Consider the following 54,583-nt stretch of genomic DNA (forward strand, 5'->3'; position numbering starts at 1 on the left):
CTTCTACTGTGTCGTCGACGCCCGGGCCATGCTGCCCGACCCGGCGCCGTTGTTCCGGACCAATGTCGACGGACTGCGGCAGGTGTTGGACATCGCGGTGGACGCCGGCCTCGACAAGTTCGTGTTCGTCAGCACCATCTGCACCATCGCCGTCAGCGGTGACGGGTCGGTCGTCGATGAGGACACCCCGTTCAACTGGGCGGACAAGGGCGGCGACTACGTCCGATCACGGCGTGCGGCAGAACAACTCGTGCTGGATGCTGCGACGCAGCGCGGACTGCCGGCCGTGGCGATGTGTGTGTCGAACACCTATGGTCCACGGGACTGGCAGCCCACGCCGCACGGTGAGATCGTGGCGCGCACCGCCGCCGGCCGGATGCGGTTCTATGCCTCGGACGCGGCCGCGGAAGTGGTCGGTATCGAGGACGGCGCCCGCGCCCTGCTCCTGGCGGCCGAGCACGGTCGCGTCGGGGAGCGCTACATCATCTCGGAGAGCTACCTGCCACTGCGCACCATCCTGGAGACGGCGGCCGACGAAACCGGCGTGCCGCCACCACGATTCGGGGTACCCAAGGCCGCGATGTACGCCGGTGCCTACGCCACGCAGCCGCTGCGCGCGCTGCGCCCGGGCAAGATTCCGCCGCTGGTCACCATCACGCGGCTGCTGCACATGACATCACCGGCCGACAACAGCAAGGCGCGGCGGGAGCTGGGCTGGGAACCGGAGCCGACGGTGAATGCCATTCGCCGCGCGGCCCGGTTCTACGCCGACAATCAGTTGGCCTGATCGGCGGGCTGCTCGAACGTCATGGCCTCGAGGTTCCAGTACCCGCGCAGGTTGGTGATGAGACCCTCGGCGTTGACCTTGTAGGTGAAGACGCCGCGGACGCTGGCCACGAAACCGTTCGGAAACTCGGTGCGCAGCACCAGGATGTAGGCGATCTCGTCGGGTGAACTCGACGGGAACGTCTCCTCGCACGTGACCGTCAGCTGGTTGGGCCCGATGTTGGTGTCGTAGAAGGCGGCCAGGGCCTCCTTGCCCTTCACACCGGTGCCGTCCGGGTTGGTGACGGCCTCGCCGATGGGGTCTTCGACGACGATGTCGTCGGCCATCAGGGCCAGCCAGCCCTCACGGTCATGGCTCTGCACGCAACGCCACGACGACTGCGAGGCGGTGACAACGGGATTGTCGGACACGGGATTTCCTTCCATTTCATGCCGAAACGGCATTCCAGCAGGTGGAATGCCGTTTCGGGTTGGTGCGTCTCGCTCAGCGGTCGGCGTCGGTGTACCGGATGACACCGCGGATGTTGCGGCCCTCCAGCATGTCCCGGTAGCCGTCGTTGATCTGCTCCAGCTTGTACTGGCGGGTGACCATGTCGTCGAGGTTGAGGCGGCCGGCCTTGTACATGGCCAGCAGTGACGGGATGTCGTGGTGCGGGTTGCCGCCACCGAAGATGGTGCCCTGCAGGCGCTTCTGCATCAGCGTCAGCATCGACAGGTTCAGCTTCACGTCCAGGCTGGCCATGTTCGCGACGGCGGTCACCACGCAGGTGCCGCCCTTGCTGGTGATGTTGAGGTAGTTGTCGATGTCCTCGCCGTGCAGCTCGCCGACGGTGACGATGGTCTTGGTGGCCATGCGGCCCTCGGTGACCTCCGCGACGCCGGCCATGGCGCTGAAGATGTCGGGGTAGGCGTGTGTGGCGCCGAACTTCAGGGCGTTGTCGCGTTTGAACTCAACGGGATCCACGACGAACACGTTGCGGGCGCCGGCGTTGAGCGCACCCTGGAGGGCACCCGTGCCGACGCCGCCGACGCCGACGATGCAGACGTCGTCACCGGGGCGCACGTCGCCGCTGCGGACCGCCGAGCCGTAGCCGGTGGTGACGCCGCAGCCGACGAGGCAGGCGACCTCGAACGGGATGGTGGGGTCGATCTTCACGACGGAGCTCTTGTGCACCACCATGTACGGGCTGAAGGTGCCCAGCAGGGTCATCGGGATCACCGGCGTGCCGTCGGCGGCGTGTACGCGGTTGGTGCCGTCGGACACCGCGGTGCCGGTCAACAGGTACATGCCCAGGTCGCACAGGTTGCGCATACCGGCCTGACACGACGGACATTCACCACACGACGGGATGAAGGACAGCACGACGTGGTCGCCGACGGCGATGTGGTCCACGCCCGGGCCGACCTCGACCACGATGCCGGCGCCCTCGTGGCCGCCGAGGACGGGGAATCCGGCCATCGGGATGTCGCCGGTCACCAGGTGGTGGTCGGAGTGGCACATGCCCGAGGCTTCCATCTGGATCTTGACCTCGTCCTTGACAGGGTCACCGATCTCGATCTCCTCGATCGACCACGGCTGGTTGAACTCCCAGATGAGAGCACCTTTTGTCTTCACCGCACGTGCCTTCCACTAGAACCTGTTTCAGTTAGCGTAGAGGTAAAAGTTACGTTCGTCACACCCCACCCCCCAACCAATCGCTCGGCTGGTTTCACCAGATCGGGACGGGAGCCTCGCCCAGCGGGTAGTAGCCCGGCAGCTGCTCGCCGGCCAGGCTGCGCTGGATGCGCTGCTGCATGCCTTTCGACAGCTTGCCGGCCGTCATCAGGTCCAGGTAGAGCTTCTGCACGTGGCCGAAGTCGAAGAAATCGCGCTGCCAGGCGATCTTCGGTTCCCCGTCGACGTTCTCCAGCCGGAACCAGCTGCCGCCGATGCCGTAGATCTCCCGCTCCGGGGCCGAGGCATCCTCCGGATCGGTGACGACCTGCTTCCAGAAGCCGACCACCTCACCTTGCTTGTCGTCGATCACCACGCGTTGGTAGGGGTACTTCCAGCCTTCGAGGCCCTCCATCTCCAAACCCAGAGCGATGTCGCGGATTTCGGCCTTGCCGAGGCACATCACGTCTTCCTTGGGGCCGATGTTCCAGCCGTACGTGGCGTCCTCGGTGTAGAAGTCGGCCATGGGCTTCCAGTCGCCGGCCGCCTCGGCGTCACGGTTGACCTGCAGCCACCGCTCGACCCACTCTTCGAGTTGTGCGCGGGGGAATGACGTCATTGTCTTGTCCTTTGTTTTCAGCTGGTTTCGCGAATGAACAGGGCTTGGGTGGGGCACTCGGCGACAGCGCGCTCGATCTCGTCGCGCGCGTCGTCGGGCGGGGTCTCGTCGAGAATCTCGACGGTGCCGCGCTTGGGGACGTTGAAGTAGTCCGGCGCTTCCAGAGCGCACATGGCGTGGCCCTGGCACAGGTCGCGGTCGACTTCAACGCGGTAGCTGCCCATCTCAGGCCCGCTTCCGATAGCGGACCGTGGCGGGCCGAGCCAACTGGACGACCATCTTGGAGTGGTCGTTCTGGTAGCTCTCCGGAGGCTGGGCCATCTCGAACTCATACTCGCGCAACAGAACCGAGAAGATCGCCTTGATCTGCATCTGCGCGAAAGCCGCGCCCACGCAGCGGTGCTTGCCGGCGCCGAACGGAATCCAGGTCCACCGGTTCAGCAGGTCTTCCTGACGCGGCTTCTCGTACCGGTTGGGGTTGAAGGCGTCGGGGTCCGGGAAGTCCTCCGGAATCCGGTTGGAGATCGCCGGTGACGCGGCCACCATCTGGCCCTTGTGGATGGGGTGCTCGGCCACCTCGAACTCGTCCTGCGCGACGCGCATCAGGATGATCAGCGGCGGGTGCAGGCGAAGCGTCTCCTTGAGTGCGTTGTCCAGGTTCGGAATCTGGCGCAGCGCATGGAAACTCACCTCCTGGCCGTCGCTGTAGAGGTCATCCAGCTCCTGCTGGACCTTGGCGTAGAAGTCGGGGTGGCGCAGCAGTTCGATCAGCGTCCACGACGACGTGCCCGAGCTGGTGTGGTGCCCGGCGAACATCAGGGAGATGAACATGCCGGTGACCTCGTTGGCGCTGAAGCGGTGGTTGCCCTCTTCGTCCTTGATCGAGACCAGGACGTCGAGCAGGTCGCGATCGCTCTTGTCGGTGGGCGGGTTGGCAATGCGCCCGTTCATGACCTCCTGCACCAGCTCCACCAGATTGGCCCGCGCCTCGTCGCGGATGCGGAAGCTCTCGATGGGCAGGTAAGGATCGACGTAGCAGAGCGGATCGGTGCCGCGCTCGAGCAGGTGGTAGTAGTTCGCGAAGCGAGAGTCGAGCTGGTTGCGGAACTTCGGGCCGATGAGGCAGGCCGTCGAGGTGTAGATGGTGAGCTCGGAGAAGAACTCCAGCAGGTCGATTTCGCCGGACTCGCCCCAGTTTTCGGTCATCCGCCGGACCTCGCGCTCGATGGTCGCGGCGTGGCCCTTCATCTGCTCACCGCGCAGCGCGGTGTTGTGCAGCATCTCGGCCCGGCGCTCCGGATCGGCGTCGAACACCACGCCCTCGCCGAAGATCGGGGTCATGAACGGGTAGGCCTCGGCCTGGTTGAGCTCGCTGTCGCTGGAGCGGAAGAAGAACTCGTTGGCTTCGGAACCCGTCAGCAGCACCACCTGCTTGTCGGCGAGCTGGAACCAGCCGACGTCACCGCACTCGTCGCGCACGCGCTGCATCAGTCCGATCGGGTCGGTCCGGAACTCCTCCAGGTGGCCGTGCTCCTCCTCGCCACCCGAAACCCGCTGTACCTCTTTGGTAATGGTCATTGGTTCGGCATCCCTTCCTCGCCGAGAGCGAGCGACTGGCGTTCCTTGGCTTCGGCGAGCGGCGCCTCGGGCTGAAGCTCCATGTTGGCGATGAATCCGCCGCGCGGGGTCTCGGCGACGAACGTGATGGCGCGCGCCAGGTCTGCCGCGCGCAGGAAGTAGCTGTGCCGGGCCTGGCCCCACTTGGCCCAATCCTCAAGAGCCGGGCCGATTTTCTCGGCCGGCAGGCTCCAGCCCATGGACGTCATGGTCGGACCGGGGTGCACCACCGAGGCACGCACACCGGTGCCTTCCAGCTCCATCTGCAGGTTGGTCACCATCGCGACCAGGCCGGCTTTCGCGGCGCCGTAGGCGCCCATGTGCGGACGCTGCCGCAGCGCCACGTCGGAGCCGACGAAGATCAGGTCGCCGCGCCGGCGCTCGACCATGCCGTCGAGCACAGCGCGGGCCATGCGGTTGGCGCCGACCAGGTGAATCTGCAGCTGCTGGGCGAACTCGTCGGTGCTCATCTCGTGCAACCGGCCGAAGTTGGTGTCACCGGCACCGGTGACCAGAACCTCGATGTCGCCGAGCGCGGCCGTCGCCTTGGCGACGAAGTTCTCGACGGATGCGTTGTCGGTGACGTCCAGCGGCAGCGCGATCGCCTCTCCGCCTTCGGCTTTGATCTGGTCGACGAGTTCCTGACACTTCTCCACGCGGCGGGCGCCGAGGGCGACCGGGAAGCCGTGCGCGGCGAGCGCGGTCGCCGTCGCGGCGCCGATGCCCGACGAGGCCCCGGCCACGATGGCGGGCCTGCGGGTGGGGTGTGGTTCGAAACGGGCCATTTAGCGTGCCTTCACTGTCATTGGGAGGTGGGCAAATCCGCGTACGGAACTCGAGTGGACGCGGACGGAGTTGTCCTCGTCCACCTCGTAACTCCGGATGCGTTTGAACAATTCGGTCAGGGCGACCCGGGCTTCCATCCGGGCCAGGTGGGCGCCCAGGCAGAAGTGAGCGCCGCTGCCGAAACTCACGAGCTTCGAACCGATGTCGCGGCCGATGCGGTATTCGTCGGGCTGGTCGAACACCCGCTCGTCGCGGTTGGCCGATCCGGCCAGCAGCACCAGCACGTCACCCGCCGGGACGGTGGTGCCGTAGAACTCGAGGTCCTCGACGACGGCCCGGGCCAGCAGCTGGCTCGACGTGTCGTAGCGCAGCGTCTCCTCGATCCACGGCGAGATCAGCTCATGGTCGTCGAACACCGGAGCCAGTTGGTCGGGGTTCTTGGCTCCCCAATACGCCGCATTGGCAAGCAGTTTCGTGGTGGTCTCGTTACCGGCGATGACCATCAGGAACAGGAATGCCATGATCTCGTCATCGGTGAGCTTGTCGCCGTCGATCTCGGCCTCCACCAGCGCCGAGGTGAGATCATCGGACAGGCTCTTGCGGCGCTGCTTGACCATGTCGGCGTAATACATCAGCAGCTCACCCGATGCGGCCATGGCCGACGGCGGGACATCGGCCGTCCCGTCCTCGCGGTGCATCACACCGTCGGCGAGCGCGCGGATGCGCACGCGGTCTTCTTGCGGCACGCCCATCAGCTCACTGATGACGTCCATGGGCAGTTTGCCCGCGAAATCGTCGACGTAGTCGAAGCTGTTGTTCTGCAACGCCTCGTCGAGATGCTGGACGGCGATCTCGGTGACCCGTCCCTCCAGTTCCCGGATGCGCCGGGGTGTGAAGCCCTTGGAGACCAGGGTGCGCAGCCGCAGGTGCGCCGGATCATCAAGGGCCAGAAAGGACATCACGCGGTGGGCCTCGGCGTTGCGGGAGATCGGATCCAGCGAGACGCCGTGCTTGTTGGACAGGGCGGTGCTGTTCCGGAAGCCGCGCAGCACGTCCTCGTGGCGGGACAGCGCCCAGAAGTTGAGCTTGTCGTTCCGGTAGATCGGCGCCTCGTCCCGCAGCCGCCGGTAGTACGGGTACGGATCCTCGTGGAAGTCGTAGCTGTACGGATCGATCAGCAGTTCAACATTGGCTGTCATGCGTTGTCTCCCAAGATGAGTCCGACGACGTAGGCCAGCCGGTCGGCGATCTGGTGATAGGTGTAGGCGCCGCTACCGGCGTTGACGAGCGCGCCGAAGTACGTCATCTCCAGGGCCGAGAGCAGGCGCGGATCGGCGTCGGGGCCGACGGCCGAGCGGATGCGCTTGTGGATTTCGGCACCGATGCGGTCGCGCACCTTGCGGACGGTCTCGTCGTCGCCCGACAGCAGGGCCGTCGTGCACGCCGCGGCCACCCCGGGTTCGTCTGCGACGACCAGTGCCAGGCTGCGCAGTGCCTGCTCGACCCGGCTCGCCATCGTCTGGTTGACGTCGGTGAAGTAGGGCACCTGCCGAACCATGTCCAGGTACACCTCGGCGATGAGGTGGTTCTTGGACGAGAAGTAGGTGTAGGCGGTTGCCGGCGCGACCTTGGCGCGCGCGGCGACGGCCCGCACCGTCAGGTCGGCGTAGGAGGACTCTCGCAGCATTTCGCGACCGGCGGCCAGAACCTTCTGGAAGGTTTCCTCCTGGCGGCGGTTGCGCGGCTGGTCGTCCGCTTCTTGGCTGGCGCTCGTGAGCGCGGCCACTGCATCGCTGGACACGTGTCCAAGCTAGCCGATGGCCCGCCGTGGAGGCAAGATGTGCTCATGAAATGCCAGTTAAAAGTCTATTTATGCGAGAAAATCGACGGCCGACGCCACCCGACTCTTGCTACTCGACGGCGCGTGAGGTTATGGTTCGACTGAACGTTGTCGGACAGTTGTCCAACGAAATTTCACATCACTGGACATCGTCCAGTGGGCAGGAGTGCAGATGACCTTGCTGGGTGATCGCGAAAGTCGCCTTCTCATCGACGGAAAATTGGTGCCGGGTTCGCGAGGCACGTTCCCGACCGTCAATCCCGCGACCGAGGAAGTCATCGGCGTGGCGGCCGACGCCACGGTGGGCGACACGGTCGACGCCATCGATGCCGCCCGTCGGACTTTCGACGAAACCGACTGGTCCACCAACGTCGAGCTCCGCGTGCGGTGCCTGCGGCAGCTGCAGCAGGCCATGCGCGACCACAGCGACGAATTGCGTGAACTGACGATCTCCGAGGTCGGCGCGCCCCGAATGCTCACCGCCGGAGCGCATTTGGACGGTCCGATCGAAGACCTGAGCTTCGCCGCCGACACCGCGGAGAGCTACCAGTGGACCACCGACCTGGGACATGCCACGCCGCAGGGCATTCCGACCAACCGCACCATCGCGCGCGAGGCCGTCGGCGTCGTCGGTGCCATCACGCCGTGGAACTTCCCGCACCAGATCAACCTGGCCAAGATCGGCCCGGCACTCGCGGCGGGCAACACCCTGATCCTCAAGCCCGCGCCGGATACCCCATGGGTCGCCGCGGTGCTCGGCGAACTGATCACCCAGCACACCGATTTCCCGGCGGGCGCCATCAACATCGTCACCTCCCGGGATCATGGCGTCGGGGCCATGCTGTCGAAACATGCTGACGTGGACATGGTTTCGTTCACCGGCTCGACCGTCACCGGCCGCGCCGTGATGACCGACGCCGCCGAGACCATCAAGAAGGTGTTCCTGGAACTCGGTGGCAAGTCGGCGTTCCTGGTTCTCGACGACGCCGACGTGGCGGGCGCCTGCGCCATGGCGGCGTTCACGGCGTCGATGCACGCCGGTCAGGGCTGCGCGATCACCACCCGGCTGGTCGTGCCGCGGGCCCGCTACGACGAGGCCGTCGCGGCCGCGGCGGGCACCATGGGCGGCATCAAGCCCGGCGATCCGTCCAGCCCGCGCACCGTGTGCGGCCCGGTGATCTCGGCCCGCCAGCGTGATCGGGTGCAGAGCTACCTTGACCTCGCCATCGAGGAAGGTGGCACGTTCGCGTGCGGTGGCGGCCGGCCGGCCGACCGCGACACCGGTTTCTTCATCGAGCCGACCGTCATTGCCGGACTGGACAACTCGGCCCGCGTCGCCCGCGAGGAGATCTTCGGGCCGGTACTCACCGTGATCGCCCATGACGGGGACGACGACGCCGTCCGCATCGCCAACGACTCGCCGTACGGCCTGTCCGGCACGGTGTTCTCGGCCGACCCGCAGCGGGCGGCCGGCGTGGCGGCGCGGCTGCGCGTCGGCACCGTCAACGTCAACGGCGGTGTCTGGTACTCCGCCGACGCACCGTTCGGCGGCTACAAGCAGTCCGGCAACGGCCGGGAGATGGGCATCGCCGGGTTCGAGGAATACCTGGAGACCAAGTGCATCGCCACGCTGGCGACGTAGGCCTGGTCACCGAGAACTGTTGACCGACAAGCGTTATTCGAGAGGAAATCATGAGCAGGTTTGAGAACAAGGTCGCCATCGTGACCGGGGCGGGCGGCGGCATCGGCCAGGTCTACGCCGAGGCGCTGGCCCGGGAAGGCGCCGCGGTCGTCATCGCCGACATCAACGTCGAAGGCGCCGAGAAGGTGGCCGCCGGCATCAAGGCCGACGGTGGCAAGGCGCTGGCCGTGCGGGTCGACGTCTCCGACATCGAGTCGGCCAATGACATGGCCGCGCAGGCGGTCGCCGAGTTCGGCGGCATCGACTACCTGGTGAACAACGCCGCGATCTTCGGTGGCATGAAGCTCGACGGTCTGCTGACCGTGGACTGGGACTACTACCGCAAGTTCATGAGCGTCAACCTCGACGGCGCGCTGGTGTGTACCCGCGCGGTGTTCCCGCACATGGAGAAGCGGGGCGGCGGCTCGATCGTCAACCAGTCCTCCACCGCGGCATGGGTTTACGCCAACTTCTACGGTCTGGCCAAGGTCGGGGTCAACGGCCTGACGCAGCAGCTGTCGCGCGAGCTGGGGTGGCGCAACATCCGGATCAACGCCATCGCGCCAGGCCCGATCGACACCGAGGCCAACCGCAGCACCACGCCGCAGGCCATCGTCAAACAGATCGTGCAGACCCTGCCGCTGGCGCGCATGGGCACGCCTGAAGACCTCGCCGGCATGTGCCTGTTCCTGCTGTCCGACGAGGCCAGCTGGATCACCGGTCAGATCTTCAACGTCGACGGCGGACAGATCATCCGGTCATGAGTTCTGAGGTGAAACTGGGGTATATCGGGTTGGGCAACCAGGGCGCCCCGATGGCCAAGCGCCTGGCCGAATGGCCCGGCGGGCTCATCGTTTTCGACGTTCGTGCCGAGTCCATGGCGCCGTTCGCCGAGCTCGGCGCCACCCTGGCCGGCAGCGTCGCCGAGGTGGCCAAGGCCGACGTCATCAGCGTCACGGTGCTCAACGACGAGCAGGTCCGTGACGTCGTGACGCAGCTCGCCGAGCACGCCGCGCCCGGCACGGTGATCGCGATCCACTCCACCATCGAGCCGACGACAGCCGTCGAACTGGCCGAGCAGCTGCGGCCCAAGGGGATTCACATCGTCGATGCCCCCGTCAGCGGCGGTGCCCATGCGGCGAGCAAGGGTGAGCTGGCGGTCATGGTCGGCGCCGACGACGAGGCCTATGACAAGGTCAAGCCCGTCTTCAAGCAGTGGGCGTCATTGGTCGTGCGGGCCGGCGAGCCCGGCGCCGGGACCAAGATGAAGCTGGCGCGGAACATGCTGACGTTCATCGGTTTTGCCGCCGCGTGTGAGGCGCAGAAGCTCGCCGAGGCATCGGGCATCGACCTGCAGAAGCTAGGACGTGTGGTGCGGCACAGTGACGCGCAGTCGGGTGGCCCCGGCGCCATCATGGCGCGCGACGACACCAAACCCCTGGCGCCCGACCACTTCCTCTACAACATGTTCGTCCACACCCGCGGGCTGGCGGAGAAGGACCTGTCACTGGCGCTGGGGCTGGGTTCGGCTGTGGGAGTCGACCTTCCGCTTGCCGAGCTGGCACTGGCCAACCTCGCCGAGGGCCTCGGCGTACCGCATTCCAAGGAGAATTGATGGACGAGCTGCGCGCCAGGGGCCTGGCGAAGATGAACGAGGTCTACGGCTGGGAGATGCCCAACATCGAGGGCGACCCGTACTTCGACCTCACCGTGGATCACCTGTTCGGCACCATCTGGAGCAAGCCCGGACTGTCCATGCGGGAGAAGCGCCTGATGACGTTCACGTGCGTCACCGCCGTCGGCTCGCAGGACCTCGCCGAGATTCAGATCAACGCGGCCCTGCTCAACGAGGAGTTCACCGAGGCCGAACTCAAGGACATCGGCATCTTCCTGACGCAGTACCTCGGCTTCCCGCTCGGTTCGGCGTTCAACGGCGCCGTGTCCAAGGTGGTCGCCAGGCGGCGCAAGGCCGCGGAGAAGGGCCAGGACGAGGACCGCAAGGCCAACGTCAATGCCGCCGTCAAGATGAACACCGGGAGCGAGCTCGATGACAAGTAGGTACGCGTCGCTGTCGCGTGCTGAGCTCGCGGCACTGATGCCCGAGCTGCTGCTGATCGGCCAGCTCATCGATCGCGCCGGAATGGCCTGGTGCATCGTCGAATTCGGCCGGGAAGAGATGCTGCAGGTCGCCATCGAGGAGTGGGCCGGGTCCAGTCCGCTCTACACCAAACGGATGCAGAAGGCGCTGAAATACGAAGGCGTGGATGTCATCACGATCTTCAAGGGCCTGCAGCTCGACATCGGCGCGCCGCCGCAGTTCATGGACTTCCGGTACACCGTGCACGACCGGTGGCACGGTGAGTTCCACCTGGACCACTGCGGCGCTCTCATGGACGTCGAGCCGATGGGTCCCGACTACGTGCGCGGCATGTGCCATGACATCGAGGACCCGACGTTCGACGCGACGGCGCTCGCGACCAACCGGCGCTGCCAGGTTCGGCCCATCCACCGGCCGCCGCGGGTCCCCGCGGACCGGACCCCGGCGTGCGCGTGGACCGTCATCATCGACGAGTCCTACCCCGAGGTCGATTTCATCCCGCAGCTCGACATCATCGGCGCCACCAACGCCTACCGATGCGAACTCGACGACATCGACTCCGCGGACGACGGCCAGGCCGACTACTCCGGGCCGCTGGTGAGTGACGTCGACTTCTCGGCGTTCTCGCACTCGGCGCTGGTGCGCATCGCCGACGAGGTGTGCCTGCAGATGCACCTGCTGGTGCTGTCTTTCGCGCTGGCCGTGCGGGCCCGCTGCGATGGCGACGTCGACAAGGAACGGTCCATCCGGACCAAGTCCCTGATCGGCATCTCCGGCGTGGCGGCCGAGCGCATCCGTCAGGTGCTCGGGTTGCCGGCCGATGCCGCCGGCGCCCTGCGGGTATTGGAGCTGCATCCGCTGCTCAACCCGGCCGCATATGTCTCCGTTGACGTTTCGGCCGACGAGGTGCATGTGCACCCGTCGCCCGCACACGAGGACGGCGCCTGGATCACGCTGGTCTCCCCGGAGTCCGCTCTGCCGCTGCAGGCGATCGCAACAGCCGTCAATCCCTTGCTGCGGGCCGAGGTGTCCGGCGATGCCACCGACTGGACCGTCAGGTTCATCGAAACCGACACGCCGGCAAAGGAACTCGGCGAGGTCTCGGTGTGCAAGGTCAGCAGCGGTGCGGCATGGGTTTTCGAGGAACGCAAGTCCCTGCCGCTGACGGTGGTGTAGGGGTCGCTCAGAAGTCGTCGAACTCGCTGTCGAGGCTCTGGATTCGGCCGGCGACTCCCGACAGGTCGGTGTGGGAGCGCTGGATGATGTCGGCGACGTCGCCGCTGGCCTTGCCGATCGCCGACCACAGCGCGTGGTCGGCGGCAGCGGTCGGCGTCTTCTTCGATTCGTCGGCGAGGTCGGTCACCCACCGCTTGAGCGCGTCGAGTTCGCGCCGTCCGCCGTTGACCACGTCCGCGGACCGCTCGAGTTCGTCGCCCACACGCTTGTCGAGGTCGGCCAGCCGGCCGAGGGTCTGGGCGTGCTTGGCGTTGGCGTCGGCATAGCGGTCGGCCGCGCCGCCGGTCCAGTGCGAACCGGGACCCGCGGCCTTCACCTGATCCTGCAGCTCACGCAACTGCTCGCTCTTGTCGAACTCGGAGCGGTCGTGCGGAACGCCCTCGCCGAAGGTCGCGCGGGCCCGCTCCCACATCAGCAGGAAGGCATCCAGCGGCTCCACCGGTGCGGACCTCCTCGCGTGCGTCGGGCCTGCCCAGTTTAGGACGAGCCGACCAGCTACTAGGGTGTGGCTGTGCGCGTCCTCGTGATCGGCTCCGGTGCCCGTGAACATGCCCTGCTGCTCGCCCTGAGCCGCGACCCCCAGGTGGACTACCTGGCCGTCGCTCCCGGCAATGCCGGTACCTCCGCCGTCGCCGAGCAGCACGACGTCGACATCACCGCCGCCGACGAGGTCGTCGCGCTGGCCAAGAAGCTGACGGCCGACCTGGTCGTGATCGGACCCGAGGTTCCGCTGGTGCTCGGTGTCGCCGACGCGCTGCGGGCAGCCGGCATCGCAACCTTCGGGCCGTCCAAGGACGCCGCCCGCATCGAAGGCTCCAAGGCGTTCGCCAAGGACGTCATGTCCGCCGCCGGCGTTCGCACCGCGACGAGCGAGATCGTCGACAACCCCGCCCACCTCGATGCCGCCCTGGACCGCTTCGGCCCGCCCGCCGGCCAGCAGGCCTGGGTCGTCAAGGACGACGGTCTGGCCGCAGGCAAGGGCGTCGTCGTCTCCGCCGACCGGGAGGCCGCCCGCGCCCACGCCGCCGAACTGCTCGAATCCGGCCACCCGGTGCTGCTCGAGTCGTTCCTCGACGGGCCCGAGGTGTCGCTGTTCTGCGTCGTCGACGGCGAGACCGTGGTGCCGCTGCTGCCCGCGCAGGATTTCAAGCGCGTCGGCGACAACGACAGCGGACCCAACACCGGCGGCATGGGCGCCTACACGCCGTTGCCGTGGCTGCCCGCCGCGGTCGTCGACCAGATCGTCGACGAGGTCGTCAAACCCGTTGCCGCGGAACTGGTCCGGCGTGACAGCTCCTTCTCCGGGCTGCTGTACGCGGGCCTGGCCATCACGTCGAACGGTCCGGCCGTCGTCGAATTCAACTGCCGCTTCGGCGATCCCGAGACCCAGGCGGTTCTGGCGCTGCTGCAGACGCCGCTCGGCACGCTGCTGAACGCTGCCGCCACCGGAACCCTGGACGCCGTCGGTCCGCTGCAGTGGCAGGACGGATCGGCCGTGACGGTCGTCGTCGCCGCCGAGAACTACCCGGGACGCCCCCGCGTCGGCGACGTCATCACCGGATCGGAGACCGCGGGCGTGCTGCACGCGGGCACCACGCGCCGCGACGACGGCAGCGTCGTCTCCTCCGGCGGCCGGGTGCTGTCGGTGGTCGGTACCGGTGCGGACCTGGCGGCCGCGCGCGCCGAGGCCTACCGGATCATCGAGTCGATCCGCTTGCCGGGCAGCCACTTCCGCACCGACATCGGCCTCGCCGCCGCCGAAGGCCGCATCTCCCTCTAGGGATTCGTGCACGATTTTCCGCGGTGCGCGCGGAAAATCGTGCACAAATCACTGGACGAGGAGCGGGGCGAGCCAGGAAATCTCGGCCGGCAGCTGCGCGCTCCAGAACGACGCGTCGTGTCCGCCGGGGGAGAAGCCGCCCGCTGCGCCGCCCGGCAGCTGGGCGATGAACTGCTTGGTGGCCGAGTAGAACGGGTCGCTGTCGCCGCAGTCGATGCGGATCGGGATGCCTGCCAGCCCGGGCAGGCCCCACACCGAGTTGGCGGCGTAGTCGGCCGCGCCGTCGAACGCGCCCGGGGCCGTCGCGCCCGATGACGTCCACAACGCGGGGCTGACGGCGCAGATCGCCGCGGTCCGGGCCGCGCCCAACCGAGCGCCCAGTAGCAGCGCGCCGTAGCCGCCCATCGACCAGCCGAGGAAGCCCACCCGCGAGGTGTCGAGGCCCTGGCCGGCCAGCATCGGGATCAGCTCGTCGAGCACCATGGCGCCCGAATCCTCGCCCGAAGCCCGCTTGTGCCAGTAGCCGCCACCGCCGTCGACGGCCACGACCGCGAACGGCGGCAGTCCCGCGGCGACGGCCTGCGCCAGCCCCTGTTCGACGCCGCCGGCCATCACCGTCGCGGCGTCGCTGCCTTTGCCGTGCAGCGCGATCACGGGCCTCAGCGGGGCCGTCTGGCCCGGCGGGCGGGCGATGGCCCAGTTGGTGGAGATGCCGCCGCGGGCCTGCGAGACGAAGGAACCCGTCACGTAGGTCGGTGCCGGATCCGCGACGGCCGGGGGTGGCGCCAGCGGCACCCCGACGCTCGTCATGGTCACCGGGGTCGCGGTGACCGTCGGGCGGCCCGACGTCGACCCCAACGCGAATGCGCCGGCGGCCCCTGCGGCGGCGCCGGCTCCGAGACGGAGGACGGCGCGTCGGCTCAGCTCTGCCATGGCCGCCATCATGCCATCGGCCGCAGCCCGTCATTCCTGAGTAATGCCTAATGGATTACGTGAAATCGTGATCGCCGCGTGACCATTCCTGGCAGCATTTACAGGGTGATGACAGCAGTCACCCCAAAGGGGGAACGGCGACGGTATGCGCTGGTCAGCGCTGCCGCCGAGCTGCTGTGTGAGGGCGGCTTCGACGCCGTCCGGCACCGCGCCGTGGCGCAGCGGGCCGGGCTGCCGCTGGCCTCCACGACGTACTACTTCTCGTCCCTCGACGACCTGATCGAAAAGGCGGTCGAGCACGTCGGAGAATCGGAATCTCAGCAGCTGCGCATGCGCGTCTCGGCGTTGTCGCGACGCCGCCGCGGCGCGGACGCGACGGCGGATCTACTGGTCGACCTGCTGGTCGGTGACGGTAACCGGGCGTCCGACCAGTTGATTTCCCGCTACGAGCGGTACATCGCCTGCGCCCGCCAGCCCGGGCTGCGTGACGTGCAGCGACGCATCCTCAAGCAGCGGTCCGATGCCGTCATCGAGGTGGTGGAACGGTCCGGGCGCTCGGTGCGGGCCGAACTGCTCACGGCCCTGGTCTGTGCCGTCGACGGCGCGGTGGTGGCGTCGATGGTGAGTGACGGCGACGGCCCGCGCGCGACGGCCCGGGCGACCCTCGTGGACGTCATCGACGTCTTGGCGCCCTTCGACCAAGAACGCCGGGTCGCCCTATAAGCGGGCTTAGTAGGCTGTAGTCCCGTGAGCATCCCCAACGTGCTGGCCAATCGTTACGCCAGCGACGAGATGGTGGCCATCTGGTCGCCGGAGAACAAGATCGTCGCCGAACGCCGGCTGTGGCTGGCCGTGCTGCGCGCGCAGTCCGAACTGGGCGTGGCCGTGCCGTCCGGCGTCGTTGAGGACTACGAGCGGGTGCTGGACCAGGTCGACCTGGATTCCATCGCCGCGCGCGAACGCGTCACCCGGCACGACGTCAAGGCGCGCATCGAAGAGTTCAACGCGCTGGCCGGCCACGAGCACGTCCACAAGGGCATGACGAGCCGCGACCTCACCGAGAACGTCGAGCAGCTGCAGATCCGGCAGTCGCTGGAGCTGGTGTTCTCGCACGGCGTCGCGGTGGTGGCCCGGCTGGCCGAACGCGCCGCGCTGTACCGCGACCTGGTGATGGCCGGCCGCTCGCACAACGTGGCGGCGCAGGCCACCACCCTGGGCAAGCGGTTCGCCTCGGCCGCCGAGGAGACGCTGATCGCGCTGACCCGGCTGCGGGAACTGATCGACCGGTACCCGCTGCGCGGCATCAAGGGCCCGATGGGCACGTCGCAGGACATGTTGGACCTGTTCGACGGTGACGCCTCGCGGCTGGCGGACCTGGAGCGCCGGGTGGCCGAATTCCTGGGATTCACCGAGGTTTTCACGTCCGTCGGCCAGGTGTACCCGCGGTCGCTGGACCACGACGTGCTGTCCGCGCTGGTGCAGCTGGGCGCCGGTCCGTCATCGTTCGCGCACACCATCCGGCTGATGGCCGGCCACGAACTGGCCACCGAGGGCTTCGCGCCCGGGCAGGTCGGCTCGTCGGCCATGCCGCACAAGATGAACACCCGCTCGTGCGAGCGCGTCAACGGCCTGCAGGTCGTGCTGCGCGGCTACGGCTCGATGGCCGCGGAACTGGCTGGCGCGCAATGGAATGAGGGTGACGTCTTCTGCTCGGTGGTGCGCCGCGTCGCGCTGCCCGACGCATTCTTCGCGATCGACGGGCAGACCGAGACGTTCCTGACGGTGCTCGACGAGTTCGGCGCCTACCCGGCCGTGATCCAGCGCGAGCTGGACCGCTACCTGCCCTTCCTGGCGACGACCCGCATTCTGATAGCCGCGGTGCGCGCCGGCGTCGGCCGCGAGACCGCGCACGAGGTCATCAAGGAGCATGCCGTCGCGGTCGCGCTCGCGATGCGCGAAAAGGGTTTGGAGCCCGACCTTCTGGACCGGCTGGCCGCCGATCCGCGGCTGCCGCTGGACCGCGTCGAGCTCGACGCGGCACTGGCCGACAAGCAGGCGTTCAGCGGTGCGGCCGGCGACCAGGTCGACGCCGTCGTCGCCGCGGTGGACCGCCTGGTGGCGCAGTACCCGGAGGCGGCCAAGTACACCTCGGGCGCCATCCTGTGACCTTGGCGGGAAGCTTGGCCGGGGTTGACCTGACCGACCTCGACAACTTCGCGTCGGGCTTCCCACACGAGCTGTTCGCGCGGCACCGCGCGGAAGCTCCGGTGTACTGGCACGAGCCGACCGAGAACACCCCCGACGGCGAGGGCTTCTGGTCGGTGGCCACTCACGCGGAAACCCTTGCGGTGCTGCGTGATCCGGTGACCTACTCGTCGGTGACGGGCGGTACGCGGCAGTTTGGCGGGACCCTGATCCAGGACCTGTCGATCGCCGGCCAGGTGCTGAACATGATGGACGATCCGCGGCACGCGGAGATCCGGCGGCTGGTGTCGTCGGGGCTGACGCCGCGGATGATCGCGCGGGTCGAGGATGACCTGCGTGCCCGCAGCCGGGCGCTGCTGGATGCGGTGTCGCCGGGGGTTCCGTTCGACTTCCTGGTCGACATCGCGGCCGAGCTGCCCATGCAGATGATCTGCATCCTGATGGGTATCCCGGAGTCGCAACGGCATTGGCTGTTCGAGGCCATCGAGCCGAGTTTCGATTTCGGCGGTTCCCGCAAGGCCGCCATCACCCGGTTGTCCGTGGAGGAAGCCGGCTCCCGGATGTACAACTTCGGCATGGAGCTGATCGCATCCAAGCGGGCCGAGCCCACCGACGACATGCTGTCGGTGGTGGCCAACGCCGAAGGCGTGTCAGACCTCGAGGTGTACCTGTTCTTCAACCTGCTGTTCAGCGCGGGCGCCGAGACCACCCGAAACTCGGTGGCCGGCGGGCTGCTGGCGTTGTGCGAGAACCCCTCTCAGCTGGCGCGGCTGCGCGCCGACCTGTCGCTGCTGCCGTCCGCGATCGAGGAGATGGTGCGCTGGACCTCGCCGTCGCCGTCGAAGCGGCGCACCGCCACGCGGGCGGTGTCGCTGGGCGGTTGCGATATCGAGGCGGGGCAGAAGGTGGTCGTCTGGGAAGGTTCGGCCAACCGCGACGAGCTGGTGTTCGCCGACCCCATGACGTTCGATGTGGCGCGCAAACCCAACCCGCACTTGGGATTCGGGCAGGGGCTGCACTACTGCCTGGGCGCCAACCTGGCTCGTCTGGAGCTGCGGGTGCTGTTCGAGGAGCTGCTCACCCGGTTCCCGGACATCCAGGTGGTCGAGCCGCCCGAATGGACCCGCAGCAACCGGCACACAGGGCTCCGGCACCTCTGGGTTTCCCTGTCGTGATGTGTGCACGAAAATCCGCGGGTGGCGCGGAAAATCGTGCACAAATCACGACTTTTCGAGGGTGAATTGATTGACGTCGACCTGGCGCAGCCGGAACAACTTCGCACACCCGGTCAGGTATTTCATATACCGGTCGTAGACCTCGACCGATTGCACTGCGATGGCTTCGTCGCGGTGTGATTCCAGGGCTTCGGCCCAGAGGTCGAGGGTTTTCGCGTAGTGCGGCTGCAATGACTGGACACGAGTCACCTTGAATCCGGCCGCCGCGGCGTGCTGACGGACCATCGGGGCGGACGGCAGTCGGCCGCCCGGGAAAATCTCGGTCATGATGAACTTGACGAACCGCAGGAGGTCAATCGTCACGGGCAGGTTCGTGTAACGCGGATCGGTGGTGCAGATGGTGTGCAGCAGCATGACGCCGTCGGGCGGGAGGGCGTCGTATGCCATCTGGAAGAACGCCGGATAGCGTTCGTGACCGAAATGTTCGAAGGCGCCGATCGACACGATCCGGTCGACTGTTCCGTCGTATTGCTCCCAGCCTCCGAGGAGGACGCGACGGGAGCGGGTGGTGTCCATGTCGTCGAAGAGCCGCTCGACGTGGGTGGCCTGGTTTCTGGACAAGGTGAGGCCGACGACGTTCACGTCGTACTTCTCGATGGCGCGGCACATGGTGGCACCCCAGCCGCAGCCGACGTCGAGCAGCGTCATTCCCGGTGTGAGGCCGAGTTTTCCGAGGGCGAGGTCGATCTTGGCTGTTTGGGCTTGTTCGAGCGTCATGTCGTCGCGCTCGAAGTATGCGCAGCTGTAGGTCTGGCTGGGGTCCAGGAACAGTCTGAAGAAGTCGTCGGATAGGTCGTAGTGGGCTTGGACGTCCGCGAAATGGGGTTGAAGTTTCGGCGCCATGAGGTTCCTTCCTGGCGGTGGGACTGGATTCAGTCGATTATGAAAAGCCTTGAAGTGCAACGGATATCGATTTAATGGCTGCGGCTTCGGCTGATCAGTACCGAATCGCGGTGTGATTCCGTCAGGTCGGCGGCATCAGGACCGAATCGATCATGTACACCGTGGCATTCGCGGTCTTGACTCCGCCGCACACCAGCGCGGCGTCATTGACTTTCAGACCTGCGCCGTCGCCGGTGACGCTCACCGGCGAGCTCTCGAGGGTGGTGTGGGTTCCGGCCACCGCCGCAGGCGAGAGTTGGCCTTGCACAACGTGATACGTGAGGATCCTGGTCAGGGTGGCGGAGTCCGTCTTGAGTGTGTCCAGAGTCGCTGCCGGCAGCTTCTTGAAGGCATCGTCGGTGGGCGCGAAAACGGTGTATTCGCCATTGTTCAGAGTCGCGACCAGGTTGACGTTCGGGTTCAGCTTGCCCGACAGTGCCGCCGTCAGCGTGGTCAGCATCGGATTGTCGGAGGCTGCCGTCGCGACCGGGTGCAACCCCATCCCGGCGACCGAACCCGGCCCAGTGGGGACCTGCTGTGCGTAAGCCTGGCAACCAGTGCCCACGAGTGCCGTGTCGGGTGGGGCCGATGTCACTGCCGAGGCAGCACTTGGCATAGAAGCCATGTTCGTACTCGGCGCAGCTGAGGATGCCGACTTGGTGCCGGCGTCCGAACACGCTGATAGGCCGATGACGGCGACAATCGACAGGCCGGCGGCCGCGATGTGTGGATAGCGAGGGTGTTGCATCCGGGTCTCCTCAGTGCGGACGACTGCCGCGGTGGTTTGTTCTTTGTTTACTGATTCGGAGCCCCGGTGCTTTTGGATGGGTCCGCGGGCGGATGGAATCAGGATTGTCCGCCAACGTGATTCGACTGAAGGGAGGGAACGGCCAGACTCGTGTACCCGAAGACACCGAATTCGCTGCCGCACCCATCCGGGCCGCCCCTGGCTCCGAACCCCTCCTGCGACCCGCAGCGTGGTGGCTCGGGCGTCGGACGAGAGTGAAACCAGATGACGCAGCGATTTGACGTGGCGATAGTGGGCGGCGGCCCGGCAGGGTCGGCGGCCGTATGGCAGGCGGCGCAGGCAGGGGCTCGCGTGCTGTTGCTGGACAAGGCTGAGTTCCCCCGAGACAAGCCGTGTGGTGATGGCCTGACACCGCGGGCGGTCAGCTACATCCAGAAGATGGGACTCGCTGAGCAGGTCGCGAAGTTCCACCGCGTGAATCGGGCCACCGTCTACAGTCCGAGCCGCTGGGACCTGGCATTCCCGGACCGCCCGGGGATGCCTGATCACGGTCACGTGGCGCGCCGACTGGATCTCGACTTGATGCTGCTCGACCGGGCCGAGTTCTGCGGCGCCGAGGTGCGCCGCGGCACCGAGGTCGCCGGACCGATTCTCGATGACGGTGGGCGCGTGGCAGGAGTGGTGCTCAAAAGCGGCGAACGGGTCGCAGCTGATGCGGTGATTGCCGCAGACGGCGCCCATTCGCCGATCAAGCGGGCCCTGAATCTCGTCTCGCAGCACAACGGTTACGCCGCGATCGCGATCCGGGCCGAGATGTCCGCCAATCGACCGGATGTCGACTCGCTCGATGTGCACTTACAACTGAGATTCCGCGGCGATCAACTGCCGGGTTATGGCTGGGTTTTCCCACTCGGCGGGGGCCGGGTGAACATCGGTCTCGGGTATGTGAACAGCTACAAGAAGTGGCAGCAGATCAACGCGACGCAGTTGCTTGGTGAGTTCCTGGCGGGACTACCCCAAGAGTGGCAGCTACCGTCGATCGGCGAGTTGATGAAAGCGAAGGCCGTACGGGCGTGGCGGCTACCGATGGGATTCACGGCGTGGCCGCCGTGGCGACCCGGTGTCCTGTTCGCCGGCGACGCGCTCGGCGCGGCGCGGCCGGCTTCAGGCGCAGGGATCTCCAAGGGGTTGCAATCCGGACTGGCGGCCGGTGAATGCGCAATCGCGGCGCTGACCAACGGTGGGCCAGACGATTTCACCAACTACACCCAGCGAGTGGAAGCGGCATGGGGCAAGGAATATCGCCGCGGTCGATGGTTCCACCGGCTGGTCGGTGTGCCTGCGATCGCGGCTGCCGGGGTGCGAACGCTCGATGCCGTCAGCAATCCGTCGGTGCGGGCGAGGCTGCTGTTCTGGGAGCAATGGTCCGACCCTGAAACCTCGCCGCATTCGGCGGGGTCGGGTCCCGAATCGTAGAATGGGCAAAAGCGCCGTGCGTCAACGTATTTGACGTGCGACCGGCCCGCCCGGGGCCGGTCGCACGTTTACCTAACCCGGATTTTTCGTGGAATGTTGACTGTGGGGGTGTGTAGATAAGCGAAAGTGCCTGTCCTGCAAGGAATAATTGGACTTCTCTACGGTTCAAAAACCCTGACGGGAAGGCACTTCGCAGGTGAAGAATATCGCGGCGGCATCGCCGGTGAAAGTTTCCGCCGACGGCCATGGCGTTGTGTCGCATGCCGGGATGGGCATGCTGCGTGAGCTTGCCGACCGGACCGGCTTATCGGCGCAGGTCACGGCCGCGTTGGCCGACACCTACCGCGGCCCGTGGGTGTATGCGCCTGGGGAGGTGTTCGCTGATCTGGCGGCCGCGGTCGCCGACGGCGCGGACTGCATCGACGCGGTCGGTCAGCTGTGCGGTGACCGGGAGCACGTCCTGGGGGCCAAGGCCTCAACGACCACCATGTGGCGGCTGATCGATGAGCGGATCGATGCCGCGCATCTACCCGGGGTGCGCGCAGCCCGAGCCGCGGCGCGGGCAGCGGCCTGGGCTGTCGGAGCCGCCCCCACCACCGGCGGCTGGCTGCATATCGACATCGATGCCACGCTGGTGATCGATCACTCCGACAACAAGGCCGGGGCTGCGCCGACCTGGAAGAAAACGTTCGGGCTGCACCCGCTGCTGGCGTTTCTGGACCGCCCCGACATCGCCGGCGGCGAAGCCCTGGCCGGGTTGCTGCGCAACGGTAACGCCGGCTCCAACACCGCCTCCGACCACATCATCGTCCTGCACCAGGCTTTGGCATCGCTGCCAGCGGCGTGGCGGCCCAACCCCGACGATCCCGACAACCCCGAGGCCCCGAAGGTGTTGGTGCGCTGCGATACCGCCGGATCCACCCACAAATTCGCCGCAGCGTGCCGGGCCGCCGGGGCCGGGTTCTCCTTCGGGTACCCCGTCGATACCCGCGTCCAGGACGCCGTGGACACCCTCAACCTCGGCGATTGCTGGTATCCAGCGATCGACACCGACGGCGGGATCCGCGACGGCGCGTGGGTCGCTGAAGCCACCGACCTGGTCAACCTGGCCTCCTGGCCCGAAGGGACCCGGCTGATCCTGCGTAAAGAACGCCCCCACCCCGGCGCGCAGTTGCGGTTCACCGACGCCGACGGCATGCGGGTCACCGCGTTCATCACCGACACACCACCGGGTGTCGTACCCGGTCAGGTCGCCGGTCTGGAACTACGGCACCGCCAGCACGCCCGCGTCGAGGACCGTATCCGCGAACTCAAAGCCACCGGGCTGCGTAACCTGCCCTGCCACTCCTTCTGGGCCAATGCTGCCTGGCTCGAAATCGTCCTGGCCGCCGCTGACCTGGTCACCTGGACCCGCCTCATCGGGTTCGCCAGCGATCGCGCTCTGGCCCGCGTCGAGATCACCACGTTCCGCTACCGGGTCCTGCACGTGGCCGCCCGTATCACCCGCGGCGCCCGCCAACTGCGGCTACGCATCGATGCCACCTGGCGCTGGGCGGCGGCGATCGCCGCCGCCTGGCACCGCGTCCGCACCGCCTTCGGATAACACCCCACCCCATCGGACCCATCAACGATGAAGGACCCACAGGCCCCAGGAAAGCCCGCCCCACCCGGCGACACGGGACAGCACCTCTACGCCACCACACGAAAACCACTACCCAACAACACAACTCGGCATCACACCGAACCCACACCAATTACCACGCAAAATCCGGGCTAAGCGCTGCGCTTGTGATAACTGGCGAGCGTGACGTCGAGCAGGCCTTCGGTGAAGTATCGTTCGCACCCGCGCAGATATCTCATGAAGCGCTGGTACACCTCTTCTGATTGGACCTCAACAGCTTTCGCGTGGTTGGCCTCGAGCGCGTCGCCCCATGTCTTGAGCGTCCGGATGTAGTGCGGCCGAAGGGATATGGCCTCGGGGACGACGAAACCGGCCCGTTCGCCGTGCTCGATCATCATGTCCGTCGTCGGAATCCGCCCGCCGGGGAAGATTTCGGTGACGATGAATTTGATGAAGCGTGCGGTTTCGAAGGTGACTTTCTTACCGTCCGCGTTCAACTGGTACGGATGGAAGCCGACGCTGCTCTGGATCGTCATCCGACCGTCGGCCGGAAGGATGTCGAAACACTTCTTGAAGAAATCCGGATAGCGCTCGAACCCGAAATGCTCGAAGGCTTCTATGGACACGATCCGGTCGACGGGCTCGTCGAATTGTTCCCACCCCTGCAGCAGCACCCGGCGGGTTCGCTCGGTGTCGATATCGTCTAGAAGTTGTTGAGTGAACGCCCTCTGGTTCTTCGACAGGGTCAATCCGATGACATTGACGTCGTACTTCTCGACAGCGCGTTTCGCGGTGGCGCCCCAGCCACAACCGATGTCCAACAACGTCATTCCCGGTTTGAGGTTGAGTTTGTCGAGGTTGAGATCGATCTTGGCGAGCTGCGCTTGTTCGAGGTCCAGGGTCGGCGGTTCGAAGTATGCGCAACTGTAGGTGCGCGACGGGTCTTGGAACAGGGCGAAGAAATCGTCGGACAGGTCGTAGTGGGCTTGGATCTCTTCGAAATGCGGACGCATTTCTTCTTGGGAACCAGCAGGCATGGATCCGTGCTTTCCAACGCAGCGCTATGCCACGTCTTTGTGATAGCGGTCTGGTGACAGGCTGTTGTGGTCGGTTACTTCTGCAGAGTGAACTGATTGACGTCCACCTGGCGGCGGTGGAACATGTCGGCGCAGCCGGTCAGATATTTCATGTACCGGTCGTAGACCTCTACGGACTGGATCGCGATGGCCTCGTCGCGGTGCGCCTCCAGTGCCTCGGCCCAGTGGTCGAGGGTTTTCGCATAGTGCGGCTGCAGTGATTGCACGCGGGTGACGCGGAATCCGGCTGCGGTGGAGAGGTTTTCGACCATCTCGATGGACGGCAGACGGCCACCGGGGAAGATCTCGGTCACGATGAACTTCACAAACCTGGCCAACGCGAACGTCAGCGGGATGCCCATTTCCGCGGCCCGGCGCGGGTCGATGCCGCAGATGGTGTGCAGCAGCATGACGCCGTCGGACGGCAACGCGTCATAGGCCATCTGGAAGAACGCCGGATAGCGGTCGTGGCCGAAATGCTCGAACGCGCCGATGGACACGATCCGGTCGACCGGTTCGTCGAACTGTTCCCACCCTTCCAGGTACACGCGGCGCGAACGCTTGGTGTCCACGCCGTCGAGCAGGTGATTGACGTATGCGGCTTGGTTTTTCGACAGTGTCAGCCCGACGACGTCGACGTCGTACTTCTCGATTGCGCGCCGCATCGTCGCGCCCCAGCCGCAGCCGACGTCGAGCAGCGTCATGCCGGGCTCGAGGCCCAGCTTGCCCAACGCGAGGTCGATCTTCGCCAATTGGGCCTGTTCCAGCGTCATGTCGTCGCGCTCGAAATATGCACAACTGTAGGTCTGGCTCGGATCCAGAAACAGTCTGAAGAAATCATCTGACAGGTCGTAATGCGCCTGGACGTCCGCAAAATGCGGTTTGAGTTTTTCTGCCATGGCTTCCTCTCCAGGCCGACGGCCTGAGAATGCTGATCGCGCGCACACCTCGCTCAGCCGGCGACGTCGACGGCTCGTTGGGAGGTGCTGTGCCCTGTACACGTGTGTGGTGCCCGCACGGTTCACGAGCACGACAACTGGGATTCGTTGCCAGGTTTCAGTTGGATGGGTCCGGCGCCGAAATTGATGGATTTGCCCGGTTGCTGGAGCGACATCGGCGCAGCGATCAGCAGCGCAGGAATTCGCGGTCTGGCGGCGCCCGCGCTGCTGGAGCGATCAGCCAGAGAAGCCCTGAAACATGTTGCCGACGGCTTACCAGTGAAGCAACGACTCAGCGGCAATGCAAGAGCAAACGCCCACGAAACGTCGGGTGTCGTCCGTCAGGACGAGGTGTTGCGTGCCGGGCGGAGGCCGGCCGACCGCAACTCGAGCGCCGCCAGCTTACGGATCGCGATGGTGTCGTGGGTGCGCCAGGCGTTGACGGGGTCATCGGAAACCTCGGTCAGCTTTGCCAACGGCCGGTTGGCCAGCGCCCGGAACGCCAGCAGCTGCTCGCCGGCGTCGGTCGAGGCCAGCGTCACCGCGGTCCACTTGCGGCGGAAGAACCGGATCCGCAGTGCCAGCCACGGCATCGCCACGGCGAGGATCGGCGGTAGCGCCACTGCCAGTGCGAGCACCCAGGCCAGCCAGCTCGCGGTGCTGTTCAGGCTGTCGCCCGCGCCCGCGATGTCGACCGCCGCGTTGCCGGCCGACCGCAGCGGGGCCCCGAACGCCTTCCCGATCAGGGGAATGCCGTCGGCGTTGTGGCCGGCAGAGGCCAGGCTGTCCGCAACACCGTCGGCGCCGTCGTGCACCTGACGCCCGACGTCGGCGATGGTGGCGATCGCGCTGTGCACCGCGACGCCGACGGAGATCCAGATGACGAACCACACCAGCGCGACGATGTCGCTGGTCAGCTGGGCGAGCAACCGGCCCGGCGTCCGGGCGTAGGGCACATAGCGCGAACTCATGCCAACCATCCCAACAGATAGGGTGGTCCGATGCGCCCAGCTTTGTCCGACTACCGGCATCTGACCAGCGGCAAGGTTCGCGACCTGTACCGCATCGACGACGACCACCTGCTGTTCGTCGCATCGGACCGGATCTCGGCTTTCGACTACGTCCTCGACAGCGAGATCCCGGACAAGGGCCGCGTACTCACCGCCATGAGCGTCTTCTTCTTCGACTATCTGGCCGAGCAGCTGGGCACCGCCAGCCACCTCGCCGGCCCGGCCGACGACGAGCGCATCCCCGCCGAGGTGCTGGGCCGTGCCCTGGTGGTGCGCAGCCTGGAAATGATGCCGGTCGAGTGCGTGGCGCGCGGCTACCTGACCGGTTCGGGGCTCATCGACTACCGCAAGACGGGCCAGGTGTGCGGCATCGCGCTACCCGAGGGCCTGACAGAGGCCAGTCGGTTCGGTGAGCCGCTGTTCACGCCGGCGACCAAGGCCGAGATCGGGGCACACGACGAGAACATCGCGTTCGATGCCGTCGTGAAGCTCGTCGGCGCCGAGCGGGCCGAGCAGCTGCGTGACGAGACCCTGAAGGTTTACAGCGCCGCCGCCGCGCACGCGCTGACCAAGGGAATCATCTTGGCGGACACCAAGTTCGAGTTCGGAGTCGATGCCGACGGCGGGCTGGTGCTGGCCGATGAGGTGCTGACGCCGGACTCGTCGCGGTACTGGCCGGTCGAGGGCTACACCGAAGGTGTGGTGCAGCCCAGCTTCGACAAGCAGTTCGTCCGGAACTGGCTGACCGGCCCGGACTCCGGCTGGGACCGCGCCGGTGACACCCCGCCCCCGCCGTTGCCCGACGACATCGTCGAGGCCACCCGGGCGCGATACATCGAAGCGTACGAACGGATTTCGGGCCGCCGCTTTGCCGATTGGGTCGGCGCGTGAGCACCCCGCCGATCGCCAAGAAGGTCGAGCATCGCCGCGAACACCACGGCGACGTGTTCATCGACCCGTACGAGTGGATGCGCGACAAGAACGATCCCGAGGTGCTCGCACTCCTGAACGCGGAGAACGCCTACACCGAGGAGATCACCGCACCACTGGAACCGTTGCGGCAGAAGATCTTCGACGAGATCAAGGCCCGTACCAAAGAGACCGACCTGTCGGTGCCGACCCGTCGCGGCGACTGGTGGTACTACGCCCGCAGCTTCGAGGGCAAGCAGTACAGCGTGCACTGCCGGTGCCCCATCAGCGATCCCGACGACTGGACCCCGCCGCAGCTCGACGAGCACACCGAGGTCCCTGGCGAGCAGGTGTTGCTGGACGAGAACGTCGAGGCCGAGGGGCATGACTTCTTCTCTCTCGGCGCGGCCACCGTCAGTGTCGACGCCAACATCCTGGCGTACTCCGTCGACACCGTCGGCGACGAGCGATACACGTTGAAGTTCAAGGACTTACGCACGGGCGAGCTGTACGACGACCGGATCACCGGCATCGGCGCGGGCGGCACCTGGGCGGCCGACAACCGGACGCTCTACTACGTCACGGTCGACGAGGCCTGGCGGCCCGACACCGTCTGGCGGCATCGCCTGGGCTCCGGACTGCCCGGTGAAAAGGTGCACCACGAATCCGACGAGCGGTTCTGGGTGGGCGTGGGCCGCACCCGCAGTGACAAGTACATCTTCATCGCGGCCGGCAGCGCGGTCACCTCCGAGGTGCGCTACGCCGACGCGCGCGATTCCAAGGCCGAGTTCACGGTCGTGTTGCCGCGCAAGGATTCCGTGGAGTACTCGGTCGAGCACGCGGTGGTCGGCGGCGAGGATCGGTTCCTGATCCTGCACAACGACGGCGCCGAGAACTTCACCCTCGTGGATGTGCCGGTGTCCGCTGCCCCGCTGGCCGGCCTCGAGGGCGCCCGCACGCTCATCGAGCACCGCGACGACGTGCGCCTCGACGGCGTAGATGCGTTCGCCGACCAGTTGGTGGTCAGTTATCGCCGCGAAGCCTTGCCGCGGATTCAGCTGTGGCCCTTCGATTCCGACGGCAACTACGGCGACACCCAGGAGATCGCCTTCGAGTCGGAACTGATGTCGGTCGGCCTGTCGGGCAACCCGAACTGGTCGTCGCCGCGGCTGCGGGTGGGGGCGACGTCGTTCGTCATCCCGGTGCGGATCTATGACCTGGACCTGGCCACCGGGGAACGAATCCTGTTGCGCGAGCAGCCGGTTCTCGGTGACTACCGGCCGCAGGACTATCTCGAGCGCCGGGACTGGGCCGTGGCGGCCGACGGCACGAAGGTGCCGCTGTCGATCATCCAGCGGGCGGGCGCGCCGACGCCGGCGCCGGCGCCGGCGCTGCTGTACGGCTACGGCGCCTACGAGTCCTGCGAGGACCCGCGCTTCTCGATCGCGCGACTGTCGCTGCTGGACCGCGGCGTGGTGTTCGTCATCGCGCATGTGCGTGGCGGCGGCGAGTTGGGACGCGGTTGGTACGAGCACGGCAAGCTGCTGGAGAAGAAGAACTCCTTCACCGACTTCATCAGTGCCGCAGAGCATCTCATCGCCACCGGCGTCACCCGGCCGGAGAATCTCGTGGCCCTCGGCGGCAGTGCCGGTGGCCTGCTGATGGGTGCGGTCGCCAACATGGCGCCGCAGCTGTTCGCCGGGATCCTGGCGCAGGTGCCCTTCGTCGACGCCCTGACCACCATCCTCGATCCGTCGTTGCCGCTCACCGTCACCGAGTGGGACGAGTGGGGTAATCCGTTGGCGGACAAGGACGTCTACGACTACATGAAGTCCTACACGCCATACGAGAACGTGACGGCCCAGGACTACCCGGCGATCCTGGCGATGACGTCGCTCAACGACACCCGCGTGTACTACGTCGAACCGGCGAAATGGGTTGCCGCGCTGCGCAGCACCAAGACCGACGACCATCCCGTCCTGCTCAAGACCGAGATGGCCGCCGGGCACGGCGGCACCAGTGGGCGTTACGAACGCTGGAAAGAAGCCGCGTTCCAGTACGCCTGGGTGCTAGCCACCGCGGACCGCGACAAATATGGCAGCGGCCAGGTAGACGACCTCCTGGACGGAGCGCACACCTAGATTCGCCGTCATGGACGGCGGGGTGTCGGGCATCTGCGCGGCGTAGATGTTGGCCGGGAACATGGCCAGCATCAGCAGGAACAGGCAGATCGCGGCCGCGACGCGAGTGGGCGGAAACAGGAGGCCGACGGCGCCGAGCAGTTCGAGCACGCCGGTGATGGCCACCAGACGTTCCGGCGACGGCAGCTGCGGTGGGACGATCGCGATCATGTCGCGCCGCATGCCCGGGGTGAAGTGCGCGACGCCGGTCATGGAGAACATCAGGGCCAAGCCGACCGCGATGGCGCTCGGCCAGCTGTCCACGTAACCAACCCCGAGCCAGCCGGCTACGCGCGCGGCCAAACTGCCCAGCACGAGAGCGAGAAGAACGGCCATGGGCTGCGCCTCCATAATCTAGTCGACGTCTAGATTGAAGGATATCCTGGAACTTGACACTGTCAAGATAGGATGCGGACATGGCCAGGCAGAGCTATCACCACGGCGACCTCAAGGCCGTCATCCTGGTGCAGGCGGCTGCGCTCGTCGCCGAACGCGGCGCCGACAGCATCTCGTTGCGTGAGTTGGCCCGCGCCGCCGGTGTCTCACACGCGGCGCCGGCGCACCACTTCACCGATCGGCGGGGATTGTTCACCGCCCTCGCGACGGAGGGCTTCACCCTGCTGGCCGCGGCACTCCGTGAGACCAAACCTGAATTCGCCTACGCGGCAAGGGCCTATGTGCAGTTCGCCCTCGACCACCCCGGCCACTACGCCGTCATGTTCGACAAGATGCTCTACGACGCGGCCGACCCGGCCCTGTGTGCCGCCGAAGCCGAGGCCGCCGCCGAGCTCACGGGCGGCGTCGCGACCCTGGCCGATCCGAATGCCCAGAGCGACCCCGACGGCTCGGCCTTGGCCGCGTGGTCGCTGGTCCACGGCTTCGCCCTGCTGACCCTCAACGGCGCCGTCACCGACGCCGATCCCGTCGACACCGCCGAACGCCTCGCCCGCATCCTCTTCTCCGGCTAGCCCAACGTCCCGCGCCCCACCTCCCGCGAGCGACCGTGTCTGTACGGCAACACGCCGGGTTCCGCGCGCAGAAAGGTCTCACTCACAACTGCCGAGCGCCCGTGTCTGTACGGCAACACGCCGCAATCTGCGTGCGGAAACGTGTCGCTCACGGCTGCCGAGTGGCCCCATTTTGCACACATGCGTCGGCGTGTTGGCGTACAAACGCGGCCGCTCGCGGCAAAGGCGGGGTGCTCTGGGGTGCGAGAAAACGGCCAGTGTTCAGGCGGCACCAATGTCACGGCAACCGACGGGACACCTGACGTTGTCACACTGCTTACATGGCTGGCCAATTGATCGTCTCGATCTCGGGTATCCGGGACCGCACGCTGGGTGACGTCGCGGACTTCTGTGCCGAGCTCGACGCCCGCCAGATTCCCGCGTCGCTGCTGGTCGCCCCGCGGCTCAAGGGTGGGTACCGGCTGGACCGTGACGCCACGACCGTGGACTGGCTGACGGCCCGTCGCACCGGCGGTGCCGCCGTCGTCCTGCACGGGTTCGACGAGGCGGCCAGCAAGAAGCGCCGCGGCGAGTTCGCGGCCCTGCCCGCGCACGAGGCCAACCTGCGGCTGATGGGCGCCGACCGGGTGCTCGAGCACCTCGGCCTGCGCACCCGCCTGTTCGCCGCGCCCGGTTGGACGGCATCGCAGGGCACCGTGACGGCGTTGCCGCGCAACGGCTTCCGGCTCTTGGCGGGCGACAGTGGCATCACCGATCTGGTGCGCTCGACGACCCTTCGGTCGCGCGTCTTCGGCATCGGCGAGGGCTTCCTCACCGAACCCTGGTGGTGTCGCACCCTGGTGCTGGCCGCCGAGCGCACGGCCCGGCGCGGCGGCACCGTCCGGCTCGCGGTGGCCGCCGGCCAGCTGCGCCGGATCGGGCCGCGGCAGGCCATGCTCGACGCCATCGACCTCGCGCTCATGCACGGTTGCGTCCCCGCGGCCTACGAGTGGACGCCAGACCCGGCATTGAACGCGGCAGCCTGAACCTGAGCCATCTGGCTCGTCAACCGCGTGGGGACGCTAGCGTGGCCCCATGGACGCTGACGTCATCGTCGTGGGAGCCGGGCTGGCCGGACTGGTCGCCGCCGCCGAACTGCTCGAGCGGGGCCGCTCGGTCCTGATCGTGGATCAGGAGAACGAGGCCAACATCGGCGGCCAGGCGTTCTGGTCGTTCGGGGGACTGTTCTTCGTTGACAGCGCCGAGCAGCGCCGTGTCGGGATCCGCGACAGCTACGAGCGGGCGCTGGAAGATTGGCTGCGCACAGCAGGTTTCGACCGCGACGAAGACCATTGGCCCGAGCAGTGGGCACGCGCCTACGTCGACTTCGCGTCGGGCGAGAAGCGCAGCTGGCTGCGCGAGCGGGGCCTGCAGACCTTCGCGTTGGTCGGCTGGGCCGAACGCGGCGGCTGGGACGGCAAGGGGCCGGGCAACTCGGTGCCGCGTTTCCATATCACCTGGGGCACCGGTCCCGCACTGGTCGACATCTTCGCGCGGCGCGTCGTCGGACACCCGAAAGTGCGGTTCGCGCACCGGCATCGGGTCGACGAGCTCATCGTCGACGGCGGCGCCGTCACCGGCGTGCGCGGTGCGGTGCTGGAGCCGTCGGCCACGGCTCGTGGCGAGGCATCGTCGCGTAACACAGTGGGAGACTTCGAGTTCCGGGCGCAGGTGGTGATCGTCGCCAGTGGCGGCATCGGCGGTAACCACGACCTGGTGCGCCAGAACTGGCCCAAGCGCATGGGCCGGGTGCCCGGGCAGCTGCTGTCCGGTGTGCCCGCGCACGTCGACGGCCGGATGCTCGGAATCAGCCAGGCCGCCGGCGCCGGCGTCATCAACAACGACCGGATGTGGCACTACACCGAGGGCATCACCAACTACGACCCGATCTGGCCGCTGCACGGCATCCGCATCCTGCCCGGCCCGTCGTCGCTGTGGCTGGACGCCACCGGCAAGCGGCTGCCCGACCCGCTGTACCCGGGTTACGACACCCTGGGCACGCTGGAGTACATCTGCCAAACCGGTTACGACTACACGTGGTTCGTGCTCGACCAGAGCATCATCGCCAAGGAGTTCGGGCTGTCCGGACAGGAGCAGAATCCCGACCTCACCGGCAAGAACCTGCGGGAAGTGCTGGGACGCAGTCGGGGTGGTGGCCCCGCCCCGGTCCGCGCGTTCGTCGACAAGGGCGTGGACTTCGTGGCGGCGAACACGTTGCGCGACTTGGTTTCTGCCATGAACAAGGTGCCCGACGTCGAACCGCTGGACTACGCGACCGTCGAGGCCGAGGTCGCCGCCCGCGACAAGGAGATGACCAGCAAGCTCACCAGCGACGGCCAGACCGTCGCCTACCGGGCCGCGCGCTCCTACCTGCCGGACCGGCTGGCCCGCATCGCCGGACCGCACAAACTGACCGACCCCAAGGCCGGCCCGATGATCGCCGTCAAGCTGCACATCCTGACCCGAAAGTCGTTGGGTGGCTTGCACACCGACCTCGACTCCCGGGTGCTGACGCCCGAGGGCGCGGTGCTCGACGGGCTGTACGCGGCGGGTGAGGCGGCCGGCTTCGGTGGCGGCGGCGTGCACGGCTACCGGGCGCTTGAAGGCACCTTCCTGGGCGGCTGCATCTTCTCCGGCCGCGCCGCCGGACGTGCCGCCGCCCGCGCTGTCGGCTGAGTCCTACCCGCGAGCAGACGAGCGCAGGCGGGGTGCGCCTCCAGCTCGCGGAGAGCGGCGCAGTGACTGCGGGCCGGCGGCCAGCACCGCCAGGCACACCATCGACGTGGCATAGAGCGCGCCACCGATGATGTCGGTGAAGTAGTGGAAGCCGTTGCTGGCCATGCCGATAGAAGGGATGGCGGCGCCGATCGCGGCGATCGAGACACTCCACGCGTGCACCCCGATCCCGAGCACCAGCATGGCCGCGACAGTGATCGCCACGGTCGTGTGACCGCTGGGATAGGCCAGATTCTCGCCGTACCAGGGCCGGCCGAACAGCACCTTCAGCACCTTGGCGCCGATGATCGAGATGATCGGGCACAACGCGGCAACGGTGGCCAGCCGCCATTCGCGTCGCCACAGCGGGATGCCCACCGCCACCAGGTAGAGCGGCACCAGCACCTTGACGCGGTTCAGCAGCAGCATCCAGTACGGGTGGTCACCGAGCAGTGCGCGCGACGTCTGCATGAACCAGTGATCCACGGCCGAGTCGCCCGACCGGACGACGATGCCCAGCGCGATCATCGCGGTGAATCCGACCAGCGGCCACCACACCAAGAACCGTCGCGTGTTCAGAACCGCATCTCCTGCTCGGGCGTCAGCACCCGGAAGTCGGTGTCGGTCATCTCGTCGAGCCGGCCGTAGTAGATGCCCTTGGCCTGCTCGGCGACGACGCCCTGATGGATCGGCACCGCATGCTGCGGCGCGACGGCCCGCAGGAAGTCGACGGCCTCGGCGATCTTCATCCACGGCGCGGCGGCCGGCGCCGCCAGCACCTCGACGGGCTCGTCCGGCACGAACAGCGCGTCGCCCGGATGCATCAGACGGGCGGCGTGACCAGCATCACCGACCAGGTACGAGATGTTGTCGATGATCGGGATGTCCGGGTGGATGACGGCGTGCGTGCCGCCCGCGCCGCGCACCGTCAGGTGACCGATCGACAGGGTGTCGCCGACGTGCACGGCCTGCCACGCACCACCCAGTTGCGCCGCGGTCATGGGGTCGGCGTATAGCTTGGCCTGCGGATTCGCCTCGACAAGGGCGGGGAGCCGGGCCGGGTCGGCGTGGTCGGGGTGCTGATGGGTGATGAGGATCGCGTCCAGTCCGGTGATGCCCTCGAACCCGTGCGAGAAGTTGCCGGGGTCGAACAGGACGGTGGTCGCCTGGCTACCGGCGGCGCCGTCACCCACAAATCGGGCCAACAGGCAGGAATGTCCGAAGTGCGTCAGCTCCATCAGTCCATTGTGCGGGCAACGCCGCGAACAGGGGCGCCGGTAGAGTGAGCGCGAGCAATCCGACCCGAACAAAGGAGCGCGCGTGGCCCGCGTCGTTGTGCACGTGATGCCCAAGGCCGAGATCCTGGACCCGCAAGGCCAGGCGATCGTGGGAGCGCTGGGGCGCCTCGGGATCACCGGAGTGTCCGACGTCCGCCAGGGCAAGCGTTTCGAGCTCGAGGTCGACGACACGGTGTCCGACGAGACGCTGGAGCACGTCGCCGAGACGCTGCTGGCCAACACCGTCATCGAGGACTTCTCGGTGCACCGGGAGAACGCATGACCACGAAGGTCGGTGTCATCACCTTCCCCGGCACGCTCGACGACGTCGACGCGGCGCGGGCGGTCCGGGCCGTCGGCGGCGAGGCCGTCAGCCTCTGGCACGCCGATCCCGACCTCAAGGGCGTCGACGCCGTCATCGTCCCCGGCGGCTTCTCCTACGGCGACTACCTGCGCTGCGGCGCCATCGCGAAGTTCGCGCCCGTGATGACCTCGGTCGTCGAAGCGGCCGGCAAGGGCATGCCCGTGCTGGGCATCTGCAATGGCTTCCAGGTGCTGTGCGAGGCCGGGCTGCTGCCGGGCGCGCTGACCCGCAACGAGGGCCTGCACTTCATCTGCCGCGACGTGTGGCTCGAGGTCACCGCGACGTCGACCGCGTGGAGCAGCCGCTACGACGCCGGCGCCGACATCCTGATCCCCCTCAAGTCGGGTGAAGGACGGTACGTCGCGTCGGAGAACGTGCTCGACGAGCTCGAAGGCGAAGGCCGCGTGGTCTTCCGCTACCGCGACAACATGAACGGCTCGATGCGCTCGATCGCCGGGATCAGCTCGGCCAACGGCCGCGTCGTCGGTCTGATGCCGCATCCCGAGCACGCCACCGAGGCGCTCACCGGTCCGTCCGACGACGGGCTCGGCATCTTCTTCTCGGCGCTCGACGCGGTCCTGAGCGCCTGATCCGTTCTGACTTGCCCGCGAGGGTGCATACAGATCGCGAAAATCGCACGCGAGACGCGCTGGGCGCACCCTCGTTGGTGTGGCCGACGCAGCTGCGCCCAGGCTTCAGGGTCAACTCGGTTTGAGCGTCCCGACCCGTTGACCCTGACCTGAGGGCGCACCTCACTCGAACAAGTGCGCCCTGGGTACAGGATCAAACGCGGCGTGGGGGGAACTACCGATGCGTCAGCTGTCGAGCGCGACGGACGCCTCGGCGGTGTACACCAGGAACGTCAGCGTCTCCTGCAGGTACAGCTGCACCGTCTCGGCATCGTGGGACAGGTAGCCGATGGTCACATCGGTGCCCAGCTGCAGATCGAAATCGCCTCCGCGCGTGGACAATACGAACGCGCCGTCGATCGCCGGCGCCCAGATGATCTCACCGTCGACCAGTCGGTTGAGGTGCTCGAGCAGGGGGTAGCCGTGCTCGGTGGTCTCGCTGACCTTGGTGTAGGCCTCCGCCGACAACAGCACCGAATACGGCCCGTCCACACCGGCCAGGCGCAGTTCCGACAGGGCCTGCGAGATGACGTCCGGGTAGCCGCGCGGGTCGCTCGGCAGCGCCAGCGCCGGGTTGGAGCTGGCGGCCCGGATGCCCTCGATCTGCGCGGCGGGGTAGCCCTCGAAGATCGCCCGGTCCTCGGAGAACGCCAGCTTCTTGGCGGCCTCCTTCACCGGGTCCCAGTCGGAGTCCTGTGCGCCGCGCTCGACGTCATCGACGGCCGTGCGAGTCACCGTGAACGGCACGCGAAGGCGGACCAGCTGGCGTGCCTCGCGAAGGTGCGCCACCACACCGTCGGCCGGTGACGTGACGTCGACGAGGTGGCCGGTGCTGACCGCGGCCGTCTTCGGCCCACCCGGTTCGCTGACGTCGACGACGCGACGGCCGGCGATGTGCCGCTTGAACGTCCGGGCGGCCTCCTCCTCGATCTGGGCCCACGCGGCCGCGGTGATCGGAGCGAGATCGCGGTACAGGTTGTTCATTGCGGTTGACCTTTCAGACTGCCGATGGACAGGGTGCCGGTGGACTTGGGTTGGGCTTCGGGTTCGGCCGGTGGTGCGACGGGCAGGGGTGGTGGGGCATCGAGGAAATCCACTGTGGGCGTGAAGAACAACACTCCGGTGACCGCGGTGGAGAAATCCAGGATGCGATCGGTGTTGCCCGGCGGATCGCCGATGAACATATTGCGCAGCATGCGTTCGGTGACGGCCGGGTCGGCCGAGTACGCGATGTAGTACGTGCCGAATTCCCCTGCGCCGACGCGGCCGAACGGCATGTTGGCCCGCACGATCTGCAGTTGATTGCCGTCGTCGTCTTCGATCACGTTGAGCGCAAGGTGCGAGTTGGGCGGCTTGACGTCGTCGGCCATCTCGATGTCCTCGAGCTTGCTGCGGCCGATCACCCGTTCCTGCTCGGTGACGCTGAGCGACTCCCACGACGCCATGTCGTGCAGGTACTTCTGCACGTGAACGTAACTGCCACCGGCGAATTCGGGATCGTCGTCACCGACCAGTGCCGCGACCACGGCGTCCGGACCATCCGGGTTCTCGGTGCCGTCGACGAAGCCCAGCAGATCGCGGTTCTCGAAGAACTTGAATCCGTGCACCTCGTCGATCACCGTCACGGCGCCGTCGAGTGACTTCAGAATCTGGCTGGCCAGCTCGAAGCACACGTCCATGGCGTTGGCCCGGATGTGGAACAGCAGATCGCCCGGCGTCGACGGTGCGTGGTGACGCGCACCCTGCAATTCCGGGAACGGGTGCAGCCCGGCCGGCCGCGGTCCGCTGAACAAGCGATCCCAGGCGTCCGAGCTGATGCCGGTCACCAGGCTCAGACGGCTTGCGGGCGTGCGGAATCCGACTGCCCGAACAAGTCCCGACAACCCGGTGAGCGCATCGTGCACTTCGGGCTCGGCGCCCTCATCGATGGTGGCGATGAGGAAGATCGCGGCAGACGTCAAAGTCGTGAGTACGGGCTGAGGCCGTGCGGGACACACGAATCCGACCCTAGCGGCAACCGTCACGGATTTCCGGGTGATGATGGCCTCATGACCGGAGCTACTGCCGCGGGCCTCTGCGGGTTCATCGACGCGTCGCCCTCGCCATTCCATGTGTGCGAGACAGTGGCCGCGCGGCTGACCGCCGCCGGCTTCACCGAGCTCGCCGAGACCGACGCCTGGCCCGCCACCGAGGGCAACTACTTCACGGTGCGGGCCGGCTCCCTGGTGGCGTGGAAAGCGACCGCCGCGGCCAACCCGTTCCGCATCGTCGGCGGCCACACCGACAGCCCCAACCTGCGGGTCAAGCAGTACCCCGACCGGTTCGTCAGCGGCTGGCAGGTGGTGGCGCTCCAGCCGTACGGTGGCGCCTGGCTCAACTCCTGGCTCGACCGGGATCTCGGTATCAGCGGCCGGCTCTCGGTGCGGCGCGGCAACACCGTCGAGGACGTCCTGGTCCGGATCGACGACCCGATCCTGCGGGTGCCGCAGCTGGCCATCCACCTGTCCGAGGACCGCAAGGGCGTCACCCTCGACCCGCAGCGGCACGTCAACGCGGTGTGGGGCGTGGGCACGGGTACCCGCGACTTCCTCGGTTACGTCGCCGCGCACGCGGGGGTCGACGGTGCCGATGTCCTGGCCGCCGACCTCATGACGCACGACCTCGCGCCGTCGCGCCTGATCGGCGTCGACAGCGATCTGATCAGCGCACCCCGGCTCGACAACCAGGGCACCTGCTACGCCGGGCTGGAGGCGTTCCTGGCCGCCGACGCCCACCGGCACGTGCCGGTACTGGCGCTGTTCGACCACGAAGAGGTCGGGTCGACGTCCGACCACGGCGCGCAGTCCGATCTCCTGCCGACGGTGCTCGAGCGCATCGTCCTGGCGGCCGGCGGCACCCGGGAAGACCTGCTGCGCCGGCTTTCCGGATCCATGGTGGCCTCGGGCGACATGGCGCACGCCACCCACCCGAACTACCCCGAGCGACACGAGCCGGGCCACCTCATCCAGGTCAACGCCGGCCCGGTGCTCAAGGTGCAGCCCAACCTGCGGTACGCCACCGACGGCCGGACCGCCGCGGCGTTCGCGCTCGCGTGCGCCCAGGCCGGCGTGCCGATGCAGCGCTATGAGCACCGCGCCGACCTGCCGTGCGGATCGACGATCGGCCCGATGACGGCCGCGCGCACCGGCATCCCGACCGTCGACGTCGGCGCCGCACAGCTGGCCATGCACTCGGCGCGCGAGGTGATGGGCGCGCTCGACGTGCCGGCCTACGCCGCCGCGCTGCAGGCGTTCCTGTCACCGGCCTGACCTACAGTCGGGCCATGGCACTCAAAGTGGAGATGGTCACATTCGACTGCACCGACGCGCAGGCGCTCGCCGACTGGTGGGCCGCACAATTCGGCGGCAAGGTGCACACCCTGATGCCGGGGGAGTTCTTCGTCGTCAACCTGGCCGAAGGGCCGAACCTGGGTTTCCAGCAGGTCGACGATCCGACGCCCGGCAAGAACCGGCTGCACCTGGACTTCCACCTCGAAGGCGACATCGAGCCAGAACTCGAGCGCCTCAAGGCCGCGGGTGCGACAGAAACCGAACGCCATGCCTTCGGCGAGGTGGCCCGCTGGGTGGTGCTGGCCGACCCGGAGGGCAACGCGTTCTGCGTCGCGGGCGCGGCCTGACGAGCTAGGGACCGGCCTCGTCGACCAGTTCGACACTGGTGGAGACCAACGGCTCAGACGCGGCATGCCACGCCTTGGACGCGACGACGATCGCGCCGGCACAGATACACACCAGGGTCGCGATCACGGCAAACAGCGCGAGCGCACCCCGGTTGAGGCCAAGGTGGAGTCTCATCCGGCCACGCTAAAACCGCCGGATGAGGCCCCGATGGGTCCTACTTATCAGCCCGCTATGAGTGCCGTCGCGATGAGTTCCCGCGCTCGCCCGAGTCGACTTAGTGTTGAACCGTCGATCGAGAAACGGAGTCCGCCATGGCCGACGCCAAGGATGCATCGAAGTCGCGGGCCGCACTGGCCGGCCGCACCACACCGCAGAAGGCCGGCCTCGCGCTGAGCGCCTTCCTGCTGCTGTTCCTGCTGGCCGATGCCGTCCCGAAGATCCTCGGGGTGGAGTTCGCGCGCACCGCGACCGAGGGTCTCGGCTTCCCGCCGTATCAGACGTACGTCATCGGCTGGGTCCTGCTGGCCTGTGTCATCGCCTGGGTGATCCCGCGCACGGCAGTGCTGGGCGCGGTCGGGCTGACGGCCTATCTCGGCGGCGCCGTGACCATCGACATGCACCATGAGGCGTGGTTCCCGGTCGTCTTCGCGGTGGCCTTCGGCCTGCTGATCTGGGGGGCTCTCATTCTGCGGCGTCCGGCGCTGCTCAACGTGCTGGTCGCCGGCGACGAGTAGCCGGCGTTCGCCGTGGCGGGCGGGCCAGTTCGGCAACGGTAGACTCTCTGCGTGACGTCCTCGGTCGATACCGTCAATAACGCGACTACCACGCCCGATCAGCCGCAGCCGTATCGCGAGCTCGGTCTCAAGGATGACGAGTACCAGCGCATCCGCGAGATCCTCGGCCGTCGGCCCACCGATGCCGAGCTGGCGATGTACTCGGTGATGTGGAGCGAGCACTGCTCGTACAAGTCCTCCAAGGTGCATCTGCGCTACTTCGGCGAGACCACCACCGACGAGATGCGCGCCGGCATGCTGGCCGGTATCGGCGAGAACGCCGGCGTCGTCGACATCGGTGACGGCTGGGCCGTCACCTTCAAGGTCGAATCGCACAACCACCCGTCGTACGTCGAGCCGTACCAGGGCGCGGCCACCGGTGTCGGCGGCATCGTCCGCGACATCATGGCCATGGGCGCCCGCCCGGTCGCCGTCATGGACCAGCTGCGCTTCGGCGCGGCCGACGCGCCCGACACCCGCCGCGTGCTCGACGGCGTCGTCCGCGGCGTCGGTGGCTACGGCAACTCGCTGGGCCTGCCGAACATCGGCGGCGAGACCATCTTCGACCCGTCCTACGCCGGTAACCCGCTGGTGAACGCCCTCTGCGTCGGCGCGCTGCGTGTCGAGGACCTGCACCTGGCCTTCGCGTCCGGCACCGGCAACAAAATCATCCTGTTCGGCGCCCGCACGGGCCTCGACGGCATCGGCGGCGTCTCGGTCCTCGCGTCGGACACCTTCTCCGGCGACGAGTCCGGCGCCGGCCGCAAGAAGCTGCCGAGCGTCCAGGTGGGCGACCCCTTCACCGAAAAGGTGCTCATCGAGTGCTGCCTCGAGCTGTACGCCGCGCACCTCGTGGTCGGCATCCAGGACCTCGGCGGCGCCGGATTGTCCTGTGCCACATCGGAACTGGCCTCGGCCGGCGACGGCGGCATGCACATCGACCTCGACAAGGTGCCGCTGCGCGCTGCCAACATGACCCCGGCCGAGGTGCTCTCCAGTGAGTCGCAGGAGCGCATGTGCGCCGTCGTGACGCCGGAGAACGTCGACGCCTTCATGGCCGTCTGCCGCAAGTGGGACGTGCTTGCCACCGTCATCGGTGAGGTCACCGACGGCGACCGGCTGAAGATCAACTGGCACGGCGAGACCGTCGTCGACGTGCCGCCGCGCACCGTCGCCCACGAGGGCCCGGTGTACAACCGGCCCGTCCAGCGCCCCGACACCCAGGACGCGCTGATCGCCGACACCTCCGCCACCCTGCCCCGGCCCAAGACCGGCGACGAGCTGCGCGCCACCCTGCTGCAGCTGCTCGGCAGCCCGCATCTGTGCAGCCGCGCCTTCATCACCGAGCAGTACGACCGCTACGTCCGCGGCAACACCGTCCTGGCCGAGCACGCCGACGGCGGCGTGCTGCGCATCGACGAGGCCACCGGCCGCGGCATCGCGGTGTCGACCGACGCGTCGGGTCGCTACACGCAGCTGGACCCGTACACCGGCGCGCAGCTGGCACTGGCCGAGGCCTTCCGCAACGTCGCCGTCACCGGCGCCACCCCGGTGGCCGTCACCAACTGTCTCAACTTCGGCTCGCCGGAGGACCCGGGCGTCATGTGGCAGTTCTCGCAGGCCGTCCGCGGCCTCGCGGACGGCTGTGCGGCCCTTGGCATTCCGGTCACCGGCGGCAACGTCAGCTTCTACAACCAGACCGGTTCGACGGCGATCCTGCCTACCCCGGTGGTCGGCGTGCTCGGCGTCATCGACGACGTGCACCGCCGCATCCCGACCGGCATCGGCCTGGAGCCCGGCGAGACCCTGATCCTGCTGGGCGACACCCACGACGAGTTCGACGGCTCGGTCTGGGCGCAGGTCACCGCCGACCACCTCGGTGGCGTGCCGCCGCGCGTGGACCTGGGGCGCGAGCAGCTGCTGTCCGAGGTGCTGACCGCAGGATCCCGCGACGGACTGATCTCGGCCGCGCACGACCTGTCCGAGGGCGGGCTCATCCAGGCCGTCGTCGAGGCCGCCCTGGCCGGCGAAACCGGTTGCCGCGTCCTGCTTCCCGAGGATGCGGACCCGTTCGTGCAGCTGTTCTCCGAGTCGTCGGGCCGCGTGCTGGTCGCGGTGCCGCGTACCGAGGAGAGCCGCTTCATGGCGATGTGCGAGGCCCGCGAGCTGCCGGCCGTCCGCATCGGCGTGGTCGATCCGGGCAGCGACTCGATGGAGGTGCAGGGTCAGTTCAGCGTCACGCTCGACGAACTGCGCACAACTTCCGAGAGCGTGCTGCCCGCCCTGTTCTCCCATGAGTGATCTGTGCACGAAAATCCGCGCCCAGCGCGGAAAATCGTGCACAAATCCCTGAGATGGTGACGCGTAAGGCGCCCGACCCGGCGGCGACGCGGGCGGCGGTGCTGCTCATCGCCGACTGGCTGCGTGACGATCACGCCGGAACGCCGCCGCGCGCCGCGATCGCGGAGGCCGTGCGGCTGACGGCGCGCACCCTGGCGGCCGTCGCGCCCGGCGCCAGCGTCGAGGTGCGGGTGCCGCCTTTCGTTGCCGTGCAGTGCATTTCGGGCCTCAGTCACACCCGCGGCAACCCGCCCAACGTCGTGGAGACCGACCCGCGGACCTGGCTGCTGCTGGCGACCGGACTGCTGTCGCTCGACGACGCCGCGGGCGCCGTCGAGCTGTCGGGGTCGCGGGCACCGGAGATCGGCCCGTGGCTGCCGCTGGTCGACCTGTAGCGCTCACTTGAAGAACGGGTACTCCTGCACCCAGTGGAAGCCCCTGTTGCGCAACGTGAATTGATCGAGGTCGACCTGATCGAGGGTGATCTGCACCGGTCGGCCCTGCAGCGTGCCGGTCAGTTGCAGCTGCCGGGCCGCCGGCCGCGACACCTTCAGCTCGGCCAGTGCCGCGCCGCCGGGGCCGGTCGCGGTGACGGTGTCGGACTTGATGGTGGCGGGGGCGTCGACCAGCTCGCCGTTCATCCGCTGATACGTCAGGGCGCCGTCCGTCTCGAAAACCAGCCGTTGCCAACGGGTTTGATCGGTCGTCAGCGGCGGCAGCCGCTTGCCGTCCACGCTGAACTCCCGGACCGACCAGATCCCGTACAGCTCGGGCTTGGCCTTGCCGCCGCCGTAGGCGTGCCAGGCCTGCCAGCTGGCGAGGATGCATCCGGCCAGTACCCAGAGCCCGAGCACGGCCTGCACGGTGGCGGCTCTGCGATTGGCCCGCGCGGAGCTGAACAGGGCGGGTTGGCTCACCGGCTCCGACGGGCGTTGCAGCACGAACAGGTCCGTCAGCCGACGCAGCTGCGGCGCGAGCAGCACCAGGCTCATCAGCAGCAGATGTCCGGACAGGATCTTGACCGGCACGTCGAACGTCATGTTCAACAGGAACACCTGGGCCATGCTGGCCAGCCCGAGCAGCGTGCCCAGGGTCGCGGTGCGCGGCAGGAACATCAGCAATCCAGCCAGTACCTCCACGGCGCCGAGCGTCATCTCGTACGGGTGTGAGCTGCCCACCTGCAGCCACAGCACAGAGGCCGGACTCAAGTCGCCGAAGGACCGCAGCAGCGCGGACGGCGGCGGAGACGGCATCTGGGTGGGCACCAGTTTGGCGAACCCGTAGAAGAGCATCTGGCCGGCGACGCACAACCGCAGGAAGGTCAGGAACCACGCCGACAGCCGCGCGTAGTCGGGCCGCCGTCGGTCAATGAGCGTCCACACCGCGGTGCCGACGGCCGCGACGACCGCCAGGGTGAAGACCATCACCCAGACGACGGTCTGATCGCCGCTGCCGGAGTCCTGATGGAGCACCGCGTCGACGCCGAAGACCTCGCGACCGACCCACCTCAGTGGCGGGCCCAGCAGCGTCATCTGCCACATCACCGCCAGCTTGGGCAGCCACTCGCCGACGATCCCGAAGAAGGCAAAGGTGATCTGCGCGAACAACACACAGAACAGACCGAAGTACAGAAAGCAGAATCTGAATGCGATCTTCGTCACGGTCGACCATGGCCGGGTGGGGTCGGCGGCGACGGGATCGGCGACAACGGAACCGGAACTCTCGGATAATTGACTGGCCATGAAATCCATATAAACAGCCGGATTGAAGTGGGCTGATGAGACGGCTGACGCCCCCGCGCGAAGCCGTCCGCGGCGCGGCGGCCGAGCCGGAAACCGGCCCGGCCGACACGCCTACGGTGTACGACGCGCCAACAGAAGGAAGATTCGATTCCGTTTCGCGCCCAACGGGACCGTAGACTCGAACCCGTCACCAACCGCCTCCCCGGGAGCAGCCCTATCGTGACCGAACAGACCGAGAACGAGCCACGCGAGGAATGCGGCGTATTCGGGGTCTGGGCCCCTGGCGAGGATGTGGCAAAGCTCACTTACTACGGTCTCTATGCCCTGCAACACAGAGGGCAGGAAGCGGCAGGTATCGCTGTCGCTGACGGATCGCAGATTCTGGTCTTCAAGGACCTCGGTCTGGTCAGTCAGGTGTTCGACGAGCAGACCCTGGCCGCCATGCACGGCCACGTCGCCGTCGGGCACTGCCGCTACTCCACCACCGGCTCCACGACGTGGGAGAACGCCCAGCCGGTGTTCCGCAACACCGCCGCCGGCACCGGCGTCGCGCTCGGTCACAACGGCAACCTGGTCAACACCGCCGAACTGGCGGCCCGGGCCCGCGAAGCCGGACTGATCAACGCGCGTGGCCATGTCGCCGCCACCACCGACTCGGACATCCTGGGCGCCCTGCTGGCGCACGGCGCGGCCGACTCGACGCTGGAACAGTCCGCCCTGGAATTGCTGCCGACGGTCCGTGGCGCGTTCTGCCTGACCTTCATGGACGAGAACACCCTGTACGCCGCGCGCGACCCGCACGGCGTCCGTCCGCTGTCCCTGGGCCGGCTGGACCGCGGCTGGGTCGTCGCCTCCGAGACGGCGGCGCTGGACATCGTCGGCGCCTCGTTCGTCCGCGACATCGAGCCCGGTGAGCTGCTGGCCATCGACGCCGACGGCGTGCGCTCGACCCGGTTCGCCAACCCCGAGCCCAAGAGCTGCGTCTTCGAGTACGTCTACCTGGCCCGCCCGGACAGCACCATCGCCGGCCGCTCGGTCCACGCCGCGCGCGTCGACATCGGCCGCCGGCTCGCCCAGGAGAAGCCCGTTGACGCCGACCTGGTGATCGGGGTGCCCGAATCGGGCGTACCCGCGGCCGTCGGCTACGCGCAGGGCTCGGGTATCCCGTTCGGCCAGGGCCTCATGAAGAACGCCTACGTCGGGCGCACGTTCATCCAGCCGTCGCAGACCATCCGTCAGCTCGGTATCCGGCTCAAGCTCAACCCGCTGAAGGAAGTCATCCGCGGCAAGCGGCTGATCGTCGTCGACGACTCGATCGTCCGCGGCAACACCCAGCGCGCCCTGGTCCGCATGCTGCGCGAGGCCGGTGCTGTCGAGGTGCACGCACGCATCGCGTCGCCGCCGGTGAAGTGGCCATGCTTCTACGGCATCGACTTCGCCACCCCCGCCGAGCTGATCGCCAACGCCAAGAGCACCGAGGCGAGCGAAGACGAGATGCTCGAAGCGGTCCGCCACGCGATCGGCGCCGATTCATTGGGCTACATCAGCCGCCAGGGCATGATCGCCGCCACCGAGCAGCCCGCCACCAGGCTGTGCGCGGCCTGCTTCGACGGCAACTACCCGATCGAACTGCCAGGTGAAGCCGCCCTCGGCAAGAACGTCGTCGAGCACATGTTGGCATCGGCGGCCCGCACCGGGCTCCCGCTGACTGTCGACAACGACAACGCCTCGGCCCTGCGTCGTCCCTGACCTGACGGCCGTCAACAGGCGCGACGTGCATCCGCGAGGGTGCGACCGGTAGCCTTGGGGCCGATGACTAGCCAGGATGAGCGAGCTGAATCGATTGGCGCCTCCTACGCTTCGGCGGGGGTTGACATCGAGGCAGGCGATCGCGCCGTCGAATTGTTCAAGCCCCACGCCAAGAAGGCCACCCGCCCCGAGGTCCGGGGTGGCCTCGGAGGTTTTGCCGGGCTGTTCGGCCTGAAAGCCGGGTACCGCGAGCCGCTGCTGGCTTCGTCGACCGACGGTGTGGGCACCAAGCTCGCCGTGGCGCAGGCCATGGACAAGCACGACACCGTCGGCATCGACCTCGTCGCGATGGTCGTGGACGACCTCGTGGTGTGTGGCGCCGAGCCGCTGTTCCTGCAGGACTACATCGCCGTGGGCCGTACCGTGCCCGAGCGGGTGGCCGAGATCGTCTCGGGCATCGCCGAAGGCTGTGTGCAGGCCGGCTGTGCGCTGCTGGGTGGTGAGACCGCCGAGCACCCGGGCCTCATGGAGCCCGACCACTACGACATCTCCGCGACCGGCGTCGGCGTCGTCGAGGCCGACGACCTGCTTGGCCCCGAGAACGTCCGCCCCGGCGATGTGATCATCGCCATGGCCGCCACCGGCCTGCACTCCAACGGCTACTCGCTGGCCCGCAAGGTGCTGCTCGAGATCGACCGCATGAGCCTGTCCGGGCACGTCGAGGAGTTCGGCCGCACGCTCGGCGAAGAGCTGCTGGAGCCGACACGGATCTACGCCAAGGACTGCCTCGCGCTGGCCGCGGAGACCCAGGTACGCACCTTCTGCCACGTCACCGGCGGCGGACTGGCCGGAAACCTGGAACGCGTCATCCCGCACGGCCTGACCGCAGAGATGGACCGCGGTACCTGGACGCCGGCACCGGTGTTCCAGATGATCGCCCAGCGCGGCCGCGTGGAGCGTGCCGAAATGGAGAAGACGTTCAACATGGGTGTCGGCATGGTCGCCGTTGTCGCGCCGGAGGACACCGACCGCGCACTGGCGATTCTGACTGCCCGGCACCTGGACTGCTGGACTCTGGGCACCGTCAACAAGGGTGGCAAGAGCAGCGTTCGCGCCGAGCTGGTGGGCCAGCACCCGCGCTTCTGACCTTCGGGTCGCGCGCGGGGCTGGGCCTGCGGCCCTGGGACTCAGGGCCGCTCGTGGGGTCTAGTGACGCCAGTCGTCTTCGGGTACGGCCCAGCGACCGGCGGGCTCGTCGCCCGAGTCGTCGTCCAGGTCGTCATCCATGGCACTGGAGCTGTAACCAACGGAGTCGTTCGAGAGCTCTCGCTGCAACCGAGTGAAATCGGTCTGCGGTGAGCTGTACTTAAGGTCTCGAGCAACCTTGGTCTGCTTTGCCTTTGCCCGGCCGCGGCCCATAAGGGACCCCCTCGCGCAATAACGGAGCGGCCCGATGTGCAGGCGGCTCCGATCTGAGTGTGTTTATTGTCCTGCCGTTAGCTTACCGTGCCCGGCGGTCTCATGCTGGCAGGCCACCCTCACCGGGCGTCCGGGGAACGAATCAGGCGGAAGACGCCAGTTCCGTGGCCTAGCGGGCGCCGCCGCGAAGCCGGTCCACCGCTGCCCGGCCCGCGCCGGCGGACGTATCGGCCTCCGGCAGTGAGTCCGCGTCGATCGCCGCAGGTACCTGGGCGTCGCCGCCGGTGGTCAGTTCGGTGTCCGCGGGCACGCCGCGCTTGAGCAGTGCCAGCGCGATCGGGCCCAGGTCGACATGCTCGGCGACGGTCCCCACCCGGCCGATCGCCCGGCCACCGGCGAGCACCGGATCACCCGTCGCGGGACGGTCGTCGCCGCCGTCCAGATGCAGCAGCACCAGCATGCGGGGCGGCTTGCCCAGATTGTGGACCCGCGCGACGGTCTCCTGGCCGCGGTAGCAGCCCTTGTCCAGATGCACGGCGCCGACGCCCGGCCCGCCGATCCAGCCGACCTCATGCGGGATGGTGCGCTCATCGGTGTCCACGCCCAGCCGCGGCCGCAGCGCCGCGACCCGAAGCGCCTCATAGGCCCACAGCCCGGCGGGCCGGACGCCCGCGTCGAGCAGCCGCTGCCGCCACGCCGCAGCGTCGGCCCGCGGCACCACCAGCTCGATCTCCTGCGGGCTGACGCGGCGCACGAAACCACCACCGGGCAGCGGGGCCGCGGTCCATTCGGTGTCCGGCGTCGGCAGGTCGAGGGCGTTGACGGCGGGCCCGAGCAGCGACAGCACCGCGAGATCGGCCGGGTTCACCTCGACCTTGGACCAGAACACCATCTTGCGCAGGAAGTCGGCGAGCGGCTGCCCGCGCCACGACTCGGTGTCCAGCGTGGTGACGCCGCCGAGTTCGGTCTGCAGCCAGTGGTCCTCGACGCGGCCCTGACCGTCCAGGCTCAGGTTCTGCACGACGGACCCCTCCGGCAAAGAGCTGACGTGCTGGCTCGAGATGGTGTGCAGCCAGCTCTGGCGGTCGTCGCCGGTGAGCTCGATGGTCGCACGGTGGCCGCGGTCCACCACGATGGCCTCGGTGGCGGCGGCACGCTGCTCCCCGAGCGGGTCGCCGTAGTGCCAGACGGCGCCGGCGTCGGGTCCGGATTCGGGGGCGGGAACTGCGCTCATGCTTCGAGCGTAGTTGGCCTCCCGACTAGCCTTCAGGCCGTGACCACCCCGCCGCCCATCGTCGTCGCGGTCGACGGCTGCCGGGCCGTGATTCGTGCCGACGACCCGGTGTTCTGTCGCGGTGACGGGGTCTTCGAGACGGCACTGGTGCGTGACGGCGTCGTCCGCCTGCTCGACGAGCACCTGACGCGGCTCGCGGGATCGGCGACGCTGGCGGGCCTGCCGTGCCCTGACGCCGTCAGTTGGCTGGCGGCGGTGGCGACCGCGATCGGCCAGTGGCCCGACGGGGAGGCCGTGCTGCGGCTGGTCCTCGGCCGCGGCGTCGACGGTGTGGTGGCCTTCGTGATGGCATCCGCCGTGCCGGCTCGCGTCGCCGCGGCCCGTCGCGACGGCGTCGCGGCGGTGACGCTGGTGCGTCCGCATTGGCCGCTCGCCGCCGCGAAATCGCTGTCCTATGCGGCGAACGTGGCCGCGTTGCGCCACGCCGAGCAGGCCGGCGCCGGCGACGCCGTCTTCGTCGACGCGACGGGCGCGGTCCTCGAAGGCCCGCGGTCGGCCGTCGTACTGGCGGTTCGCGGCGCGGCCGGCGAACCCGTTCTGGTGACGCCCGATGCGTCGTCGATCCTGCCGTCGACCACGCAGCGCGCGCTGTTCGCGGCCGCCGCGGCACAGGGCACCGAGTGTGTGTACCGGCGGGTGACCGTGCCGGATTTGCTTGCCGCACAAGGCGTTTGGCTGTTGTCTGCCATCACGCTGGCGGCGCGGGTGCATACCTTGGACGGGCGGGCGCTGGCGGAGTCGCCCTTTGCGCCGCTGATCGCCGAGCTGATCGACGGCCAGATCTGAGGCCGGAAAAATCGGTTGTCGAGGCTCCGAGGCGGGAGTACGGTCGCACGTACACAGGGAAGGAGGTGGTCCGACAAATTGATTGATTCTTTGAGGACATGTGAGGTGGCTGCCCGCTAGTAGCGCCGGGTAATTCCCGAGCGCACTCGCGAATTCCCGCAGCCACCCGGCCCCCGAGCCTCCCGGTCTTGTCCAACCAGGAACCTTGGCTCGGGGGCCGCCTCATGTCCGGGGTAGGTCAGCCGGCATCAATTGCGCCGAGGTCGACGAAATGGTCGTGATCCGAGGGGTATCGCAGCCAATCGGTCCATCTCGGCACGAAGCCGCAGGAATCGAAGCCGCAGAAACGTCAGCCGACGAAACGCGACAGGCGCGCGGAGAGATGCGGGGTCAGGCCGCCGTCGGCGTCCACGCGCTCCTCGACGTACGCCAGATCGCCGTTCTCGATGATCCCGTAGAGCCGCTTCGCGCCGCCGACCAGCATGCCGGACTTGCTGCGAGCCAGGGCGTCGGTCGCCAGTTCCCAGGAGGCCTGGTTCAGCGGGGTGCCGTAGAACAGCTCGACGTAGCCGGCCGAATGCGCCAGCAGCAACTCGATGGCCTGGGACTCGTCCTGCCCGTGGGGATCGGTCGGGTCGTTCACGAACCGCCAGTAGCCGGTCTCGCGCAGGCCCGGACCGGCGTATTCGCCGTTCTCGTCGAGCCGCCAGGAGCGGGCATCCCAGTTGAGGTAGTCGCCGCCGTTGTGCGACACGATGATCTGCTGACCGAACCGGTAGTCGCCGGCGGAATCGCGGCCTTCGCCTTCGCCGCGCCAGACGCCGACGAGCGGCAGCAGGGCCAGCAGGGCGTCGTTGAAGTCCGCGCCTTCGCGCAGGTTGGCGGTGTCCGCGGGCAGCGGCAGATCGTCGAACCCGGGTACGTTGCGCGCGGCCGTGGCCTTGGCGCGATCGGCAGCCGCGGCGATGGCACGGTCGCCGGAACCGGCCAGTGCGCCGAGCTCGCCCAAGCCGTCAGGATCCTGGTCGGACGTCACGACTCGTCGGTGATCAGGCGGTACAGCGCGTAGAGCGCGAACCAGGTGATGGCCAGCGAGGCCGCGACCAGCAGGATCTCGAAGAAAAGCACCACGGACAGATAGGTTACTCGCGATGCCGGTGTGACGTGCGCCGCACCGGCCGGGAAATGCGACGAGCGGCCGCATCGGCACACCAGGGCATGAAGTCCGGGTACCGATACGGCCGCTCGCGGCCAAAGAAACTAGGCGACCTTGACGTCGACCTCGTGGATACCGGCACCGGTCGGCGCCACCACGGCGTCGCCGTTGCCGACCTTGGACAGCGCACGCAGCGTCCAGGTGCCGGGCGCGGCGAAGAACCGGAAGTCACCGGTGGCCGACGCGACGACCTCGGCGGTGAATTCGTCGGTGCTGTCCAGCAGCCGCACGAACGCGCCACCGACCGGCTGGCCCGAGCCGTCGACGACGCGGCCGGTGATGACGGTTTCCTTCTCCAGGTCAACGCTGGCCGGCAGCGTCAGGCCTTGCTTGGGTGCAGAGCACATAATCAGTTTCCCAACTCGATCGGGGCACCCACCAGGGAGCCGTATTCGGTCCAACTGCCGTCGTAGTTCTTTACATTCCGGTGGCCCAGCAATTCCTGCAGCACGAACCAGGTGTGCGACGAACGCTCACCGATGCGGCAGTAGGCGATGGTCTCCTTCTCGCCGTCGAGGCCGGCGTCGGCGTAGATCTTGGCCAGCTCCTCGTCGGACTTGAAGGTGCCGTCGTCGTTGGCGGCCCGGCTCCACGGCACGTTGATGGCGCTCGGCACGTGGCCGGGGCGCTGGCTCTGCTCCTGCGGCAGGTGCGCCGGAGCCAGAATCTTGCCGGAGAACTCGTCGGGCGAACGCACGTCGACCAGGTTCTTGGTGTTGATCGCGGCGATCACCTCGTCGCGGAACGCGCGGATGCTGTTGTCGATCGGCTTGGCCTCGTACGAGGTCGCCGGGCGGACGGTGGCGTCCTTGACCAGTGGGCGGTCGTCGAGCTCCCAGCGCTTGCGGCCACCGTCGAGCAGCTTGACGTCGCCATGGCCGTACAGCTTGAAGTACCAGTAGGCGTAGGCCGCGAACCAGTTGTTGTTGCCGCCGTACAGGACGACGGTGTCGTCGTTGCTGATGCCCTTGTCGGACAACAGCTTCGAGAACTGCTGCTGGTCGACGAAGTCACGCTTGACCGAGTCCTGCAGATCATCGCGCCAGTCCAGCTTGACGGCGCCGGGGATGTGCCCCTCGTCGTCGTAGGCGCTGGTGTTCTCGTCGACCTCGACGAACACCACGCCGGCGGTGTCGAGGTTGTTCTCGGCCCATTCGGTCGAGACCAGGACGTCGGAACGTGCCATGTACGAATTCCTTTCGGTTGCTTATCAGCTCTAGCGGGTCAGGAGGTGGCGGGGATGCCGGTGCGGCGCAGGCGCGCCACCAGGGGGTAGATCTGGCAGCCGAGGCAGATGCCGAAGGCAGCGTTGAGGAAAGCGGCGATCAACGCGAACGCGGTGGCACCCAGGCCCAGCGCGGGGATACCCGCTGCGAAGCCGGCGAATCCGGCGATCGCGAACAGCAGCCCGACGAGTTGGGCGAACTTCAGCGGCGCGACCGGTTCCTTCTCGGTCACCGGCGCCAGCCGCGGCGCGATGAAGGTGGCGAAGATGCGGCCGTACGGGTGCTTGCGCGGTCCGCCGATGGCGCCGATCGCGAACACCACGGCCTGCACGCCGAGAATCACGGCCGCGGCGATCGGGCTCGCGGCCGAGACCAGCAGCGCAGCGATCAGCACGCCGGTGGTGACCCAGGCTGCGAAGCGGGGTCCACGCACGTCGACCTGCGGGGTTTCGATGGAATTGTCTGACATGGGAAAGCTCCTGTTGTTGGGAAGACGTGGACCTGCCACGGAAAGCTGCTCGGAGCGCAACACGAAACGACGGCGCGGCTACTCAGCAGCTACAACAACAACAGCAACAACCCGCGACGCGGCACAGATCTACTGCGCGACGTTTGGTGAGCAGGAGCTCGCGGGGGGATAACACGGCAGACAGCTTACCCAACAACGGGGTGCTCAGGCCAACAGCGGTAGCAGGGCCTCGCGCAGATCAGCGGATTTCGGGACGCCCGCGGTGCGGTACCGCTGCTGCCCCGAGGCGTCGAAGATGAACGTCGTCGGCAGCGACAGTACCGACAGGCGGCGGGCCGCAACGGGATTGGCGTCCAGGTCCAGCTCGACGTGCGCGACCCCGAGGTCGTCACACACCTGGCCGACGACGCGGCGGACGGCCGCGCAGGGTCCGCACCACGTTGCGCTGAAATGGACGACGGTCGGGCCGGTGGTGGACAGGCCGAGATCGGCGTTGTCGTTTTCGGCGGACGGTTCGGCCGGCGTCACTTCCTTCATCAGGCCGGCACGCAAGGTCAGCAGCCGGCCGATGATGTACGCGATCCCGAGGGCGGCGACCAGGACCGTCAGCACCACGACTGTGGAGTTCATGACTGTCTGAACCCATCGAGGGGCACGGTTACTCCCGTGGCGATGCCTTCGATGATGACGTCGGAGCCGCGCGCGCCCTCACTGGTCGGGGTCAGCCCGAACGGCAGCTTCATCCCCGGCATCGTGGTGGAGAAGGCCCGCAGCACCGCGGCCTTCTTGTCGTCGGGCACCTTTTCTTCCGCAGTGCCCGGGCCGGTGAGCACCTCGGTCGCGGTGAACACCAGGTTCGTGTGGTCGGCGCCGGTGATGGACAGGTCCACCGAGACGCTGACGCGCTTGTCCAGGCCGGCGGCGGTCGGGGTCCCGGTGAACACGAGGCCGTGGCTTTCGGAGATGCCGGACTCGGTGGTGCCGCCGGTGGCGTCGTTCGAATCGTTGGTGGGCGCTTCCACCAGCAGGTCCTTGATGCCCATGAAACGGCCGACGTGGGTCGAGTCCACGATGATGCGGCTCTCCAGCTTGGTCGAGGTCAACTTGGCGTCGGGCCCGATCAACCAGGACTTGGGTGTCGCGACCATGTCGTACAGCGTCGCCTCGATGGACGCCTTGCCCACGACGGGGTGCGCGACGGCGGCGGCTTTGACCTCGACCTGCTGGTAGCGGCCCCGCGCCGCCTGGGTGCCGAAGGGGAAACCGAGGATCGACACCCACGGATCGAAGTGCAGGTGTGCGGCGGTCCGGACACTGCGCGACATGCGGTATTCGGCGAAGATCGCGAAGCCGAAATCGGTGCCCACGACCGCGAGGATCAGCACGACCGCTGGGATCAGCAGCCGGGTCAGCACCTTACGCATCCGGACATTCTGGCGTACGCCCAGGCACGCAGCGTCGCGACCGGCCGTTCCAAGCCGCTAAATCGCAGGTGGCAAGCTATCGTTAGATGATCTTGGCCGGTAACGGCCATGTGTCAGCCATGATTCTCCGGAGTTGAATCGGATTGAACTGCGACAGCGTCGTCGCGGGGGAACGTCCGGTGCGGCCCCGGACGTACTGGAGGACCCGTTGGATCTTCTGCTACTGACCGTCGACCCGCACCCGGAGTCTGTACTCCCGGCGCTGGCGCTGCTGCCGCACAGCGTGCGGCCGGCACCCACCGAGGTGTCGTCGTTGCTGGAAGCCGGCAACGCCGATGTGGCGATCGTCGACGCGCGCACTGATCTCGCGGCCGCCCGCGGACTCTGTCGTCTGCTGGGCAGCACCGGTGCCTCCGTCCCCGTGGTGGCCGTGGTCAACGAAGGCGGCCTGGTCGCCGTCAACGTCGAATGGGGCATCGACGAAATCCTGCTGCCCGGCACCGGGCCCGCCGAGATCGACGCGCGGCTGCGGCTGCTGGTGGGACGCCGTAACGGCGTCGCCGACCAACAGAGCGCCGGCAAGATCACGCTCGGCGAGCTCGTCATCGACGAGGGCACCTACACCGCCCGGCTGCGTGGCAAGCCTCTTGACCTGACCTACAAGGAATTCGAGCTGCTGAAGTACCTGGCGCAGCACGCCGGCCGGGTGTTCACCCGCGCCCAGCTGCTCCAGGAGGTGTGGGGCTACGACTTCTTCGGTGGCACCCGCACCGTCGACGTGCACGTCCGGCGCTTGCGCGCCAAGCTCGGCCCGGACTACGAATCGTTGATCGGCACCGTCCGCAACGTCGGTTACAAGGCCGTTCGGCCCGCGCGCGGCCGCACCAACGGTGCCGCCGAGTCGGTCGATGACGTCGACGACGAGGACGACGGCGACTCCGGTGACGTCGAGAACGGCGCTCGGCAGACCCAGCCCGCGCAGTGACGGAACTGACCTGGCACACCGCATTGAGTGCTGCCGACCAGACGGCCATCCGTGAACTCGTCGCGGCGGCGACTGCCGCGGACGGGGTTGCCCCTGTCGGCGACCAGGTGCTGCGCGAACTCCCGCTGGAGCGCACCCGCCATCTGCTGGCGCACGACTCGGGTGCGTTGATCGGCTATCT

60 protein-coding genes (2 of these 60 only partly in view) are annotated in these 54,583 nt (G+C 67.7%); 29 read left to right on the top strand and 31 right to left on the bottom strand.

Annotated elements, in window-relative coordinates:
* On the top strand, positions 1-787 hold the 3' portion of the coding sequence (locus ACJEIK_RS02365; RefSeq protein WP_409430976.1) for an NAD-dependent epimerase/dehydratase family protein. The gene continues 188 nt to the left of window position 1, outside the view; the window shows 787 of its 975 coding nt (coding positions 189-975); its start codon lies beyond the left edge, outside the window; the stop codon is at positions 785-787.
* Here the strand turns inward: ACJEIK_RS02365 and ACJEIK_RS02370 are convergent.
* The 8 genes from ACJEIK_RS02370 to ACJEIK_RS02405 all read right to left on the bottom strand — a co-directional run bounded on the left by ACJEIK_RS02370 (position 775) and on the right by ACJEIK_RS02405 (position 7,263).
* Entirely contained in the window at positions 775-1,197 is a 423-nt protein-coding gene (locus tag ACJEIK_RS02370) for a nuclear transport factor 2 family protein (RefSeq protein WP_237163040.1), read from the bottom strand. The two genes, ACJEIK_RS02365 and ACJEIK_RS02370, sit on opposite strands and share 13 nt — an antisense overlap.
* Before the next feature lie 73 nt (positions 1,198-1,270).
* Positions 1,271-2,401 carry an NDMA-dependent alcohol dehydrogenase gene (locus tag ACJEIK_RS02375; protein WP_061002522.1) on the bottom strand — a complete coding sequence of 377 codons (1,131 nt, stop codon included), beginning with the start codon at positions 2,399-2,401 and terminating at the stop codon, positions 1,271-1,273.
* A 94-nt stretch (positions 2,402-2,495) separates the two neighbouring features.
* Positions 2,496-3,059 carry a nuclear transport factor 2 family protein gene (locus ACJEIK_RS02380; RefSeq protein ID WP_064857344.1) on the bottom strand — a complete coding sequence of 188 codons (564 nt, stop codon included), beginning with the start codon at positions 3,057-3,059 and terminating at the stop codon, positions 2,496-2,498.
* Between the two features lie 17 nt (positions 3,060-3,076).
* Complete coding sequence (locus ACJEIK_RS02385) at positions 3,077-3,283, bottom strand: ferredoxin (RefSeq protein WP_061002518.1); 207 nt, start codon at positions 3,281-3,283, stop codon at positions 3,077-3,079.
* Between the two features lies 1 nt (position 3,284).
* Positions 3,285-4,637 carry a cytochrome P450 gene (locus tag ACJEIK_RS02390; RefSeq protein WP_409430977.1) on the bottom strand — a complete coding sequence of 451 codons (1,353 nt, stop codon included), beginning with the start codon at positions 4,635-4,637 and terminating at the stop codon, positions 3,285-3,287.
* A complete protein-coding gene (locus ACJEIK_RS02395; protein ID WP_409430978.1) occupies positions 4,634-5,461 on the bottom strand; it encodes an SDR family oxidoreductase in 828 nt (275 codons plus the stop codon). Before ACJEIK_RS02395 ends, ACJEIK_RS02390 begins: the two co-directional genes overlap by 4 nt.
* Positions 5,462-6,661, bottom strand: a complete 1,200-nt coding sequence (locus ACJEIK_RS02400) for a cytochrome P450 (RefSeq protein ID WP_409430979.1) — start codon at positions 6,659-6,661, stop codon at positions 5,462-5,464.
* The gene (locus tag ACJEIK_RS02405; protein ID WP_135357846.1) at positions 6,658-7,263 is read right to left on the bottom strand and encodes a TetR family transcriptional regulator; all 606 of its coding nucleotides are present in this window, start codon (positions 7,261-7,263) and stop codon (positions 6,658-6,660) included. Before ACJEIK_RS02405 ends, ACJEIK_RS02400 begins: the two co-directional genes overlap by 4 nt.
* 211 nt (positions 7,264-7,474) lie before the next feature.
* On the opposite strand from ACJEIK_RS02405, the gene ACJEIK_RS02410 reads away from it, so the two are divergent.
* Genes ACJEIK_RS02410 through ACJEIK_RS02430 form a run of 5 tightly spaced genes read left to right on the top strand, consistent with a single transcriptional unit; the run spans position 7,475 to position 12,257 of the window.
* Positions 7,475-8,944 (top strand): aldehyde dehydrogenase, encoded by a 1,470-nt coding sequence (locus ACJEIK_RS02410; protein ID WP_409430980.1) that lies wholly within the window; start codon positions 7,475-7,477, stop codon positions 8,942-8,944.
* 50 nt (positions 8,945-8,994) lie between these two features.
* Complete coding sequence (locus ACJEIK_RS02415) at positions 8,995-9,747, top strand: SDR family oxidoreductase (RefSeq protein ID WP_409430981.1); 753 nt, start codon at positions 8,995-8,997, stop codon at positions 9,745-9,747.
* Positions 9,744-10,598, top strand: a complete 855-nt coding sequence (locus ACJEIK_RS02420) for an NAD(P)-dependent oxidoreductase (RefSeq protein ID WP_064857350.1) — start codon at positions 9,744-9,746, stop codon at positions 10,596-10,598. The genes ACJEIK_RS02415 and ACJEIK_RS02420 overlap by 4 nt, the downstream gene beginning before the upstream one ends.
* Positions 10,598-11,041 (top strand): carboxymuconolactone decarboxylase family protein, encoded by a 444-nt coding sequence (locus tag ACJEIK_RS02425; protein ID WP_064857351.1) that lies wholly within the window; start codon positions 10,598-10,600, stop codon positions 11,039-11,041. The genes ACJEIK_RS02420 and ACJEIK_RS02425 overlap by 1 nt, the downstream gene beginning before the upstream one ends.
* Positions 11,031-12,257 (top strand): hypothetical protein, encoded by a 1,227-nt coding sequence (locus ACJEIK_RS02430; protein WP_064857352.1) that lies wholly within the window; start codon positions 11,031-11,033, stop codon positions 12,255-12,257. The genes ACJEIK_RS02425 and ACJEIK_RS02430 overlap by 11 nt, the downstream gene beginning before the upstream one ends.
* Positions 12,258-12,264: 7 nt before the next feature.
* Here the strand turns inward: ACJEIK_RS02430 and ACJEIK_RS02435 are convergent, their stop codons facing one another.
* On the bottom strand, positions 12,265-12,756 hold the full coding sequence (locus ACJEIK_RS02435) for an EspA/EspE family type VII secretion system effector (protein WP_020098757.1): 492 nt from the start codon (positions 12,754-12,756) through the stop codon (positions 12,265-12,267).
* A 72-nt stretch (positions 12,757-12,828) separates the two neighbouring features.
* On the opposite strand from ACJEIK_RS02435, the gene purD reads away from it, so the two are divergent.
* The gene (purD, locus tag ACJEIK_RS02440; protein WP_064857353.1) at positions 12,829-14,097 is read left to right on the top strand and encodes a phosphoribosylamine--glycine ligase; all 1,269 of its coding nucleotides are present in this window, start codon (positions 12,829-12,831) and stop codon (positions 14,095-14,097) included.
* 48 nt (positions 14,098-14,145) lie between these two features.
* Here the strand turns inward: purD and ACJEIK_RS02445 are convergent, their stop codons facing one another.
* Positions 14,146-15,042 carry an alpha/beta hydrolase gene (locus ACJEIK_RS02445; protein ID WP_409430982.1) on the bottom strand — a complete coding sequence of 299 codons (897 nt, stop codon included), beginning with the start codon at positions 15,040-15,042 and terminating at the stop codon, positions 14,146-14,148.
* A gap of 96 nt (positions 15,043-15,138) precedes the next feature.
* On the opposite strand from ACJEIK_RS02445, the gene ACJEIK_RS02450 reads away from it, so the two are divergent.
* The 3 genes from ACJEIK_RS02450 to ACJEIK_RS02460 are packed head-to-tail and all read left to right on the top strand — an operon-like array spanning position 15,139 to position 18,410.
* Positions 15,139-15,753 (top strand): TetR/AcrR family transcriptional regulator, encoded by a 615-nt coding sequence (locus tag ACJEIK_RS02450; protein ID WP_166428169.1) that lies wholly within the window; start codon positions 15,139-15,141, stop codon positions 15,751-15,753.
* Between the two features lie 24 nt (positions 15,754-15,777).
* Positions 15,778-17,196 carry an adenylosuccinate lyase gene (gene purB / locus ACJEIK_RS02455; RefSeq protein WP_409430983.1) on the top strand — a complete coding sequence of 473 codons (1,419 nt, stop codon included), beginning with the start codon at positions 15,778-15,780 and terminating at the stop codon, positions 17,194-17,196.
* Positions 17,193-18,410 (top strand): cytochrome P450, encoded by a 1,218-nt coding sequence (locus ACJEIK_RS02460; protein ID WP_409430984.1) that lies wholly within the window; start codon positions 17,193-17,195, stop codon positions 18,408-18,410. The genes purB and ACJEIK_RS02460 overlap by 4 nt, the downstream gene beginning before the upstream one ends.
* 45 nt (positions 18,411-18,455) lie before the next feature.
* On the opposite strand, the gene ACJEIK_RS02465 is transcribed toward ACJEIK_RS02460, so the two are convergent.
* Together ACJEIK_RS02465 and ACJEIK_RS02470 are read right to left on the bottom strand one after the other, a co-directional pair.
* Positions 18,456-19,313 carry a cyclopropane mycolic acid synthase family methyltransferase gene (locus tag ACJEIK_RS02465; RefSeq protein WP_064860544.1) on the bottom strand — a complete coding sequence of 286 codons (858 nt, stop codon included), beginning with the start codon at positions 19,311-19,313 and terminating at the stop codon, positions 18,456-18,458.
* 121 nt (positions 19,314-19,434) lie between these two features.
* On the bottom strand, positions 19,435-20,100 hold the full coding sequence (locus ACJEIK_RS02470; protein WP_133428015.1) for a fasciclin domain-containing protein: 666 nt from the start codon (positions 20,098-20,100) through the stop codon (positions 19,435-19,437).
* Between the two features lie 264 nt (positions 20,101-20,364).
* On the opposite strand from ACJEIK_RS02470, the gene ACJEIK_RS02475 reads away from it, so the two are divergent.
* Together ACJEIK_RS02475 and ACJEIK_RS02480 are read left to right on the top strand one after the other, a co-directional pair.
* Entirely contained in the window at positions 20,365-21,576 is a 1,212-nt protein-coding gene (locus ACJEIK_RS02475) for a geranylgeranyl reductase family protein (protein WP_409430985.1), read from the top strand.
* 196 nt (positions 21,577-21,772) lie between these two features.
* The gene (locus ACJEIK_RS02480) at positions 21,773-23,179 is read left to right on the top strand and encodes an IS1380 family transposase (protein ID WP_016341434.1); all 1,407 of its coding nucleotides are present in this window, start codon (positions 21,773-21,775) and stop codon (positions 23,177-23,179) included.
* Positions 23,180-23,349: 170 nt separating this feature from the next.
* On the opposite strand, the gene ACJEIK_RS02485 is transcribed toward ACJEIK_RS02480, so the two are convergent.
* The 3 genes from ACJEIK_RS02485 to ACJEIK_RS02495 form a co-directional block, all read right to left on the bottom strand.
* On the bottom strand, positions 23,350-24,234 hold the full coding sequence (locus ACJEIK_RS02485; RefSeq protein ID WP_409430986.1) for a cyclopropane mycolic acid synthase family methyltransferase: 885 nt from the start codon (positions 24,232-24,234) through the stop codon (positions 23,350-23,352).
* A 74-nt stretch (positions 24,235-24,308) separates the two neighbouring features.
* Positions 24,309-25,172, bottom strand: a complete 864-nt coding sequence (locus tag ACJEIK_RS02490) for a cyclopropane mycolic acid synthase family methyltransferase (protein ID WP_064860041.1) — start codon at positions 25,170-25,172, stop codon at positions 24,309-24,311.
* 380 nt (positions 25,173-25,552) lie between these two features.
* Positions 25,553-26,182 (bottom strand): hypothetical protein, encoded by a 630-nt coding sequence (locus tag ACJEIK_RS02495; protein WP_409430987.1) that lies wholly within the window; start codon positions 26,180-26,182, stop codon positions 25,553-25,555.
* A 30-nt stretch (positions 26,183-26,212) separates the two neighbouring features.
* On the opposite strand from ACJEIK_RS02495, the gene ACJEIK_RS02500 reads away from it, so the two are divergent.
* Positions 26,213-27,112: a phosphoribosylaminoimidazolesuccinocarboxamide synthase gene (locus ACJEIK_RS02500; RefSeq protein WP_409430988.1), complete on the top strand. Its 900-nt coding sequence runs from the start codon at positions 26,213-26,215 to the stop codon at positions 27,110-27,112.
* Entirely contained in the window at positions 27,109-29,271 is a 2,163-nt protein-coding gene (locus tag ACJEIK_RS02505; protein WP_409430989.1) for a S9 family peptidase, read from the top strand. The genes ACJEIK_RS02500 and ACJEIK_RS02505 overlap by 4 nt, the downstream gene beginning before the upstream one ends.
* On the opposite strand, the gene ACJEIK_RS02510 is transcribed toward ACJEIK_RS02505, so the two are convergent.
* The gene (locus ACJEIK_RS02510) at positions 29,200-29,646 is read right to left on the bottom strand and encodes a DoxX family protein (protein WP_318987353.1); all 447 of its coding nucleotides are present in this window, start codon (positions 29,644-29,646) and stop codon (positions 29,200-29,202) included. The two genes, ACJEIK_RS02505 and ACJEIK_RS02510, sit on opposite strands and share 72 nt — an antisense overlap.
* An 80-nt stretch (positions 29,647-29,726) precedes the next feature.
* Here ACJEIK_RS02510 and ACJEIK_RS02515 point away from each other — a divergent pair, with 80 nt between their 5' ends.
* The 3 genes from ACJEIK_RS02515 to ACJEIK_RS02525 all read left to right on the top strand — a co-directional run bounded on the left by ACJEIK_RS02515 (position 29,727) and on the right by ACJEIK_RS02525 (position 32,993).
* Complete coding sequence (locus tag ACJEIK_RS02515) at positions 29,727-30,278, top strand: TetR/AcrR family transcriptional regulator (RefSeq protein ID WP_318987085.1); 552 nt, start codon at positions 29,727-29,729, stop codon at positions 30,276-30,278.
* Between the two features lie 320 nt (positions 30,279-30,598).
* Positions 30,599-31,303 (top strand): DUF2334 domain-containing protein, encoded by a 705-nt coding sequence (locus ACJEIK_RS02520; RefSeq protein WP_318987084.1) that lies wholly within the window; start codon positions 30,599-30,601, stop codon positions 31,301-31,303.
* 49 nt (positions 31,304-31,352) lie between these two features.
* Positions 31,353-32,993, top strand: coding sequence for an FAD-binding dehydrogenase (locus ACJEIK_RS02525; protein WP_318987083.1), 1,641 nt, complete (start codon positions 31,353-31,355; stop codon positions 32,991-32,993).
* Between the two features lie 3 nt (positions 32,994-32,996).
* Here the strand turns inward: ACJEIK_RS02525 and ACJEIK_RS02530 are convergent, their stop codons facing one another.
* Together ACJEIK_RS02530 and ACJEIK_RS02535 are read right to left on the bottom strand one after the other, a co-directional pair.
* Positions 32,997-33,590: a phosphatase PAP2 family protein gene (locus ACJEIK_RS02530; RefSeq protein WP_409430990.1), complete on the bottom strand. Its 594-nt coding sequence runs from the start codon at positions 33,588-33,590 to the stop codon at positions 32,997-32,999.
* Positions 33,591-33,607: 17 nt separating this feature from the next.
* Positions 33,608-34,270 (bottom strand): MBL fold metallo-hydrolase, encoded by a 663-nt coding sequence (locus tag ACJEIK_RS02535; protein ID WP_061002475.1) that lies wholly within the window; start codon positions 34,268-34,270, stop codon positions 33,608-33,610.
* Between the two features lie 82 nt (positions 34,271-34,352).
* Between ACJEIK_RS02535 and purS the strand changes: the two genes are divergently transcribed.
* Complete coding sequence (purS, locus tag ACJEIK_RS02540) at positions 34,353-34,592, top strand: phosphoribosylformylglycinamidine synthase subunit PurS (RefSeq protein ID WP_020098778.1); 240 nt, start codon at positions 34,353-34,355, stop codon at positions 34,590-34,592.
* Positions 34,589-35,263: a phosphoribosylformylglycinamidine synthase subunit PurQ gene (gene purQ / locus ACJEIK_RS02545; RefSeq protein WP_061002473.1), complete on the top strand. Its 675-nt coding sequence runs from the start codon at positions 34,589-34,591 to the stop codon at positions 35,261-35,263. Before purS ends, purQ begins: the two co-directional genes overlap by 4 nt.
* Positions 35,264-35,488: 225 nt before the next feature.
* Here purQ and ACJEIK_RS02550 read toward each other — a convergent pair whose 3' ends face one another.
* Positions 35,489-36,286, bottom strand: a complete 798-nt coding sequence (locus ACJEIK_RS02550; RefSeq protein ID WP_133428311.1) for a family 1 encapsulin nanocompartment shell protein — start codon at positions 36,284-36,286, stop codon at positions 35,489-35,491.
* A complete protein-coding gene (locus ACJEIK_RS02555; protein ID WP_133428310.1) occupies positions 36,283-37,299 on the bottom strand; it encodes a Dyp-type peroxidase in 1,017 nt (338 codons plus the stop codon). The genes ACJEIK_RS02550 and ACJEIK_RS02555 overlap by 4 nt, the downstream gene beginning before the upstream one ends.
* Before the next feature lie 51 nt (positions 37,300-37,350).
* Between ACJEIK_RS02555 and ACJEIK_RS02560 the strand changes: the two genes are divergently transcribed.
* Together ACJEIK_RS02560 and ACJEIK_RS02565 are read left to right on the top strand one after the other, a co-directional pair.
* A complete protein-coding gene (locus ACJEIK_RS02560; protein WP_409430991.1) occupies positions 37,351-38,610 on the top strand; it encodes a M18 family aminopeptidase in 1,260 nt (419 codons plus the stop codon).
* A 14-nt stretch (positions 38,611-38,624) separates the two neighbouring features.
* Entirely contained in the window at positions 38,625-38,978 is a 354-nt protein-coding gene (locus ACJEIK_RS02565) for a VOC family protein (RefSeq protein ID WP_409430992.1), read from the top strand.
* 4 nt (positions 38,979-38,982) lie between these two features.
* Here ACJEIK_RS02565 and ACJEIK_RS02570 read toward each other — a convergent pair whose 3' ends face one another.
* The gene (locus ACJEIK_RS02570) at positions 38,983-39,153 is read right to left on the bottom strand and encodes a hypothetical protein (RefSeq protein WP_162563272.1); all 171 of its coding nucleotides are present in this window, start codon (positions 39,151-39,153) and stop codon (positions 38,983-38,985) included.
* A 137-nt stretch (positions 39,154-39,290) separates the two neighbouring features.
* On the opposite strand from ACJEIK_RS02570, the gene ACJEIK_RS02575 reads away from it, so the two are divergent.
* The 3 genes from ACJEIK_RS02575 to ACJEIK_RS02585 are packed head-to-tail and all read left to right on the top strand — an operon-like array spanning position 39,291 to position 42,487.
* Positions 39,291-39,713 carry a DoxX family protein gene (locus ACJEIK_RS02575; protein ID WP_409430993.1) on the top strand — a complete coding sequence of 141 codons (423 nt, stop codon included), beginning with the start codon at positions 39,291-39,293 and terminating at the stop codon, positions 39,711-39,713.
* A 51-nt stretch (positions 39,714-39,764) separates the two neighbouring features.
* On the top strand, positions 39,765-42,053 hold the full coding sequence (purL, locus tag ACJEIK_RS02580; protein ID WP_409430994.1) for a phosphoribosylformylglycinamidine synthase subunit PurL: 2,289 nt from the start codon (positions 39,765-39,767) through the stop codon (positions 42,051-42,053).
* 53 nt (positions 42,054-42,106) lie between these two features.
* On the top strand, positions 42,107-42,487 hold the full coding sequence (locus ACJEIK_RS02585) for a sterol carrier family protein (RefSeq protein ID WP_064858763.1): 381 nt from the start codon (positions 42,107-42,109) through the stop codon (positions 42,485-42,487).
* 3 nt (positions 42,488-42,490) lie between these two features.
* Here the strand turns inward: ACJEIK_RS02585 and ACJEIK_RS02590 are convergent, their stop codons facing one another.
* On the bottom strand, positions 42,491-43,834 hold the full coding sequence (locus ACJEIK_RS02590) for a DoxX family protein (RefSeq protein ID WP_409430995.1): 1,344 nt from the start codon (positions 43,832-43,834) through the stop codon (positions 42,491-42,493).
* Between the two features lie 216 nt (positions 43,835-44,050).
* Here ACJEIK_RS02590 and purF point away from each other — a divergent pair, with 216 nt between their 5' ends.
* Together purF and purM are read left to right on the top strand one after the other, a co-directional pair.
* Positions 44,051-45,583, top strand: a complete 1,533-nt coding sequence (gene purF, locus ACJEIK_RS02595) for an amidophosphoribosyltransferase (protein WP_409431790.1) — start codon at positions 44,051-44,053, stop codon at positions 45,581-45,583.
* Positions 45,584-45,646: 63 nt separating this feature from the next.
* Positions 45,647-46,729, top strand: coding sequence for a phosphoribosylformylglycinamidine cyclo-ligase (gene purM, locus ACJEIK_RS02600; RefSeq protein WP_020098790.1), 1,083 nt, complete (start codon positions 45,647-45,649; stop codon positions 46,727-46,729).
* Between the two features lie 60 nt (positions 46,730-46,789).
* On the opposite strand, the gene ACJEIK_RS02605 is transcribed toward purM, so the two are convergent.
* Both ACJEIK_RS02605 and ACJEIK_RS02610 read right to left on the bottom strand, forming a co-directional pair.
* Entirely contained in the window at positions 46,790-47,002 is a 213-nt protein-coding gene (locus tag ACJEIK_RS02605) for a DUF3073 domain-containing protein (RefSeq protein WP_409430996.1), read from the bottom strand.
* 169 nt (positions 47,003-47,171) lie between these two features.
* Positions 47,172-48,236, bottom strand: a complete 1,065-nt coding sequence (locus ACJEIK_RS02610; protein WP_061010238.1) for a folate-binding protein YgfZ — start codon at positions 48,234-48,236, stop codon at positions 47,172-47,174.
* Between the two features lie 39 nt (positions 48,237-48,275).
* Here ACJEIK_RS02610 and ACJEIK_RS02615 point away from each other — a divergent pair, with 39 nt between their 5' ends.
* Complete coding sequence (locus ACJEIK_RS02615; RefSeq protein WP_409430997.1) at positions 48,276-49,082, top strand: aminodeoxychorismate lyase; 807 nt, start codon at positions 48,276-48,278, stop codon at positions 49,080-49,082.
* A gap of 349 nt (positions 49,083-49,431) precedes the next feature.
* Here ACJEIK_RS02615 and ACJEIK_RS02620 read toward each other — a convergent pair whose 3' ends face one another.
* The 7 genes from ACJEIK_RS02620 to lmeA all read right to left on the bottom strand — a co-directional run bounded on the left by ACJEIK_RS02620 (position 49,432) and on the right by lmeA (position 53,417).
* Positions 49,432-50,118, bottom strand: a complete 687-nt coding sequence (locus ACJEIK_RS02620; RefSeq protein ID WP_061001505.1) for an FABP family protein — start codon at positions 50,116-50,118, stop codon at positions 49,432-49,434.
* A gap of 224 nt (positions 50,119-50,342) precedes the next feature.
* Positions 50,343-50,645, bottom strand: coding sequence for a DUF1416 domain-containing protein (locus ACJEIK_RS02625; protein ID WP_020098804.1), 303 nt, complete (start codon positions 50,643-50,645; stop codon positions 50,343-50,345).
* A gap of 2 nt (positions 50,646-50,647) precedes the next feature.
* A complete protein-coding gene (locus ACJEIK_RS02630; protein WP_135355857.1) occupies positions 50,648-51,484 on the bottom strand; it encodes a sulfurtransferase in 837 nt (278 codons plus the stop codon).
* 38 nt (positions 51,485-51,522) lie between these two features.
* Positions 51,523-51,993, bottom strand: a complete 471-nt coding sequence (locus ACJEIK_RS02635; protein ID WP_138247851.1) for a DUF4395 domain-containing protein — start codon at positions 51,991-51,993, stop codon at positions 51,523-51,525.
* 82 nt (positions 51,994-52,075) lie between these two features.
* Positions 52,076-52,168 carry an Ms5788A family Cys-rich leader peptide gene (locus ACJEIK_RS02640; RefSeq protein ID WP_366663813.1) on the bottom strand — a complete coding sequence of 31 codons (93 nt, stop codon included), beginning with the start codon at positions 52,166-52,168 and terminating at the stop codon, positions 52,076-52,078.
* A 29-nt stretch (positions 52,169-52,197) separates the two neighbouring features.
* Positions 52,198-52,623 carry a thioredoxin family protein gene (locus tag ACJEIK_RS02645; protein WP_409430998.1) on the bottom strand — a complete coding sequence of 142 codons (426 nt, stop codon included), beginning with the start codon at positions 52,621-52,623 and terminating at the stop codon, positions 52,198-52,200.
* Entirely contained in the window at positions 52,620-53,417 is a 798-nt protein-coding gene (gene lmeA, locus ACJEIK_RS02650) for a mannan chain length control protein LmeA (RefSeq protein ID WP_138247853.1), read from the bottom strand. Before lmeA ends, ACJEIK_RS02645 begins: the two co-directional genes overlap by 4 nt.
* A 208-nt stretch (positions 53,418-53,625) precedes the next feature.
* Here lmeA and ACJEIK_RS02655 point away from each other — a divergent pair, with 208 nt between their 5' ends.
* Together ACJEIK_RS02655 and mshD are read left to right on the top strand one after the other, a co-directional pair.
* A complete protein-coding gene (locus ACJEIK_RS02655; RefSeq protein ID WP_064858769.1) occupies positions 53,626-54,402 on the top strand; it encodes a winged-helix domain-containing protein in 777 nt (258 codons plus the stop codon).
* Positions 54,399-54,583: the start of a mycothiol synthase gene (mshD, locus tag ACJEIK_RS02660; RefSeq protein WP_135355862.1), read on the top strand. The gene runs 730 nt beyond the window's last position; the window shows 185 of its 915 coding nt (coding positions 1-185); its start codon is at positions 54,399-54,401; the stop codon falls past the right edge of the window. The genes ACJEIK_RS02655 and mshD overlap by 4 nt, the downstream gene beginning before the upstream one ends.

It is taken from the genome of Mycobacterium sp. SMC-16 (genome assembly GCF_046250085.1).
GTDB classification, from domain to species: domain Bacteria; phylum Actinomycetota; class Actinomycetes; order Mycobacteriales; family Mycobacteriaceae; genus Mycobacterium; species Mycobacterium phocaicum.

Excerpts from the sequence above, each read along its gene's own strand:
- ACJEIK_RS02475 (WP_409430985.1), top strand. The coding sequence starts at position 20,365 with ATGACGCAGCGATTTGACGTGGCGATAGTGGGCGGCGGCCCGGCAGGG.
- ACJEIK_RS02380 (WP_064857344.1), bottom strand. The coding sequence starts at position 3,059 with ATGACGTCATTCCCCCGCGCACAACTCGAAGAGTGGGTCGAGCGGTGG.
- ACJEIK_RS02445 (WP_409430982.1), bottom strand. The coding sequence starts at position 15,042 with ATGATGGCGGCCATGGCAGAGCTGAGCCGACGCGCCGTCCTCCGTCTC.
- ACJEIK_RS02485 (WP_409430986.1), bottom strand. The coding sequence starts at position 24,234 with ATGCCTGCTGGTTCCCAAGAAGAAATGCGTCCGCATTTCGAAGAGATC.
- ACJEIK_RS02410 (WP_409430980.1), top strand. The coding sequence starts at position 7,475 with ATGACCTTGCTGGGTGATCGCGAAAGTCGCCTTCTCATCGACGGAAAA.
- ACJEIK_RS02390 (WP_409430977.1), bottom strand. The coding sequence starts at position 4,637 with ATGACCATTACCAAAGAGGTACAGCGGGTTTCGGGTGGCGAGGAGGAG.
- ACJEIK_RS02565 (WP_409430992.1), top strand. The coding sequence starts at position 38,625 with ATGGCACTCAAAGTGGAGATGGTCACATTCGACTGCACCGACGCGCAG.
- purQ (WP_061002473.1), top strand. The coding sequence starts at position 34,589 with ATGACCACGAAGGTCGGTGTCATCACCTTCCCCGGCACGCTCGACGAC.
- ACJEIK_RS02625 (WP_020098804.1), bottom strand. The coding sequence starts at position 50,645 with ATGTGCTCTGCACCCAAGCAAGGCCTGACGCTGCCGGCCAGCGTTGAC.
- ACJEIK_RS02430 (WP_064857352.1), top strand. The coding sequence starts at position 11,031 with ATGACAAGTAGGTACGCGTCGCTGTCGCGTGCTGAGCTCGCGGCACTG.
- ACJEIK_RS02415 (WP_409430981.1), top strand. The coding sequence starts at position 8,995 with ATGAGCAGGTTTGAGAACAAGGTCGCCATCGTGACCGGGGCGGGCGGC.
- ACJEIK_RS02385 (WP_061002518.1), bottom strand. The coding sequence starts at position 3,283 with ATGGGCAGCTACCGCGTTGAAGTCGACCGCGACCTGTGCCAGGGCCAC.
- ACJEIK_RS02645 (WP_409430998.1), bottom strand. The coding sequence starts at position 52,623 with ATGAACTCCACAGTCGTGGTGCTGACGGTCCTGGTCGCCGCCCTCGGG.
- ACJEIK_RS02515 (WP_318987085.1), top strand. The coding sequence starts at position 29,727 with ATGGCCAGGCAGAGCTATCACCACGGCGACCTCAAGGCCGTCATCCTG.
- purM (WP_020098790.1), top strand. The coding sequence starts at position 45,647 with ATGACTAGCCAGGATGAGCGAGCTGAATCGATTGGCGCCTCCTACGCT.
- ACJEIK_RS02450 (WP_166428169.1), top strand. The coding sequence starts at position 15,139 with ATGACAGCAGTCACCCCAAAGGGGGAACGGCGACGGTATGCGCTGGTC.
- ACJEIK_RS02525 (WP_318987083.1), top strand. The coding sequence starts at position 31,353 with ATGGACGCTGACGTCATCGTCGTGGGAGCCGGGCTGGCCGGACTGGTC.
- ACJEIK_RS02610 (WP_061010238.1), bottom strand. The coding sequence starts at position 48,236 with ATGAGCGCAGTTCCCGCCCCCGAATCCGGACCCGACGCCGGCGCCGTC.
- ACJEIK_RS02490 (WP_064860041.1), bottom strand. The coding sequence starts at position 25,172 with ATGGCAGAAAAACTCAAACCGCATTTTGCGGACGTCCAGGCGCATTAC.
- ACJEIK_RS02500 (WP_409430988.1), top strand. The coding sequence starts at position 26,213 with ATGCGCCCAGCTTTGTCCGACTACCGGCATCTGACCAGCGGCAAGGTT.
- ACJEIK_RS02535 (WP_061002475.1), bottom strand. The coding sequence starts at position 34,270 with ATGGAGCTGACGCACTTCGGACATTCCTGCCTGTTGGCCCGATTTGTG.
- ACJEIK_RS02635 (WP_138247851.1), bottom strand. The coding sequence starts at position 51,993 with ATGTCAGACAATTCCATCGAAACCCCGCAGGTCGACGTGCGTGGACCC.
- ACJEIK_RS02520 (WP_318987084.1), top strand. The coding sequence starts at position 30,599 with ATGGCTGGCCAATTGATCGTCTCGATCTCGGGTATCCGGGACCGCACG.
- ACJEIK_RS02630 (WP_135355857.1), bottom strand. The coding sequence starts at position 51,484 with ATGGCACGTTCCGACGTCCTGGTCTCGACCGAATGGGCCGAGAACAAC.
- ACJEIK_RS02465 (WP_064860544.1), bottom strand. The coding sequence starts at position 19,313 with ATGGCGCCGAAACTTCAACCCCATTTCGCGGACGTCCAAGCCCACTAC.
- ACJEIK_RS02470 (WP_133428015.1), bottom strand. The coding sequence starts at position 20,100 with ATGCAACACCCTCGCTATCCACACATCGCGGCCGCCGGCCTGTCGATT.
- ACJEIK_RS02570 (WP_162563272.1), bottom strand. The coding sequence starts at position 39,153 with ATGAGACTCCACCTTGGCCTCAACCGGGGTGCGCTCGCGCTGTTTGCC.
- ACJEIK_RS02590 (WP_409430995.1), bottom strand. The coding sequence starts at position 43,834 with ATGGCCAGTCAATTATCCGAGAGTTCCGGTTCCGTTGTCGCCGATCCC.
- ACJEIK_RS02575 (WP_409430993.1), top strand. The coding sequence starts at position 39,291 with ATGGCCGACGCCAAGGATGCATCGAAGTCGCGGGCCGCACTGGCCGGC.
- ACJEIK_RS02495 (WP_409430987.1), bottom strand. The coding sequence starts at position 26,182 with ATGAGTTCGCGCTATGTGCCCTACGCCCGGACGCCGGGCCGGTTGCTC.
- ACJEIK_RS02400 (WP_409430979.1), bottom strand. The coding sequence starts at position 6,661 with ATGACAGCCAATGTTGAACTGCTGATCGATCCGTACAGCTACGACTTC.
- ACJEIK_RS02395 (WP_409430978.1), bottom strand. The coding sequence starts at position 5,461 with ATGGCCCGTTTCGAACCACACCCCACCCGCAGGCCCGCCATCGTGGCC.
- ACJEIK_RS02560 (WP_409430991.1), top strand. The coding sequence starts at position 37,351 with ATGACCGGAGCTACTGCCGCGGGCCTCTGCGGGTTCATCGACGCGTCG.
- ACJEIK_RS02605 (WP_409430996.1), bottom strand. The coding sequence starts at position 47,002 with ATGGGCCGCGGCCGGGCAAAGGCAAAGCAGACCAAGGTTGCTCGAGAC.
- ACJEIK_RS02510 (WP_318987353.1), bottom strand. The coding sequence starts at position 29,646 with ATGGCCGTTCTTCTCGCTCTCGTGCTGGGCAGTTTGGCCGCGCGCGTA.
- ACJEIK_RS02425 (WP_064857351.1), top strand. The coding sequence starts at position 10,598 with ATGGACGAGCTGCGCGCCAGGGGCCTGGCGAAGATGAACGAGGTCTAC.
- lmeA (WP_138247853.1), bottom strand. The coding sequence starts at position 53,417 with ATGCGTAAGGTGCTGACCCGGCTGCTGATCCCAGCGGTCGTGCTGATC.
- ACJEIK_RS02420 (WP_064857350.1), top strand. The coding sequence starts at position 9,744 with ATGAGTTCTGAGGTGAAACTGGGGTATATCGGGTTGGGCAACCAGGGC.
- ACJEIK_RS02585 (WP_064858763.1), top strand. The coding sequence starts at position 42,107 with ATGGTGACGCGTAAGGCGCCCGACCCGGCGGCGACGCGGGCGGCGGTG.
- ACJEIK_RS02550 (WP_133428311.1), bottom strand. The coding sequence starts at position 36,286 with ATGAACAACCTGTACCGCGATCTCGCTCCGATCACCGCGGCCGCGTGG.